At 48.5% G+C, this 56,749-nt stretch carries 58 protein-coding genes and 1 pseudogene (1 of these 59 cut by a window edge); 28 read left to right on the top strand and 31 right to left on the bottom strand.

Annotated elements, in window-relative coordinates; translation table 11 throughout:
- Positions 1–673: the 3' portion of an XdhC family protein gene (locus tag RAC60_RS21495; protein WP_054634046.1), read on the top strand. It extends 299 nt beyond the left edge of the window; 673 of the gene's 972 nt are visible here — the last part of the coding sequence; its start codon lies beyond the left edge, outside the window; its stop codon occupies positions 671–673.
- 48 nt (positions 674–721) lie between these two features.
- On the opposite strand, the gene RAC60_RS21490 is transcribed toward RAC60_RS21495, so the two are convergent.
- Positions 722–1,855: an ABC transporter substrate-binding protein gene (locus RAC60_RS21490; protein ID WP_058702506.1), complete on the bottom strand. Its 1,134-nt coding sequence runs from the start codon at positions 1,853–1,855 to the stop codon at positions 722–724.
- Entirely contained in the window at positions 1,842–3,971 is a 2,130-nt protein-coding gene (locus RAC60_RS21485) for a TonB-dependent siderophore receptor (protein WP_375094307.1), read from the bottom strand. The genes RAC60_RS21490 and RAC60_RS21485 overlap by 14 nt, the downstream gene beginning before the upstream one ends.
- Positions 3,972–4,461: 490 nt before the next feature.
- Here RAC60_RS21485 and RAC60_RS21480 point away from each other — a divergent pair, with 490 nt between their 5' ends.
- From RAC60_RS21480 to RAC60_RS21460, 5 genes are all read left to right on the top strand, one after another.
- Positions 4,462–5,340, top strand: a complete 879-nt coding sequence (locus RAC60_RS21480) for a MurR/RpiR family transcriptional regulator (protein ID WP_375094306.1) — start codon at positions 4,462–4,464, stop codon at positions 5,338–5,340.
- 296 nt (positions 5,341–5,636) lie between these two features.
- Entirely contained in the window at positions 5,637–7,610 is a 1,974-nt protein-coding gene (locus tag RAC60_RS21475) for an autotransporter outer membrane beta-barrel domain-containing protein (protein ID WP_375094304.1), read from the top strand.
- Between the two features lie 229 nt (positions 7,611–7,839).
- On the top strand, positions 7,840–8,712 hold the full coding sequence (rluF, locus tag RAC60_RS21470; RefSeq protein WP_375094302.1) for a 23S rRNA pseudouridine(2604) synthase RluF: 873 nt from the start codon (positions 7,840–7,842) through the stop codon (positions 8,710–8,712).
- A gap of 8 nt (positions 8,713–8,720) precedes the next feature.
- Positions 8,721–9,242, top strand: a complete 522-nt coding sequence (locus RAC60_RS21465; protein ID WP_375094301.1) for a GrpB family protein — start codon at positions 8,721–8,723, stop codon at positions 9,240–9,242.
- Positions 9,243–9,463: 221 nt separating this feature from the next.
- Complete coding sequence (locus RAC60_RS21460) at positions 9,464–10,135, top strand: hypothetical protein (protein ID WP_033742365.1); 672 nt, start codon at positions 9,464–9,466, stop codon at positions 10,133–10,135.
- 44 nt (positions 10,136–10,179) lie between these two features.
- Here the strand turns inward: RAC60_RS21460 and RAC60_RS21455 are convergent, their stop codons facing one another.
- On the bottom strand, positions 10,180–11,952 hold the full coding sequence (locus RAC60_RS21455) for an EAL domain-containing protein (RefSeq protein WP_058702511.1): 1,773 nt from the start codon (positions 11,950–11,952) through the stop codon (positions 10,180–10,182).
- 669 nt (positions 11,953–12,621) lie between these two features.
- Here RAC60_RS21455 and RAC60_RS21450 point away from each other — a divergent pair.
- Both RAC60_RS21450 and RAC60_RS21445 read left to right on the top strand, forming a co-directional pair.
- A complete protein-coding gene (locus tag RAC60_RS21450; RefSeq protein WP_054634040.1) occupies positions 12,622–13,815 on the top strand; it encodes a diguanylate phosphodiesterase in 1,194 nt (397 codons plus the stop codon).
- A 448-nt stretch (positions 13,816–14,263) separates the two neighbouring features.
- A complete protein-coding gene (locus RAC60_RS21445) occupies positions 14,264–15,034 on the top strand; it encodes a DeoR/GlpR family DNA-binding transcription regulator (RefSeq protein WP_375094299.1) in 771 nt (256 codons plus the stop codon).
- 512 nt (positions 15,035–15,546) lie between these two features.
- Here the strand turns inward: RAC60_RS21445 and RAC60_RS21440 are convergent.
- Complete coding sequence (locus tag RAC60_RS21440) at positions 15,547–15,786, bottom strand: hypothetical protein (RefSeq protein ID WP_058702512.1); 240 nt, start codon at positions 15,784–15,786, stop codon at positions 15,547–15,549.
- Between the two features lie 823 nt (positions 15,787–16,609).
- Here RAC60_RS21440 and RAC60_RS21435 point away from each other — a divergent pair.
- Positions 16,610–18,376 (top strand): GGDEF and EAL domain-containing protein, encoded by a 1,767-nt coding sequence (locus RAC60_RS21435; RefSeq protein ID WP_058702513.1) that lies wholly within the window; start codon positions 16,610–16,612, stop codon positions 18,374–18,376.
- A 94-nt stretch (positions 18,377–18,470) separates the two neighbouring features.
- Here the strand turns inward: RAC60_RS21435 and RAC60_RS21430 are convergent, their stop codons facing one another.
- Positions 18,471–19,901, bottom strand: a complete 1,431-nt coding sequence (locus RAC60_RS21430; protein WP_033742371.1) for a 6-phospho-beta-glucosidase — start codon at positions 19,899–19,901, stop codon at positions 18,471–18,473.
- Positions 19,902–19,930: 29 nt separating this feature from the next.
- Positions 19,931–21,379: a PTS cellobiose/arbutin/salicin transporter subunit IIBC gene (gene ascF, locus RAC60_RS21425; protein WP_058702514.1), complete on the bottom strand. Its 1,449-nt coding sequence runs from the start codon at positions 21,377–21,379 to the stop codon at positions 19,931–19,933.
- Positions 21,380–21,694: 315 nt separating this feature from the next.
- Between ascF and RAC60_RS21420 the strand changes: the two genes are divergently transcribed.
- Positions 21,695–22,702: a LacI family DNA-binding transcriptional regulator gene (locus RAC60_RS21420; RefSeq protein ID WP_058702515.1), complete on the top strand. Its 1,008-nt coding sequence runs from the start codon at positions 21,695–21,697 to the stop codon at positions 22,700–22,702.
- 15 nt (positions 22,703–22,717) lie between these two features.
- On the opposite strand, the gene RAC60_RS21415 is transcribed toward RAC60_RS21420, so the two are convergent.
- Together RAC60_RS21415 and RAC60_RS21410 are read right to left on the bottom strand one after the other, a co-directional pair.
- Positions 22,718–23,467, bottom strand: coding sequence for a DNA-binding transcriptional regulator YciT (locus RAC60_RS21415; protein ID WP_006121999.1), 750 nt, complete (start codon positions 23,465–23,467; stop codon positions 22,718–22,720).
- 58 nt (positions 23,468–23,525) lie between these two features.
- Positions 23,526–24,788 carry a DUF1479 domain-containing protein gene (locus RAC60_RS21410; RefSeq protein ID WP_375094297.1) on the bottom strand — a complete coding sequence of 421 codons (1,263 nt, stop codon included), beginning with the start codon at positions 24,786–24,788 and terminating at the stop codon, positions 23,526–23,528.
- Between the two features lie 225 nt (positions 24,789–25,013).
- On the opposite strand from RAC60_RS21410, the gene RAC60_RS21405 reads away from it, so the two are divergent.
- Positions 25,014–25,835: a Cof-type HAD-IIB family hydrolase gene (locus tag RAC60_RS21405; protein ID WP_033742381.1), complete on the top strand. Its 822-nt coding sequence runs from the start codon at positions 25,014–25,016 to the stop codon at positions 25,833–25,835.
- Positions 25,836–26,099: 264 nt separating this feature from the next.
- Here the strand turns inward: RAC60_RS21405 and RAC60_RS21400 are convergent, their stop codons facing one another.
- On the bottom strand, positions 26,100–26,783 hold the full coding sequence (locus RAC60_RS21400) for a hypothetical protein (protein ID WP_058702517.1): 684 nt from the start codon (positions 26,781–26,783) through the stop codon (positions 26,100–26,102).
- A 158-nt stretch (positions 26,784–26,941) separates the two neighbouring features.
- Here RAC60_RS21400 and RAC60_RS21395 point away from each other — a divergent pair, with 158 nt between their 5' ends.
- Together RAC60_RS21395 and RAC60_RS21390 are read left to right on the top strand one after the other, a co-directional pair.
- Positions 26,942–27,253: a hypothetical protein gene (locus tag RAC60_RS21395; RefSeq protein ID WP_375094312.1), complete on the top strand. Its 312-nt coding sequence runs from the start codon at positions 26,942–26,944 to the stop codon at positions 27,251–27,253.
- Between the two features lie 208 nt (positions 27,254–27,461).
- Entirely contained in the window at positions 27,462–28,523 is a 1,062-nt protein-coding gene (locus tag RAC60_RS21390) for a diguanylate cyclase (protein ID WP_058702518.1), read from the top strand.
- A 63-nt stretch (positions 28,524–28,586) separates the two neighbouring features.
- Here the strand turns inward: RAC60_RS21390 and map are convergent, their stop codons facing one another.
- The 15 genes and pseudogenes from map to RAC60_RS21315 form a co-directional block, all read right to left on the bottom strand.
- A complete protein-coding gene (map, locus tag RAC60_RS21385) occupies positions 28,587–29,372 on the bottom strand; it encodes a type I methionyl aminopeptidase (RefSeq protein ID WP_058702519.1) in 786 nt (261 codons plus the stop codon).
- Entirely contained in the window at positions 29,372–29,614 is a 243-nt protein-coding gene (locus tag RAC60_RS21380) for a ParD-like family protein (protein ID WP_033742389.1), read from the bottom strand. The genes map and RAC60_RS21380 overlap by 1 nt, the downstream gene beginning before the upstream one ends.
- Before the next feature lie 124 nt (positions 29,615–29,738).
- Positions 29,739–30,824: a site-specific integrase gene (locus RAC60_RS21375; protein WP_172913269.1), complete on the bottom strand. Its 1,086-nt coding sequence runs from the start codon at positions 30,822–30,824 to the stop codon at positions 29,739–29,741.
- Positions 30,793–31,065, bottom strand: a complete 273-nt coding sequence (locus RAC60_RS21370; protein WP_172913268.1) for an excisionase — start codon at positions 31,063–31,065, stop codon at positions 30,793–30,795. Before RAC60_RS21370 ends, RAC60_RS21375 begins: the two co-directional genes overlap by 32 nt.
- Before the next feature lie 77 nt (positions 31,066–31,142).
- Positions 31,143–31,406, bottom strand: a complete 264-nt coding sequence (locus RAC60_RS21365) for a hypothetical protein (RefSeq protein ID WP_375094296.1) — start codon at positions 31,404–31,406, stop codon at positions 31,143–31,145.
- 115 nt (positions 31,407–31,521) lie between these two features.
- Positions 31,522–32,379, bottom strand: a complete 858-nt coding sequence (locus tag RAC60_RS21360; RefSeq protein ID WP_375094295.1) for a YadA C-terminal domain-containing protein — start codon at positions 32,377–32,379, stop codon at positions 31,522–31,524.
- 89 nt (positions 32,380–32,468) lie between these two features.
- Positions 32,469–32,810, bottom strand: a complete 342-nt coding sequence (locus RAC60_RS21355; RefSeq protein WP_172913265.1) for a hypothetical protein — start codon at positions 32,808–32,810, stop codon at positions 32,469–32,471.
- A gap of 189 nt (positions 32,811–32,999) precedes the next feature.
- A complete protein-coding gene (locus tag RAC60_RS21350) occupies positions 33,000–33,215 on the bottom strand; it encodes an ANR family transcriptional regulator (protein ID WP_172913264.1) in 216 nt (71 codons plus the stop codon).
- 21 nt (positions 33,216–33,236) lie between these two features.
- Entirely contained in the window at positions 33,237–34,289 is a 1,053-nt protein-coding gene (locus RAC60_RS21345) for a RecT family recombinase (RefSeq protein ID WP_375094311.1), read from the bottom strand.
- 65 nt (positions 34,290–34,354) lie between these two features.
- Positions 34,355–35,144, bottom strand: a pseudogene (locus RAC60_RS21340) (PD-(D/E)XK nuclease-like domain-containing protein).
- Entirely contained in the window at positions 35,141–35,437 is a 297-nt protein-coding gene (gene gamL / locus RAC60_RS21335) for a host nuclease inhibitor GamL (RefSeq protein ID WP_375094294.1), read from the bottom strand. Before gamL ends, RAC60_RS21340 begins: the two are co-directional and overlap by 4 nt.
- 310 nt (positions 35,438–35,747) lie before the next feature.
- The gene (locus tag RAC60_RS21330) at positions 35,748–35,972 is read right to left on the bottom strand and encodes a hypothetical protein (RefSeq protein ID WP_172913259.1); all 225 of its coding nucleotides are present in this window, start codon (positions 35,970–35,972) and stop codon (positions 35,748–35,750) included.
- 702 nt (positions 35,973–36,674) lie between these two features.
- Positions 36,675–36,872 (bottom strand): hypothetical protein, encoded by a 198-nt coding sequence (locus tag RAC60_RS21325; RefSeq protein WP_172913256.1) that lies wholly within the window; start codon positions 36,870–36,872, stop codon positions 36,675–36,677.
- A gap of 142 nt (positions 36,873–37,014) precedes the next feature.
- A complete protein-coding gene (locus RAC60_RS21320; RefSeq protein WP_172913255.1) occupies positions 37,015–37,269 on the bottom strand; it encodes a hypothetical protein in 255 nt (84 codons plus the stop codon).
- An 846-nt stretch (positions 37,270–38,115) separates the two neighbouring features.
- On the bottom strand, positions 38,116–38,742 hold the full coding sequence (locus RAC60_RS21315; RefSeq protein WP_375094293.1) for a LexA family protein: 627 nt from the start codon (positions 38,740–38,742) through the stop codon (positions 38,116–38,118).
- Between the two features lie 154 nt (positions 38,743–38,896).
- Here RAC60_RS21315 and RAC60_RS21310 point away from each other — a divergent pair, with 154 nt between their 5' ends.
- Positions 38,897–39,142, top strand: a complete 246-nt coding sequence (locus RAC60_RS21310) for a helix-turn-helix transcriptional regulator (RefSeq protein ID WP_172913253.1) — start codon at positions 38,897–38,899, stop codon at positions 39,140–39,142.
- 31 nt (positions 39,143–39,173) lie between these two features.
- Positions 39,174–40,334 carry a DnaT-like ssDNA-binding domain-containing protein gene (locus RAC60_RS21305; protein ID WP_375094291.1) on the top strand — a complete coding sequence of 387 codons (1,161 nt, stop codon included), beginning with the start codon at positions 39,174–39,176 and terminating at the stop codon, positions 40,332–40,334.
- A gap of 142 nt (positions 40,335–40,476) precedes the next feature.
- Here the strand turns inward: RAC60_RS21305 and RAC60_RS21300 are convergent, their stop codons facing one another.
- Positions 40,477–41,376 (bottom strand): helix-turn-helix transcriptional regulator, encoded by a 900-nt coding sequence (locus RAC60_RS21300; RefSeq protein WP_367144137.1) that lies wholly within the window; start codon positions 41,374–41,376, stop codon positions 40,477–40,479.
- Between the two features lie 168 nt (positions 41,377–41,544).
- On the opposite strand from RAC60_RS21300, the gene RAC60_RS21295 reads away from it, so the two are divergent.
- The 5 genes from RAC60_RS21295 to RAC60_RS21275 all read left to right on the top strand — a co-directional run bounded on the left by RAC60_RS21295 (position 41,545) and on the right by RAC60_RS21275 (position 46,669).
- Positions 41,545–42,336, top strand: a complete 792-nt coding sequence (locus RAC60_RS21295; RefSeq protein WP_375094290.1) for an alpha/beta fold hydrolase — start codon at positions 41,545–41,547, stop codon at positions 42,334–42,336.
- 294 nt (positions 42,337–42,630) lie between these two features.
- The gene (locus RAC60_RS21290; RefSeq protein ID WP_205957552.1) at positions 42,631–42,990 is read left to right on the top strand and encodes a hypothetical protein; all 360 of its coding nucleotides are present in this window, start codon (positions 42,631–42,633) and stop codon (positions 42,988–42,990) included.
- A gap of 695 nt (positions 42,991–43,685) precedes the next feature.
- Complete coding sequence (locus RAC60_RS21285; RefSeq protein WP_375094288.1) at positions 43,686–45,623, top strand: methyl-accepting chemotaxis protein; 1,938 nt, start codon at positions 43,686–43,688, stop codon at positions 45,621–45,623.
- A 577-nt stretch (positions 45,624–46,200) separates the two neighbouring features.
- Positions 46,201–46,380 carry a polymorphic toxin type 50 domain-containing protein gene (locus RAC60_RS21280; RefSeq protein WP_277282161.1) on the top strand — a complete coding sequence of 60 codons (180 nt, stop codon included), beginning with the start codon at positions 46,201–46,203 and terminating at the stop codon, positions 46,378–46,380.
- Positions 46,364–46,669 carry a hypothetical protein gene (locus RAC60_RS21275; protein ID WP_325990885.1) on the top strand — a complete coding sequence of 102 codons (306 nt, stop codon included), beginning with the start codon at positions 46,364–46,366 and terminating at the stop codon, positions 46,667–46,669. The genes RAC60_RS21280 and RAC60_RS21275 overlap by 17 nt, the downstream gene beginning before the upstream one ends.
- Positions 46,670–47,056: 387 nt before the next feature.
- Here RAC60_RS21275 and leuE read toward each other — a convergent pair whose 3' ends face one another.
- On the bottom strand, positions 47,057–47,701 hold the full coding sequence (leuE, locus tag RAC60_RS21270) for a leucine efflux protein LeuE (RefSeq protein WP_150016767.1): 645 nt from the start codon (positions 47,699–47,701) through the stop codon (positions 47,057–47,059).
- A 236-nt stretch (positions 47,702–47,937) separates the two neighbouring features.
- On the opposite strand from leuE, the gene RAC60_RS21265 reads away from it, so the two are divergent.
- The gene (locus tag RAC60_RS21265) at positions 47,938–48,234 is read left to right on the top strand and encodes a hypothetical protein (RefSeq protein ID WP_375094287.1); all 297 of its coding nucleotides are present in this window, start codon (positions 47,938–47,940) and stop codon (positions 48,232–48,234) included.
- A 359-nt stretch (positions 48,235–48,593) separates the two neighbouring features.
- A complete protein-coding gene (locus RAC60_RS21260; RefSeq protein ID WP_185199449.1) occupies positions 48,594–49,100 on the top strand; it encodes an ATP-binding protein in 507 nt (168 codons plus the stop codon).
- A 299-nt stretch (positions 49,101–49,399) separates the two neighbouring features.
- On the opposite strand, the gene RAC60_RS21255 is transcribed toward RAC60_RS21260, so the two are convergent.
- Positions 49,400–49,672 (bottom strand): hypothetical protein, encoded by a 273-nt coding sequence (locus RAC60_RS21255; RefSeq protein WP_058702416.1) that lies wholly within the window; start codon positions 49,670–49,672, stop codon positions 49,400–49,402.
- Entirely contained in the window at positions 49,650–50,180 is a 531-nt protein-coding gene (locus RAC60_RS21250; protein ID WP_058702417.1) for a DUF2778 domain-containing protein, read from the bottom strand. The genes RAC60_RS21255 and RAC60_RS21250 overlap by 23 nt, the downstream gene beginning before the upstream one ends.
- Before the next feature lie 392 nt (positions 50,181–50,572).
- On the opposite strand from RAC60_RS21250, the gene RAC60_RS21245 reads away from it, so the two are divergent.
- Positions 50,573–51,112, top strand: a complete 540-nt coding sequence (locus RAC60_RS21245) for a hypothetical protein (protein WP_375094284.1) — start codon at positions 50,573–50,575, stop codon at positions 51,110–51,112.
- Positions 51,113–51,467: 355 nt separating this feature from the next.
- On the opposite strand, the gene RAC60_RS21240 is transcribed toward RAC60_RS21245, so the two are convergent.
- Positions 51,468–52,085, bottom strand: coding sequence for a LysE family translocator (locus RAC60_RS21240; protein WP_375094282.1), 618 nt, complete (start codon positions 52,083–52,085; stop codon positions 51,468–51,470).
- Positions 52,086–52,436: 351 nt separating this feature from the next.
- Between RAC60_RS21240 and RAC60_RS21235 the strand changes: the two genes are divergently transcribed.
- Positions 52,437–52,688, top strand: a complete 252-nt coding sequence (locus RAC60_RS21235; RefSeq protein ID WP_375094280.1) for a hypothetical protein — start codon at positions 52,437–52,439, stop codon at positions 52,686–52,688.
- On the top strand, positions 52,660–53,007 hold the full coding sequence (locus RAC60_RS21230) for a phosphotyrosine protein phosphatase (RefSeq protein WP_324030705.1): 348 nt from the start codon (positions 52,660–52,662) through the stop codon (positions 53,005–53,007). The genes RAC60_RS21235 and RAC60_RS21230 overlap by 29 nt, the downstream gene beginning before the upstream one ends.
- A 288-nt stretch (positions 53,008–53,295) precedes the next feature.
- On the opposite strand, the gene RAC60_RS21225 is transcribed toward RAC60_RS21230, so the two are convergent.
- Positions 53,296–53,997, bottom strand: coding sequence for a lecithin retinol acyltransferase family protein (locus RAC60_RS21225; RefSeq protein WP_324030703.1), 702 nt, complete (start codon positions 53,995–53,997; stop codon positions 53,296–53,298).
- 283 nt (positions 53,998–54,280) lie between these two features.
- Here RAC60_RS21225 and RAC60_RS21220 point away from each other — a divergent pair, with 283 nt between their 5' ends.
- Positions 54,281–54,772: a hypothetical protein gene (locus tag RAC60_RS21220; protein WP_324030702.1), complete on the top strand. Its 492-nt coding sequence runs from the start codon at positions 54,281–54,283 to the stop codon at positions 54,770–54,772.
- A gap of 159 nt (positions 54,773–54,931) precedes the next feature.
- Here the strand turns inward: RAC60_RS21220 and RAC60_RS21215 are convergent, their stop codons facing one another.
- On the bottom strand, positions 54,932–55,141 hold the full coding sequence (locus tag RAC60_RS21215; protein ID WP_072006680.1) for a DUF6434 domain-containing protein: 210 nt from the start codon (positions 55,139–55,141) through the stop codon (positions 54,932–54,934).
- Between the two features lie 247 nt (positions 55,142–55,388).
- On the opposite strand from RAC60_RS21215, the gene RAC60_RS21210 reads away from it, so the two are divergent.
- Positions 55,389–55,727 carry a cupin domain-containing protein gene (locus tag RAC60_RS21210; protein ID WP_375094278.1) on the top strand — a complete coding sequence of 113 codons (339 nt, stop codon included), beginning with the start codon at positions 55,389–55,391 and terminating at the stop codon, positions 55,725–55,727.
- Positions 55,728–56,272: 545 nt separating this feature from the next.
- A partial coding sequence (locus tag RAC60_RS21205) for an MCP four helix bundle domain-containing protein (RefSeq protein WP_375094277.1) occupies positions 56,273–56,749 on the top strand: 477 nt, incomplete at its 3' end.

The raw sequence follows: 56,749 nt of genomic DNA, 5'->3' as shown, positions 1-56,749 counted from the left end.
GCTGGTGGAATATTTGGTTGCCGATAACGACAGCGGCCAGATGTTACAAGCGATGCATCAGGCTTTGCGTGGCAAAACACGACTGCTCAAAACGGTCACTGTGAGCAAACGTGCCACCTGGCAAACTATGGCGATGACGGCGGCGCTGCCGGTGCTTCGTTATCAGCATCCAGAGGTCGTGTTACCGGTTGGTGCCGTCCCGGAATTGCTGGTGGCAGGTTACTCTACCGTGGCCTTTGAGTGCATCCGGCTGGCACAAATCCTGGGCTTTCATGTTCGGGTATGTGAGCATCGCTCAGAGATGTTAAGTGAGCTGGAAGGTCATTTTACGGGCCAGGATACGATTACGATCGTCCCTCAGCATCCCGCGCGCTGGCTGGAGCTCAACGGTGCGCATGCTGCGGTAGCCATCGTCTCATTAACCCACGATCCGCGCATAGATGAGCTAACCATGATGGAAGCGGTCAACACTCATGCGTTTTACATTGGCATTATGGGGTCCGCTAAAAATACGGCCAGGCGCAAGTCGCGTTTACAGACCATTGCAGGGTTGGATAACGATGAGCTCGCACGGATCATTGCGCCTGTTGGTCTGGCTATCGGAAGTAAAACCCCCGCGGAAATCGCGCTGTCTGTCATGGCCGACATCGTACGGGTAAAAAATCACTGTTAAGACGTTGCGTTGTCCGGCGTCACCATTACGCCGCCGGACAATCCGTGATCAGGTATTGGGTGTCAGCTGACAGAAATAGGTGCCGGAATACGGAACCGGCAGAAAATCAGTAAACAGCTGGCGCAGCGTTTTTTCAGGATCAATATCGTTAAAGAGCGCGGGATGAAGCGTTTTGGCAAAAAATTCTGCCGCAACAACGTGCCAGGGGCTGAGGTAAAAATTATGCCACAGGGCCGCCGCGTGGCCGTCCTGCAACGCACGCAACGACTTCAGGCCCGTTTGTTGCGCGGTCAGTTGCCGCAGCGAGGCGCGCGTTTCAGCCTGCGTGATGGCAGGGCCAATACGCAAATCGGACGTATCATTACGATCGCCGCTGCCCGTTGCAAAATAGAAGTCCGGATTTGACGCAATCACCGTTTCTTCATTCAACCGGCCGAAAACGCCGGAAACCGTTTTGCTGGCAATGTTTTCGCCGCCGGCAAACGCCAGTATCTCACCAAGGCTGCCGTTTACCGACGTCACACAGCATTCATTTCGACGTCCCAGATGCAACTGCAGAAGTACGGTGGGCTTCTTCCCGCGAAACTGAGCGAGGCGCTGCGCAAGGGTCTGCATATGTTGCTGATAAAACGCATTAAAAGCCGAGGCTCGCTCACCCTGATCGAGCACCTCTCCCAGAATGGCTACGCTGCGGGTCGTATTTTCAAGGAGATGCACCCGCAGGTCGATTTTCACGACCGGGATATGCGCGGATTTCAGGACGCGCTCCAGCCGTTGTCCGGCCTCACTGCTGCGCGCCAGTGCCGGCAAAATTACCACATCGGGTTGTAATGCGATCACCTTCTCAGGGTTGATGTCATTTGATCCCTCCTGACCTAATGACGCGATATGCTGCATCTCAGGAAACTGACGCGCGAAAATATCCCATGTCTGACGATCGTACTTTTTCAGATCCTCGGGCCAGCCGACCAGCCTTTTGAAAGGGTTGCCGGGCTCCAGCAGTGCGTAGGTGTAAAGCATCCGGCTTTCGCCCAGCACAATACGCACAGGATGGTCGGGAACGGTGACCTTATCGCCGTTGATATCGGTGATGGTTTTGCCCCAGACCAGGCTACTGAAGGTGACAGCCAACAGCAGGAGCGTTCGTAGCAGGCTGCGCTTACAGAAATCAGAATTCAACACGGGCTTGTACCATCAGGTTGCGGGTTTCACCTTCACGTACGCGCAGGTTTCCGCCGCTCGACGTGTAATAGTGTTTATTAAACAGGTTATTCAGATTCAGTCGTATCTGTGTTTTCTTGCCCAGCAACGCGTTGTTCCAGGCAATAAAGCTGTCCGCTACGACATAATCCGGTAAGGTAAAACTGTTGTCAGGATCGCCAGCACGACTGCCAACATAGCGGGCGCCGCCGCCGACGCGAAAATCACCGGGCACGTTGCTGACGATCAGATTATGGCTCAGGTAAAGCGCACCGGACTGCTCTGGTGCGTTCTGAAAGCGATTGCCATTATTCGCCGGGTTAATCCGGTCATCGACAATTTCAGCGTTGTCATAGCTGTAACTGGCACTGACATCCCAGTTCTGGACCACATCACCATTAAGCTCAACCTCAACGCCCTGCGAGCGCGCCTTGTTGATCGGACGGTTAGTACCGTTGATGTTCAGTGTCATCCGCTTTTCATCGATTCTGTACAGCGCCAGCGAGGCGAAGAGGCGCGGAGAAAGTTGCCATTTGCTGCCAACCTCCCAGGTGGTGCCCTGCTCAGGCTTACTGACGTTTCCTTCATCGTCGACATCCGTCGATGGGGTGAACGATTTACTCATGCTGGCATAGAGCGAAACATCCGGTGTAATTTTGTAAATCAGTCCGGTTTGTGGCAGGAAGGTATTTCCCTCATCATTCAGCGTTTCAACGACCGGATTAAATCCTTTTGACGCGCGTTGTTCGTAATGTTGATAACGTCCGCCAATGACCGCAATCCAGTCTGGAGTAAGCGAAATACTGTCTTTCAAATAGACCGAACGGCTGTGGATACGGTTAAGGTTGTTAGCATTTGCCGTATTTTCGGTTGTGCTGTCGGTTACCGGTGACAGCAGGTCATAAGTGGGGTTGAGGTAGTTAAAGCGGCGGTCATTTTTGCCCTGATACTGGTGCGCCCGGTACGTCTGGTTCATTTCATAATCCGTACCGAAGACCAGCGCATGCGCCATGCCGAATATCTCCGGATTCCCCAGGACGTCCCACGACAGATATTTGGTTTGCTGATTAAATCCGCGATTGGCATCGGCGCGCCGGGTAACCACGCCGGTAGCAGGATTAATCGCCGTGACCCGAACTTCGTTATTGTCATAACGGCGCTGATTCCAGCCAAGCGTCAGGCGCGTGCTCCAGCTGTCGTTGAACTGCCAGTCGTAATGCGCGTTCAGTGCCTGATTACGTCCCCAGGCATGATTCGCTTTGTCATCCAGTCGCTGTTTGTAACCGACATCGAGTGGTGCGCCATTAATAAAAGCGGTACCGCGATCGTAAGGAATGTCATAACGATAGTCGCTGTAGCTGACCAACAGGCTGGCTTTCTCACCGTACCATTGCAATGACGGTACGAGCAGAGAATGCGCATCACTGCCAAAATTGCGCCAGTAATCCTGACGCTGCTTCTCTGCGATGAGCCTGAAAGCAAAACCATTACCCAGCGGGCCGGTGACATCGAGCGTACCGGCTCCACCACCTTCACTTGCGTAGCGCCCACTGACGGAAGACTGCCATGAATAGCGTGGTTTTTTGCTGATGACATTGATGATACCGCCCGGATTTTGAATGCCATAGAGCAGAGATGCCGATCCCTTGAGTACCTCAACCCGCTCCGTGGTCGCATCCAGATTTAACCCCTGGCTGCTTCGTATACCATCGCGATATATCGAGCCATCAGAATTGCTACCGAAGCCACGGCGAACGAAACCGTCCTCTGTTCCTGCCAACGTGTTGGCTTCCGCAACACCACTGACGAAGCGCATCGCATCGCTCAGATTGCTGACCTGATAATCATCAAGCTGCTGTTGTGTCACGGTACTGACAGACTGGGCCTCGTCGAGACGCGCCGTCGGCATTTTACTGCCAACGCTGCTGGTGGTGGCTGCATAGCCCTCTTCACGGTCAGCATCGCTGGTGACGGTGACGGTATCATCCCCGGTGGCGGCAAGGCTGTTACCGGCCGGAAGCCAGGCGCTGGAACAGATCGCCACTATTAAAGCCTGCTGAAATCTGAGGTTCTTACTCTCGCCTGGACGTGTTTTCATTATATTTTTTCGCTGATCATCAAAAACAAAATAAACGTAAAGGCCACGTTAAACGTGGGGGTTTTTCGCCTTCAGGCGGAGGTTTTTGCGTCCGTCCTGGTAGGCTGTTTTGTAATTGAGAATCATTCAATCATTGAGTAATGTAGTAGTAAATATAAAAACATTTATTTTTACTACATTTCCAGGAGAGTGTATTAACAATGATTTAACTGTTTTTATATTGTTAAGTCATTAATTTTCATGAATTAAAAAACTTATTCTGGCGAAGTGTATCCAGGTGAAGAAGCATAACCTTGCTGTTCGTGAGGGAGAAAAGGCTTGCTGACTACAGCCGGGCGAGACATGCTTAGCGCAGGCGAAGCAAGAACAGTATCGTCGAAGGGAATTACCCTGTCAGGTTCACACATTATCGTTCAGGATTTAACGGGGGCGTGAGAGTGTTTCATCTCATCGGTGTTTTTAACAGTAATCAGCGGGACAGGCTTCCTTGATGCAGGCCAGAAGTCGTACAGATATATTGGGCGAGCGTTTGCGTTTGCGGGAACAGCAACTCTCACCCCGCCTGCTGGCTGTTGCACATTATCTTCACACCAACCGGGAAACGGTTCTGGATAGCACTGCCATGGATATCGCCCGCGCGAACAACACATCGGATGCGACCGTGATTCGCGCCATTCAGGCGCTGGGTTTTTCAGGACTGCGCGATTTGAAAAACGTCCTTCAGGCCTGGTTTGGTCCCGGCCTCTCTTCAGAAGAGAAAATGCTGAGCACCGTCAATGCTATGACGCGGGATGTTTCGTCGTCGATAGACTTCGTATTGCAGGGGCATCTCCATGCGTGTCAGGTACTGGCCTCTGAGCAAAACCGCCAGGCGCTGGCCGAAGCGACGGGGTTACTGAGTGAAGCCCGCCAGGTGGCCGTTTTCGGGATTAACGCCTCGGGTATTCTGGCTGACTACACCGTCCGCCTGTTAAATCGCATCGGTTTGCCAGCCTTCTCACTTAACCGTTCAGGTATTGCGCTGGCGGAACAGATGCTGGCGCTGCAACGGGGCGATGTGCTGATCATGATGGCGCAAAAGTCGGCACATCGCGAAGGAACAACAGTGGTGCGTGAGGCCAAAAGGCTGGGCATTCCGATAATTCTTCTCACCCATGCGACCGACGCCTTCTTTGCCCGGGAAGCGGATGTGGTTATTGACGTGCCACGCGGCGGGGAAAAAGGGCGCATCCCGTTACACGGCACAGTGATGGTTTGCCTTGAAATGTTGATTCTCTCGGTGGCCGCTTCCCTGCCAGATCGTACGACTAAGACCATGAAACGGCTACAGGATTTCTACCGTGGTCTTAAGCCTGCCATAAAAAAATAAATCCTTCGTTCAGATGTCACACGACAAGAGGAGAGTTGAGCCAGTACATGGCTGGCGCAGCTTAACGCTTTCGCTCACCCTGCATCGCCTGGATGTGTTTCCTCAATACCCGGCGTGATCGGGTTTGCAAAAGTGGCTGACACTTTTCGGAATGGCTTAAAAATTTTTCGTTTTTGCGAACTCACGTCAGCTTTCGTCTGGAGCGTTCTTCAATCTGCGGCTATTACTCAGCCGTGATGTTTATTTGCTGTTCTTTTGATTTATCCATCCTTGTTATTTCCTGAACGGAGCTGGTCATGAAGAAAAATCGTGCATGGTTTCCTGTGTCGTTCGTCGCGCTTGCCATCCTGGTAAGCCCACCAGCGGTGATGGCCTGGGACAGTCTTACCGTATTTGGCGACAGCCTGAGTGATACAGGCAACGTCGGCCGTTTTACCTACGATTCTGCCAGTCATCCACTCTATGATGAAATCATCGCCCGTGACGCGGGACTGATGCTGCAGTCGTCCTCTCAGGGCGGGAGTAATTACGCGGCAGGCGGTGCTGTGGCGGTGCCTGCTCTCAATCCGCAGTTTAATACCCAGGATCAGGTTGCCCGCTATCTGTCGTCAACGAATGGCCGGGCCGATTCCAACGGGCTCTATATTCACTGGATCGGCGGGAATGACCTGGCCGCTGCCACGCTCATTCCCAGCCCCTCGTTGGCGCTTTCTCTGGTTGACAACAGCGCCGGTGCGGCCGCCAGCCAGGTCAGCGCGTTACTGAATGCGGGCGCTGGTACGGTGATAGTGCCAACCGTGCCGAATGTCGGTGCGACGCCTGCCCTGATAGAAGGAATACTTCAGGGGGCCGGTTCCGCAGCGGTGGCGGCGGCGTTTCAGTCACTGAACGCGGCGACCACGTTCACTACGGCGGAACGGCAGCAGGCTATCCAGACGGCTTTCGGTCAGGCCGCTGCGCAGCTCTCTGCCATACCGGCGGTTCGTGACCTGATCGCACAACAGCTGTTCGCCACCTGGCAGCAGTTAAGCGATCAGGCGGCTTCTCTGACGGCCCGTTACAATCAGCAGGAAGAAAACGCGCTGGCGGCTGCACAGGGGAATATTGTTCGGGTCGATATTAATGGGCTTTTTAATGAAGTGATCGCCAGTCCGGCGCTTTATGGTCTTACTAACACCGCAGGCATGGCCTGTCCACCGGGCACCTCTTCCGCCGTCTGTACTTCGTCGACAGCGGGTTTCTCATCGCAACAGACTTTTTTGTTTGCCGATCGTCTTCATCCCAGCCCTGCGGTGCATGCCCTGATTGCTGACTACATTCAGTCAATCCTGGATGCACCAGCCCAGGTCGCGGTACTGACGCAGGCACCGCTGTCGATGCTGCAGGATGTGCATAACACCCTGGACAGTCATCTCCAGCAGCAGCGCAGGCAACCCGCTGAAGCCGGAGAATTCACCGTGTTTGGCGGTTACGCCGGTCAGCACGCGCGCAACAAAAGTGATGTTTTTAATGATGGCGACACAGATACTGCAAACCTGTCAGCCGGCATGGGTTATCAGCTGACCGACAACCTGCAGGCAGGGGCGTTGCTGTCAACGGCCAGCCAACGACAGCATCCCTCTGAACGTTATTATTACCGGCTGCACGGCAACATGGTGGCACTCTGGAGCCAGCTACAACTGATGGACAGACTGTGGGTCAACGCCGATATCCATTATGCGGATCTGGATTACGACAGCATTGAACGTCAGATAAAACTTGGCCCTGCGGTCCGCACTGAACAGGGCAGCAGTAGTGGAAAGCTGATGGGCACGCGGGTTCAAACCGGTTGGGATTTTCCCTTAAACGAGACGATTACCACGGGGCCTGTTGTCAGCTATGCGCTGGATTATGTGCGGGCCGACGGTTATCAGGAACGCGGCGACAGCAGCAGTGCGATGCGTTTCTCCGATCAAACACGGCATTCACAAACTGGCGCAGTGGGGTGGCGCATTGATACCCAGGGATTAGGAATCAATCCCTGGGCACAGGTCAGTTATAACCATCAGTTTGGCGACACGGATACATCGGTGAGTGCAGGTCTGAAATCGACACGAACGGCTTTCCGACAAAGCCGTTCGAATCAGGATAAAGACTGGACGGATATAGCTGTAGGGGCCAATGTCCCCATCGGCGACGCGGTTAGCGCTTTTGCCGCTGTGTCGACGGTGGCGGGCGCGCGTGATTATCATGAGATCACCTGGAACCTTGGCATGAGCGCGCGGTTTTAGTACCTGCCCGGTGCAGAGCTATGGGCGTCGCATCGATCAGGCCCGGGTCAGCGCCATCGAAAAAGGCGCGGGACGAGACTGATGTGTCACGTCGTCTGCCTGCACTTTCAGGTTCAAAACGCAGAGGATATGGCCTGATTTTACTGGCCGATGAAGGGGCCAAAAGTTTAATGCCTTCTGCTTCGCAAGCGAGAGCGGGTAAGGTATAGTGCGCGTTTTTGGAGGAACCATGCTGACGCATTCATCAACACGACTCAATAAATACATCAGTGAGAGCGGAATCTGCTCTCGCCGCGATGCCGATCGCTTTATCGAACAGGGCAACGTTTTTATCAATGGTAAACGCGCAGCCGTTGGTGCCCAGGTTTTTGCTGGCGATGTCGTAAAAGTGAATGGTCAGCTGATTGAGCCTCGTGATGAAGATGATTTGGTGCTGATCGCGCTGAATAAACCCACAGGCATTATCACCACAATGGAAGAGGGCGAACGCGATAACATCAGTGATTTTGTTAATCACAGTAAACGCGTTTTTCCCATCGGTCGTCTCGATAAAGATTCACAGGGACTTATTTTCCTGACCAATCATGGCGATCTGGTCAATAAAATTTTGCGTGCAGGCAATAACCACGAAAAAGAATATGTCGTCACTGTTGATAAGCCCGTTACCGATGAATTTATTGCCGGTATGGCAGCCGGCGTTCCCATGTTGGGCACGGTAACCAAAAATTGCAAAGTGAAGAAAGAAGCACCCTACGTGTTTCGTATTACGCTGGTACAGGGGCTTAATCGGCAGATCCGTCGTATGTGCAAACACTTTGGGTATGAAGTCACCAAACTGGAACGCACGCGCATTATGAATGTAAATCTCAAAGGTATTCCTTTGGGTGAATGGCGCGATCTGACGGATGATGAATTAATCGAACTGTTTAAGTTGCTCGAAAATTCCACTTCTGATGACAAATCGACAAAAAAGACGCCGCAGAGAAAATCTCCTGCAAAAAAACCAGGGAATAGCCAACCTAAATCGGGCGTAAAAGCTGATGATAAGCCCGCTTCACGCAAGCGATTTACGCAGCCGGGTCGCAAGAAAAAAGGGCGCTAAAAAGCGAAATGATAAACGGGCGTCAGATAATCGTGAGTGAGTATTGCCCTGAATGGGCGAATCATTTCTCTGCTGAGGCGGCTGTGTTAGTGGCGAGATTGGGTAAACACCTTGTCGCTATTCATCATATTGGTAGCACTGCGGTGCCAGGATTAGCGGCCAAACCGATCATCGATATTTTGCTGGAAGTGATTACTCATGATTCGTCTGACATTACGTCAGCGTTGTGCGCCTCTGGCTATCAGGCGCGTGGCGAAAACGGTATGCCAGGAAGACGCTATTATACCAAGGGCCTTCAGGGCCGCCGTACGCATCACGTCCATGCTTTTATCCAGGGCAGTCCAGATATCATCCGGCATCTGGCGTTTCGGGATTATTTGCGAAAATATCCAGACATCCGCGACAGCTATGCGGCAGTGAAATACGCCGCGCAACGTGACTGCCGGGGGGAGAGTAACGTTTACTGTGAATTAAAAAATGCGTTTGTTCAGACCCATCAGCAACGCGCACTAGCCCTCTATCCCTTCTGAATTATCTCTCTGAACGCGTCTTTATTTTCCTTTTGCAAAATTTAGCCTTGCCTGCACATTCAATGATGCAGCCTGATGCTTATGGCTACAGACGGCATCACAGAACGATAAGTAAGACGGTGCCCAAAAGGAAAGCGCAACGTCGCATAATCAGATGACGGCACCTTTTCAGTAGTAAAATGGCATGGCAGGATACGCTAAATTACAAAGGAGTGGGCCTGATGTTACTGAAAGGTATGAATGATCCGTTGTTCAAAGCGTATCAGCATCCCAAAGCAAGGCTAATGATAAGTCGTTTCAGAGGATTAGCCGGTGACCGGCGGCTTAGCGACTGGCAGGTATTTTGTATTCTGGTCAACGGTTTTACTAACTACTGGTATGTGCATTCAGGCAATTTCACCATCAATGTCACCTTAACCAAGACGCGTCAGTTCGATTTTATGCAGGATTTTTTGCATTTCACGGTGACGCTGGATGGTCTGTTAAGCGACGAGAATTTCCGCTGTCCCGACTTTATTTTGCCCCATTATGATGTGCCTTATGAATTTTGCCGTTGGCGGAGTAAACGTGGCTACGATTCGCAAACCACCTATGTGGGCAAACATGGTGTGAAGTCCCACAAAGGCCTGTTCATTGCAACTCATGATCCGATCAGGGATGAATATCAGATGAAATGGGAAGGCATTATTACGGTTTTTGATAAAGCCTTTTTTAAAATGGGAAACTTCAACACCACCTGCGATTTTTTAATCAACGATATTACCAAGACTATCCATGAGGGCGTGGTGAAACATCTGAGCCTGTATCGCGATCTGTACCATTATCTGTTTCCCTCACCCACAGAAGCGCGTATCCAGGCTCGTGATACGAAACGCCATCTGGCCAGAAAATAAATACCAGCAGGATAGTCCACGAGTACAGAACGGGGAGAAAACGCTTATCCCGGTAACTTCCATTTCAGCCAGGGATCGAGTTCCGTTTCTGTCATAGGTTTAATGTTGAAATATTCATAGGTAGCCTCACTGTTATCTGAGGTGACCACAGAGGCGGGACGATCGCTGTGGGCTAAAACAAGGAGGTTGAGCTCTTTGAGCGTCGTAAAAATACTGTGTGCGATAAGTCGGGAAGTAATATTTGCATGAATTTGGTTGGCCAGTGTTTTATCCAGTTTTATAACATCAGGCGGCATCCCGCGCAGATAGCGTATTTTGCGATAGCCTTTCGCGATATATTCCCATGTCATTGTGAATCCCATACGTCTTAGCATTTCCAGGCCCAGCATGGCTGAGGGGCTGTCAATGATATGCTCTTTTTGAACGATTTTGATGACCAGCATTGACACAGGTAAGGTTGCCTTAAGCATTTTTTCCGCCAGCTTTTCTGCAAACGCCCGATCTGTCACATCCCGCTCATGAATACTGATTGTGACAGGTAACTGAATAGGATGATTACGTAGACGTTTAAGCCGGGCAATAGTGCTGTCAATCAGCCAGGTCGTGAGTGTTGTGCCCAGCTCAGTCCCAACGGCCAGTGAAGTAAAGTTATCGGCTGCCAGCTCTCCACGTTGGGGATGATGCCAACGGATCTGCGCTTCGAGGCCAACCGGTTTACCACTGAGCAAGCACACGTTGGGCTGGAAAACCAGATACAGTCCCTGGTTGCGCCGCAGCGCGTCTGCCAGATCACGCATTAAGGTGAAATCAGCGGGGGAACTCGCGTCTTTAATTCCATCACTAACAGCATCACACAGACGAACGGACGGACCGCTCACGCGTTCCAGCGCATTGACTGCCTGTCTGAGAGCGTCCTGGGGGAAGGTCTGGCCGGCGATAAAGTCGATCTGCGCGGTACAGGTCGCCAACGCCATAGTGAGGCCGTCGCCCATATCGGCATGAATCCCGTTTAACCGTTCCTCAACCCATTTTGCGCTAACGTGGCTTTCTGCACGGGTCAAAATCGCAAAGCGGCCAGTCGCGATCGTGTAAATCGACTCACCACTGGCAGGCCGAAGACGTAACCTTAACAGGGTGGCGACATCCTTAAGCAAGGACTCCAGCGACGCCATGCCCAGTGACCGGGACAGGTCGTAGGCGCGTGACATATCAATACAGTCGATAAGCACCAGACGGCGCAGTGCCGTGTCATTCAGCGTGGCAAGATGCAGAATGTCGCGAAAGAGACGTTCCCGATTGGCCATGCCGGTAACAGGTTCGATAAAGGCCGCCGAATGCCAGGCTTCAAGAAAGGCAACAACCAATCCAGCCAGTGACTCAATGATCTGTTTCTGCTGGTGGCTAAAAGTCCGTGGCACCGTATCCGTCAGGCATAGCGTTCCCAGTATCTGTCCATGAGCGTTTTTCAGCGGCGTACCGACATAAAAGCGAATATAAGGGGCATGGACAATCAAAGGGTGATGGGCATAACGCGGATCAAGCCGGGTATCGGGTGCAATGACCGTCGTATCACTTTCGACAACATGCCGGCATAAGGCCTGGTCGCGCGTCGTGTCACTCAGCTCGATATTGTAATTGGCACGCACACTATGCTTATCGTCATTTAAGACAGCGATATAACTTCCATTAATACCAACTAACTGACAGGCCAGACGTAAAAACTTTTTCAGCACCTCATCCCGGCCTCTGTCTGAGAAGCGCAGTGACTGTGTTGTTCTGGTGCGGTGATATTCCTTGTCGCCAGGTTCCTGAGCCATTGCCGCTCCTGCCCATATGCTGAATGATATTGCAAAAAATAATTGTACGTTGATTTTAAAAAATAAAAGCCAATCACTATAAAAGGCGAAAGCAATTAATGCGTTGCGATATTAAACCGTCATGGAATAACCGTTTACGTCCCGAATGAAGGCCGTTTATTTTTTGAGTTAATGCGTATTGATTAATACGGCAGGTGAGGAAAGAACAGAAACCCTGGAGCCTCGAACGAAGATTTTATTTTCGCTTACGCTTTTTTATAAGGCAAATTTCTGGCTGCGATACATTTCCCGACGTTCTCCGTGCGGCATGTCGGGCCGGCTTCAGGTGGATAAATCTGCAAACCCAGAAGCGCGGGTCACCGGCAGGTGGGTTAAAACCTTTTAAAACATAGAGTTAAAAAATAAATAAAAGCGCACTCATTAGCAGTTAAAAAATATCTCTTTTAAAAGAGGTCAGGGCAGTAATCGTTCCCCGCTGAAAAAGTAACGATAATTAATGAGAAGCCTATCCGGGTTTACTTTGTGTTATTTTGTCTTGCGCGCCATCACTGTTCCTCCCTGATGCAATTTAATGTAAATTATTGCGTCAGTCCGCGCACCGAGACCTGCATGTTAAAGGAATAACTGATAAGCTGACGACTACAATCACGTTGATGTTGGAGATGCCCTTTGCTGACCACAATAATTTATCGCAGCCATATCTCGGATGACGTTCCTGTTAAGACGCTACCCGGAATGGTGGATGATGCCAGCATACTGAATGCGTCTCATGATGTGACCGGTATTCTGTTGTTCAATGGCACGCACTTTTTCCAGTTACTGGAAGGCCCGGAAGAGGGCGTGCTTGCCATTTATCAGCGCATTTGTGCTGATCGACGTCACCATAACCTGGTCGAGTTGATGCGTGATTATGCGCCCTCGCGTCGGTTCGGTAATGCCGGCATGGAATTGTTTGATTTACGTGAGCATGATCGTTCCACTGTGCTTCAGGCGGTGCTGGATAAAGGCACGTCGAAGTACCAGTTAACTTATGCTGACCGCGCGTTGCAGTTCCTGCGTACCTTTGTTGAGGCGCGTGAGAAAGAGAATTACTTCGAGGTATTGCCCTCCGAATACTGGGAATTCATTCCGGAAAGCACCACTGCCAGCAAGGTGACGCCTTCGGTATCGGGTATTACTTTCCGTCCCGTCGTCGATCCGCTTGCCCGTCAAGTGACGGCGATTGAGGCGATAGCGGACGCACGGCTTCGTCGTACTGAACAGCGCGATTCGTCAAAGCAGTTACATGATGCCGATCTTGACGCGGTGATTACAGCGTTCAGGATGGCCGGGCGGGCCTGCCCGGACGAGATGACGCTGTATGTCAGTCTGCTGCCTATGACGCTGGTTGTCGTACCTGATGCGGTTCAGACCATTGTTGCGGCCATAAATGCTGCAGGACTGGTCCCTGAGCAGGTGGTCATTGGTGTCAGCGAAACGGAAGTTATTTCACGCGTGGAAGCTTTTTCGGTTGCCGTCAGGGAGCTTAAGGCTGCGGGCATCAGTCTGTCCGTCGATAATTTTGGTGCCGGTTCCGCCGGGCTCTCGTTATTGACACATATTCAGCCCGACCGGATTCGCATTGACTCAAGTATCACTTCCGATGTTCACCGCAGTGGTCCGAAACAAGCCGTGGTTCAGGCCATCATAAAATGTTGCTCTGCCTTAGAGATTACGGTCATTGCTGCCGGCATCGTGAAAGCGGAGGAGTGGATGTGGCTGGAAGCAGCGGGCGTGATTAATTTCCAGGGCAGTTTATTTGCTCCTTCAGGTGCGCTTCATTCAGACGCGGTGGCCTGGCCGGAATATCGAAGCGCGATGTAAGGTCCGGTTAATATTATATGTCACGATAAAGACATCGTATCACTCGCAGCAGGGACCGCTGCCGTTTTGATTGCGTCAGCAGTGCTCCAGATACCGCATTCAACCTGTCCCGACTTCACGCCTGAATCAGTCATCTCGCCTTTCACATCAAATTTTTACCGTCCTCGTTTCAGACGAAGTGGGACGAAACCTTATATTCATCTAAGAGCATTAACACGCCGTCGCTCGCTGAGAAGTCATGCTGAACAGAATGCTTTCGCGATGAGAGTATGCATGGCGCAGGAAAGCGGATCACCGTCACTTCAGTCGTGCAGTGAGGAATCCAAAGGTATTTACTCACCCGTGAGCTGAGTCAATCATCTTCTCAGTATTACCTGGACAGAAAAATCGCACTTTGCGATCATATCTGCATGATCCAAAAAAAGAAAACGCCCTGGTCAATGTGAAGATGAAAGAAAACAGTCGCTTAGAATCGATAATGAATTACCTGAAAGGAAATAATCTGGTAACGGTTGAACAGCTTGTTTCGGTCACAGGCGCTTCTCCTGCCACTATCAGGCGTGATCTGGTTAAACTCGATCAGGAAGGAGTGGTCAGCCGCACGCACGGGGGCGTAACGCTTAACCGCTTTATTCCATCGCAGCCGACCACGCTGGAAAAATCGTCACGGAATCAGCCTGAAAAACATGCTATTGCGCGCGTTGCAGCCACCTTCATTAAAGCAGGCGATGCTGTAATCCTTGATGCAGGGACGACGATGTTTGAGCTGGCCCGGCAAATTACCCATATGCCGCTACGTGTGATCACCAATGACTTACATATTGCGCTGTTCCTCTCCGAGTTTAAGCAGATTGAAGTAACCATCATTGGTGGGCGAATCGATGAAAGCAGCCAGTCCTGCATTGGCGATCACGGTCGAAAGATGCTGAACAATATCAATCCTGACATTGCTTTCCTGAGTGGTAATGGATGGGATATGACGAAAGGCGTGACATCGCCCACGGAAGAAAAAGCGGCTCTGAAACACGATTTGATCATCAATGCGAGGCGACGTGTTTTGCTGGCAGACAGTTCAAAATACGGTGCCTGGTCTCTTTTCAATGTGGTTCATCTGGATGCGCTGACGGATATTGTCACTGACGCTAATCTGGACGCAGACGTCAGGAAAGCGCTCCTGTCCAGCAGCGTGCCTACGTTGACTATCGCTCATCCTGCCTGAGTTGCCTGCATTATTTTGCCAGTAACAACTTACAAAAACTGATGGGCGCAGAAGCCGCAACGATGGGGCCCAGAGAAATGCGGTCAACCCGCGTTTTCTGACTCGCCCGGTGGCGGCTGAAAGCGGTGATCGCGTGTTGTGATGATTGGGTCTCGCTTAAATCACGCGCTTGTCGCATCACATCAGTGATTCAGTAAGTGCAGAGCCGGGACAAATGCTAACAACCACAATGGACGGCATCGGTATGCGTTGACGATGAAAAGTGACCGAATCGCTTATCTTTCTGCAGAGCGGGTGGTCACGCCACACGCATCATGGCAGCGCCAGGCAGTGTCTCGAATCAAACTAAACATGGATAGATGAAGTGTTGATGCTACAGGGTGAAGAGCAGGGCTGACTAAGGGAGGATCAGTGTGTAACATGAGTCTCGCAGCGTTGACATGAATGAAGGTGAACGGGGGCGTGCCAGGACGGGGATTTACAGATGTGTAAGTATGAATGCGTCACAACGGTTATTCTTCCATTGATGGTCTGAGGTAGAGCGGCGTATCGCCTTCTTCGTAGTGTTTCGGATGCCACACCATCGCGCCATTTTCATCGCCAATAAACGTCATACCTAATGGTTCAATGATCGCATAGGGCTGTGCGAACGCAGCACGGTAAACCCGTATCTCTTTCGCCATTGCCACAACCTGATCTGAAAATTCGTCGGGGTGGCTGAAAATGTAATTCAGTTGATCGTCAGTCAGCATACTTCATTTCCTGAGCAACCCAGACCTGCTGGCGCCAACTGGCAGGGTTGTTTAACCTGTTAATCGAGTTCAGCATTGGCATTGTTCCGCCAAGGCAATAAGTGTACCAATTATCAGCGTGTCAGCCCATCATTACCGTCAGGGCGTCGTTTAATAAGCGAAAAGAAAAGCTGTTCAGCATACCGTAGCCGGCGATAGCGGGCTAACGTCCATTTCCTTATGCTTTCAGCCAGAAGTCTGCTGACATTTATCGTGTCTGCAGACACTAAGATGCCTGAACTGTTCTGTATTCCTCGCGCCATCACGAAGCCCCCGACCGTGTTTGTTAATCTTTGCTTCCATAACTTTACATTTTGCATTTAATTAACGTCTGTGCCGTCAGGATGTTTTGCCATTATTAAGTTCTTATCTCTGACAGAAAAGCTTAAGTAATATTTCATAACGGCAGTCTTACAGGCGCGCAACAGGTAATAACTGAATGCGCATTCATTACTGAGAGAGGCAGCCTGTGGCAAGATGAAGCGTCGGGAGAAAAAACCGCTTAATGTGGACCAATACCCTTAATGGGGTAAGCTGATCGATTATTGTGCCTGAACATTGACAGCGATGTCGTCTCCTCACCAAAAGTGCCGCCTGCGTGTCGGGCATAACGCAGAACGTTGTGACATTTACGGTTAAAAATGACTTAAAACCTTTTCTTGCATGTTATACAGTCTCGCATGGCCTCTTGTTTGCTATAAATTGTCGGTCAATGTGGCGCTAAATATTTAAAATTAGGCTAAATTGTTTTCTGCGTTTTGCACCCGCACATGGGGAGGCTGTTGTGCACGATAATCAAAGTGGCAATGAAGAAAATCGTCTTAAAGCGGTTAAAGCACTTTTGTCACCTGATGTAACCAGGGATGAGGTGCTGGAAAAATTTGTACAGCTTGCCGCGCAGGCACTCGGCATTTCGGGCAGTTTTATCTCAATTATTGACGACAAAAATCAATACATTAAAGTTTCCCGCAACTTTAATCTTAAAGCGTCGTCACGTGATGTTTCCTTGTGTCGACATGTTATTGATGGCGACGGCCAACTGGTCATTCAGGATACACTGCAAGACAATCGGTTCTCTTTCCATCCGTTAGTGGAAGGCGAGCCGCATATCCGCTTCTATGCGGGTGTGTCATTATGTAATGTTGAAGGGTTGGTTCTGGGCACGTTATGCGTCACAGATACGCAACCCCATACCTTTAACGATGCGCAACTCGAAACCTTAAAGTCGTTAGCGAGGCTGGTCACCTCATTTCTGGATGCCTGGAATCTGGCCAGTTTTACTGACCTGATTACGCATCTTCCTAATCGCCCGCGGTTGTTGCGTGATATGCAGCAGCTGGCCGTGAGCAATCCTGATCGACGCTTCCGCCTTATTCTTATCGACTGCATTGATATTCCGCATGCTTATGAACTCTCGCGCACCTTTGGTATCGCGCCGGTAGAAAACCTGCTCCGGCAAATCGCCGGCCTAGTCAGTGCGCGCCTCGAACTTGAGTCCGATGATATGCTTTATTCATTTGCACCGGGTCGGTTTGCCCTCATCCAGCCCTATCTTGAAGGGTACACGGCACAAAGCACGATTGATGTTCTCAAGAATTTGAAGGCGGATTTAGCGGATAATATCACGATCGATATCGACGTTTATGCAGGTGAAACAGAGTTTGTTTCCCGAGAGATAGATGCCAATGAAATCGTTCGTCAGGCGGTAAGCGCACTGCATGAATGCATTTATCAGAATTGCGGTGCCATGACCTTCGATCATGCTTATGATTCGCGCCGCACGGATGATTTTCTCATCATGAATGATTTGGCACAGGCGCTGAAAAAAGACGAAGGTCTTTATCTGGCTTATCAGCCCAAAGTGTGTTTAAAAACCGGCAAAACCGTGGGGCTGGAAGCGTTGATCCGGTGGCATCACCCGGAACGAGGCGAGCTGTTCCCTGCCGATTTCGTTCCCCTGGCTGTAAAAACAAACCTGATCTCGGTGCTGACGGACTGGGTCATCGATCGTGTCATCGTTCAACTCAAAACGTGGAAACAGGAATATCAGTTAATTCCTGTCTCAGTTAACGTCAGTGAACGTGACTTTTCACGCCCCGGCTTTGCGGCAGATTTGGCCAGTAAAATGCAGGCTGCTGATTTGCCTACGTCCTTTATGGGCGTGGAGTGCCTTGAAAATGAACTCATTACAGAAAGCCATGTTGCTATAAACGGCCTGGAAGCGCTGAGAACCGAGGGGTTTGTTATCTCTCTGGATGATTTTGGCACAGGCTACAGCAACATCAGCTATTTACAGGAAATTCCCTTAGACGTTATCAAAGTTGATATGTCTCTGATTAACCGCATGGACAACGATCAGGCGTCCAGAGTGATTGTCAGAAGCATTATTCAGATGTTGAAGGAGCTGAATTATACGGTTCTGGCGGAAGGGGTCGAAACCGAAGCGACGCTGAGTCTGCTGAAGCAATATGGTTGCGACCAGATTCAGGGCTACTTTTTTTCTAAACCGCTGCCAGCCAGCGAGATTGAACACTGGCTGCTGCAAAAATAACCGGACCAGAAGGCGACAGTATTATCTGTCGCCTTATCCCTTTAAATGCTTCACCGCCGTCGCGTCTGGCCACGTCTCGTGGCTGCACACCGACTCAATCCAGATCGCGGCCATTGCTGGCGATGACTTTCTTGTACCACCAGAACGATTTTTTCCGGCGTCTTTCCAGCGTCCCGTTACCGTGGTCGTCCCGATCAACATAGACAAAACCATAGCGCTTGCTCATTTCACCGGTTGAAGCCGCCACCAAATCAATGCAGCCCCATGTGGTATAACCCAGTACGGGAATACCGTCGCCAATCGCGTCAGCCATGGCGCGAATATGCTCACGCAGGTAGCTGATACGATAATCGTCTATGATTTCGCCTTCTGGTGTTAACTCGTCACGTGCACCCAGACCGTTCTCGACTAAAAACAGCGGTTTCTGATAGCGGTCGTACATCATATTCATGGTGATGCGAAGTCCAAGCGGATCAATGCCCCAACCCCATTCACTGCGTGCGATGTGCGGATTAGTCAGCGATTTGACGACATTGGCTGCGCTGCTGTTCTGGTCATGCATATCAGCAGATGCGCAGCGAGAGGCGTAATAACTGAATGAAACAAAATCGACAGTGTTTTTAAGGATCTCCGCATCGTCTTCCGCCATAACGATCTCAATGCCTTTCTCTCGAAACAGACGCGCGGAATACGCTGGGTAGGCGCCACGTGCCTGCACATCGATAAAAAACAGATTTTCACGATCCTTTTGCAGTGCCGCCCAGACATCGTCGGGTTTACTTGACCAGGGATAAAAATTGCCGCCTGCCAGCATGCAGCCTACCTGGTTGGCCGGGTTGACCTCATGAGCAATTTTCGTTACCAGCGCACTGGCAACCAGTTCATGATGGGCGGCCTGATATTTAACCTGCTCGGTATTTTCACCCGGTTCAAACACCAGCCCAGCGCCTGAAAACGGACTATGCAGCATGATGTTAATTTCATTGAAGGTAAGCCAGTATTTCACAAGGCCGTCGAATGCCTCAAAACAGCTTCGTGCATAGCGTGCGAAAAACGCGATCATTTTACGATGACGCCACGATCCATATTCCGTTACCAGATGCATCGGCACGTCAAAATGGCACAGCGTCACCAGTGGCTCAATGCCATAGCGACGACATTCGGTAAACAGATCACGGTAAAACGCCAGCCCCTGCTCGTTGGGCGTTAATTCATCTCCACGAGGGAAAAGTCGGCTCCAGGCGATAGAGGTGCGAAAGACGGTGAATCCCATTTCTGCCATCAGCGCAATATCTTCGCGATAGCGATGATAAAAGTCGATAGCGGTATGGCTGGGATAAAATTCATCATCGCGCAGTGTGACGCGTTTTTCCTGCCCCAGTTTCACCGGCATGCGTGCCGGGCCAAGCGGTAACATGTCAACGGTCGTTAATCCTTTCCCGCCTTCAAGAAAGGCGCCCTCTGACTGGTTTGCGGACAGGGCACCGCCCCATAAAAATCCTTCCGGGAATACTGACTCAGACATGACATCCTCTTTGATACTGTAATCATTAATTAACTGGCGTTAACCGCGTTCGCTTTTTCTGCGGTGACGACGGACGAGGGCGCAGACGGCTGGGTCGTTTCAGGGATATCTTCAAACCCCAGAATGAGAGTAAGAATGAACGACAGCACGACAGAAAGCACCATTACCGCCACGACCCAGACAATCGACAGGGGGTTGGACGGATCAAAAAACTGCACGCTGGTAAATAATCCTGGCGAAGCCATTGAATGGCTGGCAAGCCCGCCGATTCCGGCAACGGCACCGCAGATAAAGCCACTCATCAGGCTGGCGATTAATGGGCGTTTCAGGCGCACGGCGACACCGTAAAGAGCAGGCTCAGAAATACCGGCCACAATAGCGGAGGCCGCGGCTGCAAGCGCCGTTTGGCGTAATTCGCGGTTTTTCGTTTTGAAGGCGACGGCCAGCGACGAACCGCCAAGTGATAAGTTGGCCCCAATTTCTGAAGGCATCACCATGCCTTCTTTACCTGTTTCTGCAATCGTCTGGATGATGGTAGGGGTAAAAACCCGGTGCATGCCGGTCATTACCAGTAGCGGCCACAGCCCGCCCATGATGGCCACGGAAAGCCAGCCCAGATAGCCGTGAATGGTGTAGACCAGCGCAGAGATACCGCTGCCGATCCAGATGCCAATGGGACCTATTAATACAATCGCAATCGGTGCCGCAATCAGCACAATCAGCATCGGCTTAAGGAAGTTTTTGGTGACGGCAGGCGTAATCCGATCCACGCCACGTTCGATATGGGACAGAATCCACGTCATCACAAGCGCGGGGATCACCGTATAGGTATATTTCACCGCCGTCACCGGAACAGAAGCAAACTCGACATGCTGGCCTTGAGCTGCTTTGGCCATTAAATCGATGAAAGTGGGGTGCACCAGGACGCCGGCAATAGCAATCGCCAGTGACATATTGGTTTTAAATTTCAGTGCGGCAGAAGCCGCTACCATGACCGGTAAAAAGAAGAATGCCCCATCCCCGATAACGTTCAGGATGATCAGCGTGGACGAGCCTTTGTCAAAAACGCCCGCCATATCCAGAATCATGGCCAGCAGTTTGACCATCGATCCGCCAATGATCGCCGGAATCAGTGGTGACATGGTACCGACAAGCGCATCGAGAATACCGGCACCAATGCTTTTCAGCGTGATACGACGTTTAACTGGCGCAGCGCTTTCAGCCTGCGGTTGACCGAGCGCCAGAACGGCCTGATAGGCTTTGGCAACATTATTCCCGATGATCACCTGATACTGTGTATCGGTATGCACGACGCCCATGATGCCGTTGACGGCCTTCAGGGCCGCCAGATCGACACTGTCGTCGTCTTTCACGACAAAACGCAGGCGCGTCATACAATGCGTAATGGCGCTAATGTTGTTCAGGCCACCTAAGGCGGTAACGATGGCCTGTGAAATCCCGGCATAATTTCCTGACATGATGTTTCTCTCGTAGGGTAGAGGGAAGTGCGTTCTGGTTTCCGCTCATGACGGCTGCCTTATTGTTTTACGTCTTTCGCCAGGGGAACGTTGCGTGACCACTGACGATCGGCACGGCAAAATAGGAAACCGGTTTCACAAAATCATGAAGCTGTTTTGGGGCTGACACAAGCGCCAATAATCACCCTGTGTTATTTCTGTGATTAAGGTCACTGTCAATGATCTGGCGCGCCCTGTGGGCTGGCGTGTAAATATTTCAAATAATGAAAGACTTAGGTAGACTGCTTTCAGGCTGAGAATTCTGGCGATCCTCATATGACAACGATTTCAGAAGTGGCAAAACGCGCCGGTGTCTCAAAAGCAACGGTTTCCCGGGTATTGTCGGGCAACGGTTACGTCGGCAAAGAGAAACGTGAACACGTTTTGCAGGCTATCGCTGAAACAGGCTATCGGCCCAATTTACTGGCCCGTAATCTGGCAAATAAAAGTACACAAACCATAGGGCTGGTGGTGACTAACACACTGTACAGCGGCAATATTTTCAGCGAGTTAATGTCGCATTCCGCAAGGATTATGGAGCAGCAGAATCGTCAGTTAATTCTGGCTGACGGGAAGCACACTGCCGCTGAGGAGCGCGCGGCGATTCAGTTTTTGCTCGATCTGCGCTGCGATGGCATCATCATCTATCCGCGCTTTCTGAGTATTGATGAACTGGATGCTATTATTTCCGACCACAAACAACCCATTCTGGTAATCAATCGCCGCCTGCGCATTCATGAAAGTTTTTGTGTATTCAGCGACCAGCAGGCAGCAGGGCGGCTGGCTGTCAATCATCTGCTTGAACAGGGGCATCGTGATATCGCGTTTATCACCGGCTCGCTGGATTCTCCTACCAGTCAGGAACGACTTTCCGGTTATCAGGCTGCATTAAGCGCGGCGGGCATTGCGCCTAATCCCCAGCTGATTGTGCAGGGTAAGTGGACCGCACAAAGCGGCATGCTGGCGGTCAAATCCCTGCTCGCCGGCGGCGAGTTTTTCAGCGCTATCGTAGCCAGCAACGATGAAATGGCAATTGGTGCCATTAAACAACTCACGGAAAACAACATTGCTGTACCGGCCAGAGTTTCGGTGATAGGTTTTGATGACATCCCGCTGGCTCCGTATGTGATTCCCTCGCTTTCCAGCATGAAGTTTCCGGTTACCGACATGATCAATGAAACTATCAACCGGCTGGTCGCCATGCTCGATGGCGGCGAGTTAATGCAGCGTAAGCCTTTTATCGCCAGTCTGGTTTCGCGCGATTCTGTCAGCGTCGCACCCTGAAACCGTCAGCCACCTTTAAGCGATCGTCACCGGTATCACCTCGGTGCCTTGCTCTGTAAGCCGGTTCACGGTATCCGCGGGCAAGCCGTGTTCCGTGATGACATGACGCGGCGCATAACCGGGCGATAAAGGATAGGGATAAAGCTGTCCGAATTTACTGCTGTCTGTCAGGACATAGCTCTCAGCGTCTTTTGCCAGGACAGCGTCCACCACGTCACACCGTAGCATGTCGCGACCGGTAAAACCGGTTTCCGGGTGCCAGCCATCAGCACCAATAAACGCTTTATGAAAGTGGGTCTGCTGAATGCAGTAACGCGTCAGTGGCCCGGTCATCGATTCACTGCTCTTTTGTAACCGGCCTCCCAGCACAATGACCTCACAATCGGCTTCTTTCAGCAGATGAGCGATATAGTGACTGACGGTGATAAGCGTCAGATTTTTTCGACTGGCAAGCGCAAGTGCCAGTAAGGCATTCGTACTGCCGCCCTCGATAAAAACTGATTCGCCCTCATTGACGCGTCCGGCGGCATAACGGGCGAGAGCCTGTTTGATGCTGAAACGTGTGTTCATCCGTGTGCTCACATTATCACTGTCCAGGGCGATGGCTGCACCGTGAACGCGACGTAACACGCGCTGCTGTTCAAGTTGTGTTAAATCCTGCCGTATCGTCACCTCAGACACACTGACAACGCGAGCCAGTTCACTGACGGTGATGCTGCCACGCGCATTGACCAGTTCGATAATTTTTTCCTGGCGCGTATTCATACCGGCTCCCTTTATCCTACTGAACCAAAGCGGGCATTAACCCGCTTACTCTTTTTTATCAGGACTGGCACAGGCTGCGTTTCCCGAGTGGGTTAAGGTCGGCCAGGGTAAAGCGATTCTTCCAGTCAGCTTCGTAATGCTCCGGTGGGAAATCCGCAGGGGAATGACCTTGCTTCAGCGCATGCGCCACATGATGCGCATACGCGCGGTTTTTATCGCACATCGGCGCAGCAGGAATATACATCACATTTCCCCAGCCTTGTTGGTTTTCGACCGGCGCGACCGCGTGAATAAGGTCACAATGCCACCAAACGGAATCGCCGGCGGTAATAGCCGGTACCGGGCATAAGCCCTTCATCAAATGGGGATGCCATTTTTCATTAACAGGCAGGACGCGGCCGGGTGCGACACCGCACAGTTCATCTTCCGGCACATCGGAGAGCAGTGGACGTAACAGAAGATAGGCCATTGCCATGGGGACGGGCACAACGTGAAGTAAACCCTGACCCGGGATCATATCGGACAGCGCGGTCCAGCCCTGGAAAGTGCGGAAGACAGAACATTTTGTGGTGTCCGGTACATCGTATTCATCGACGTCGCTGCGGTGAGCGGCATTCCAGGGATCGTAGCGATCAATATCCCCGTTAAAAACGGCGTGAAAGACGCGTTGATAAGCAGGCAACAGCCACCGTTCCAGCGCGCCTGAATCGGTATGCGCACCCAGTCCCTTTGACGTGGTGCCCGGTAGCCCTCGACGAATACGGTCTGGATAGAGGATATTCACGTCAGGATCAAACCATCGCTGCCCCTCCGATTCATAGGTCCATAACCGGTTCAGAAACGACTGTACCTGATGCATTTCCGGGCGTTGACGGGCCTGCATTTGAGCCTGAGACCAGTAAATGGGGTAAATTTCTGGACGGGATGCCTCAAGACTGCCGAAAAAATTGTCTCCTGGCCCGCGGTACTGTGCATCAAACTGGTTTTCATCCAGATAGCGCAATATGTCGGCATCCCAGGCCAGTGCCTGCTCACGGGGGAAATGCTGCCGGACGACGACACAGCCGCGCCGCTTGATACGCGCCCGCGTTTCCGGGGAAACCGTGCCTGAGGCTATCGCCTCGCCCGTGACGATGGGCCAGGCGCTCCCGGTTTGAGCCTCTTCCAGCCTGGCTTCGGCAATGGCTTCTTCTGTTTTCTGACAGACTTGCCGAAATACGCGCTCAACGTCACCGATCTGCTCACGTGCGCGCTGCTTAAAGTTACGGATAGAGGCAGAGACGTCCTCAGGAAGTGGGGTGTAGTGAAGTCCTTCGCGCATAGATTAACCTCTTAACAGATGATGTTATTTCGAATGAAATTTATGTAACCTTCATTCGAAGATGATGGTCATTATTAACAGAGCTTTAACTTTCAATCTGGGCGCGACGGCACAATTTGCCATAACAGGCGGAAATTCAGCGTTTGTAACTTTCAATAATCCTTACAGCGAGTAAGCTTAACCACACAGTTAGCCTGTTAAGGCCGGGAGCAAAGGGGGAGTAAAATGGCAGTAAGGATGATTGCAGTGGATATGGACGGTACCTTTCTTGATGAAAACAAGCAGTACAATGTCCAGCGCTTTTCACGCCAGTATGCTCTGCTCAAAGAAAAAGGTATTCATTTTGTGGTCGCCAGCGGCAATCAGTATTACCAGTTACAGCGATATTTTCCTGACATCAAAAATGAAATTGCCTTCGTGGCAGAAAACGGTGCGTGGGTGTCGCATGGCGATGAAGTAATATTTTGTGGCGAGCTGGCAAAAGAAAGGGTACACAGCGTACTCGATATTCTGGCCAGAGAACCGGATATCAGCGTCGTTGTTTGTGGCCGCAAAAGTGCTTATGTTCATGCGTCCATGCCGGATAGCGTGATCGGCATGCTAAAAAATCATTATTACCGACTCGAGAAGCGCGACAACCTTTACGATATTGATGACACTGTCTTTAAGTTCTCGCTCAATCTGGCGCACGAAGGGATTGAAAGCCTGATGACGCGTTTGCATACCCAATTGGGCGAAATCGATCACATCATGCATCCCGTTTCCAGCGGTTATGGCTTTATTGACCTGATTATTCCGGGTTGCCATAAAGCACACGGTATCGCTTTGCTTCAGCAAAAATGGGGCATTAGCGATTGTGAAGTGGTGGCTGTCGGCGACAGCGCGAATGATATCGAGATGTTACGTCAGGCCTGCTTTAGTTTTGCAATGGCCAATGCGGGTGAGGCTGTCTCGGCTGTCGCGCGTTTTAAAACCGAGAGTAATACGGACGAGGGCGCGCTGAATGTGATTGCCCGCGTTCTGGCTCGTGAATTTCCATTCGACTGATTTCACTAATCAGACATCAACCAACCCAAATCAAGTCTTGCGGAAACCATAGGTGACGTTGTCACTTGTAGCGATGTTTTCAGGGGCTGCTCACTCATCGTGAGCAGCCTCCCTGACGAGCCTGAACGTAAGCTGAGCATCAACGAGGCATAATATAGTTACAACATACTTTAAGCGTTTTAGGTTATCCCTGGCATTAACCTATGTGCCTGTTTCGCCTGCCAGATGCAAAGGCTGGCCCGATGCATATCGGGCCATGGAAGGTTAGCGATCGGCTTTATTTTCATCAACACCGGAGGGATCGTTTTCAGCCTCTGACTGCCACGGTTTCAGGAGCTGAATATCCAAAATGACATAAACCATCGTACTGATAAACAGTGAAATGACGCTACCAAACACACCGCTGGTAGTGAAGGTAAGGTAGTTATAGATGATTAACCATGTGAGGCAAATGAACATCGCGAGCGCCAGCATGATGGATGAAAGCGAGTAGTTGCTGGTACCCGCGCCTTGCTGATGCGTCAGTTTAAATACATGACCTGTGGTATACCTTTCCAGAATCAAAAGTGTTCGTTGCCAGTTACGGCGTTGACGTGACCCCGCGCGCACAAGAAACAGGTAAAGCACAGAAATAAAAAAGCCGGAAAAGGCGATAAGCACCGGCACGGCTTCTAACGCGTATTCAATACTTTTGTGACTCGCCCCGGCGGGACTCAGGTCCAGCGTCAGTGATGCACCCAGCGCCGCATAGAGAAAAACGAACAGGGCCAGAAACGTGATCGTCCGTTTCCAGTCTGCCTCAGCCTCATGATTTTTTTGCTGTAGCGCGACAGTATAAGCGCGATCAATGTGTTCAGCGTGGGGAGAGTGCATCTCAATGACGTCAACGGGTTCGTCCAGAAGTGCGGTGATAAATGGTTTGTGATCGTCAGGCAGGGGGATTTTCATTATCCAGATTCTCGTTGTTAATTTTCGCTTATTTTAGCTGTCCTGAGACGAAATGATACTCACGTTCCAGGTTAAAATGCGTTAAAAGGCAAGCAAATGCCTTTTATTCATCCGGCTTGTTGTACACTGCCGATGATCCCACGACGAGGAAAGCGACGATGAATGACAAGAAAATGATTTCCATCGATCAGTTCAGCGATGAAGAGCGACTTGCCGTCAATGAATTGCTTCATCATTTGATTGAAAAATACCGCCAACGTACGGGTAAAGAACCGGACGTCAAAAAAGAGAAAGCGCTTAACCTTGAAGCGCGTCAGCAGGTGATGGCGGATAAATTGCTTAAAGAAAAGTTAAAAGCAGAAAAGGAAAACAAAAAACCTGTCCGAAAAAAGAAACCGTCCTCACTGACTGCCAGTGAAGTCAGCGATTTTAACTGGTCTGCGTCGGTCGCGAAGGGCCGCAGGAGATAGCGGCAATGTATTGCTAAATTGACAGCCTGATGCATGACAATGAGGTGATGTTGCGCGTTGGGCTTAAACGTATTTTTTAAAATGCGGGCAGCTAAAATTTTCTCGTCAGAAAAAATAATAAATAAAGCGGAAAGAATCTTAAAAAGTCATGCTGCCTGCTCTTTTTGTAGATAAACTGCATTATATAGACTGCTAATTACGCCTTCGAATGACCTATTACTCACCCGATGATAATCATCTCAAAATGCGATCGACGCGATTTGTTCGTCGCATGTTCGCAATGCGTCAATTAGGGACGATTTTATGTGCCATGCCAATCGCTTCTGTATTAGTCGAACAGGGTCACGGCATCTCCATTTTTGCGTTACTGATCGGTAATGTCATCCTCTGGCCGTCTCTGGCCTATCGCCTTGCGGCTTCCGCGCGTGATTCAACCGCGAGGGAAAGAATGAATCTCACGCTTGATGCGGCGTTTGGCGGTATCTGGGTCGCGTTGCTGGCGCTAAGTCCCATGCCGTGTTTTGTGATCATGGCAGTATTAATTTCCGACCGTTACGCAGCAGGCGGCTGGCCACAGCTCTTGTCCGCATTTCAGTCATTTCTTTTTGCCTTTCTTCTGGTCTGGACGCTTGAAGGCGCGCCGGTATCAATGACATTCAGCCTGCGTACAGCCTGGCTGACATTACCGCTGGCGACCTTTTATATGCTGGCGTTAAGCGTTGTATCCCATAATCTGACGTATATGCTGCGTCAAAAAAATCGCGAGCTTGAACGTATTGCATTAATGGATCCGGGTCTGCAAATTCCTAATCGACGTCTTTTTGAGCGCCGACTCGAAAGCGAATTTCTTCGTACCCGCCGTGGAGACAGTAAAGCCTATCTGATTCTGATCGATGTTGACCATTTCAAACATGTTAACGATACCTATGGTCACGAAGCAGGGGATTTTCTTCTGGCGGAAATTTCAGGTTTATTGCGCGACAGTGTGGGAATGAAAGACACACCGGCGCGGTTCGGTGGCGATGAGCTGGGCGTCATTGTCCGTGATGCTGATGACGCTGGCATCGTCAAACTCGCTGAGCATATTCAGTGGCGCATTACGCAGTTACGGTTGCCTGCTTCGCCCGATTTTACCTGTTCAGTCAGTATTGGTATTGCCTGTGCAGAAAAAGCCAGTTCGATACACGAATGGTTGCGCCGTGCCGATGAAGCGTTATATGACGTTAAGCGCTCAGGACGTAATGGTTTAAAGTTATGGCGAGGTCTTTAAGCACAGGGCGCGATATCTTATACCGCAAAAATAAAGCCGCCTGTTAAGGGCGGCTTTATTGACTCAGATAGCGGGATAATCGCCCGTTCCCTCGGGCCAGGGCGTGAGCAGGTCAAAACCCGTATCGGTAACGGCAACGGTATGCTCCCACTGTGCGGAGAGTGATCGATCCTTCGTGACTACCGTCCAGCCATCGGAAAGCACGCTGGTGCCCGCCTTTCCGGCATTGATCATCGGCTCGATAGTAAAAATCATACCAGCTTTCAAGGGCATCCCTTCACCGGGCGTACCGTAATGCAAAATTTGTGGGTCGGTATGATAAATCTCGCCGACGCCGTGACCGCAATATTCCCTGACAACCGAAAAGCCGGCATTTTCAGCAATGCGCTGAATGGCTGCCCCTATATCGCCTAAGGTCGCGCCAGGACGGACAGTTTTAATACCGGCAACCAGCGACTGATAACTGATATCGACCAGGCGTTTGGCGCGCACGGACGGTGTGCCAACAAAATACATGCGGCTTGTGTCGCCATACCAGCCATCTTTGATAATGGCGACATCGATATTCACGATATCACCGTCTTTCAGTTTTTTTGCCGCAGGGATGCCGTGACAGACAACGTGGTTTACAGAGGTGCAGGTGGTTCGCGTATAACCGTGATAACCGATATTAGCCGGCGTCACGTTGAGTTCATTAACAATAAAATCGTGGCAAATATCGTCCAGCTCTTCCGTCGTAATGCCTGGACGAACGTGCGATGTGATCATGGCCAGCACCTGTGCTGCAGCATGACCTGCCGCGCGAGCTTTTTCGATTTCTTCGGCGGAATGTATTTTCACTGTTCCCATTACACTTCTCCCTGTGGGGCCAGGTCACTCTTAGGCAGCACCTGGCGAATATCGGCACCGCCGTTCATTTCTATGCGAATGAGCGTTTGCGCCAGTTCGTTTTGCGTTAACTGCGGATAGAGCTCGGCCAGCATGCCCAGTTTTAACCAGTGCTCAGCCTGCGAGTTGATCGAGCGGCTCATTGCCTGACTGGCAATACGAAGATTCTCATGCATCACGTCGGATATTTTTACGATGCCCATACTCATCCTGTATATAAAGTGTATGCGTTTTATATACAGGATAACGCTAACGTCATGAGTTGCAAGAGCAAATCGACGGTCGTTCGAAAATGTCCGAAATTTGTCCGAATTTCTCATACACTGCTTATACCAAAACAAACTCATTTGACCGTGGGTCGAGATATTTTTTGGTCATCGACAGGTTCTTATGGCCCAGTAATCGCTGCGCAAACTCCTCCCCAAACCGGGCTTCGTAAAGCCTTCCGGATAAGCTGCGAATTTCATGGAAGGTGGGAGGATTTGTTTCTTCACTCAAACCGCAACGCTGACGTGCTCGGGCAAATGCCTGGGTGATATTGCCGGGCGAAACGGGGCCGGGCTTGCGTCCGTTCCGTCGGGTAGTGGAGTAAATGAAGTACTCAGAAGGATTATTCTCACGGCATAATCCAATGACCTCATTGAGGGTCATACCGATTTCTTTCATTTCCAGATCAACAGGTATGGCGAGTTTACTCCCTTTTTTGCTCTGAGTAACAAACAGGCGGCCGTTGCTTACATCGCTGAATTTCATGCGGCTGATGTCTTCACGTCGCTGTGCCGTCACCAGCGCTAATAACATCGTTCTGTATAACCAGGGCTCTGATTCGCGAACGCATTCGGTTAGCAAATTGAACTGATCTATCGTTAACCGGCTTCTCTGTACCGCAGGCTGTCTGGCGCGCGTGGGCTCAACAGGGTTTCTTTCTATCAGACCCGCCACAATAGCCTCGCGGAAAATATCATTGAGCAGGCTACGCAGTATGACGGCCATGGTCCTCTTGTCGTCAGCAATGTAACCCTCTATAAATTCCGCGATATGACGGGTCGTAACCGAGGACAGGGAGTAGTCACCGAGATGTTTTGCGATGACTTTGAGCTGATAACGGCGAAGACGCATTGTTGTAGGCTTAACATGCCGACTTGCCAGAATAAGCTCATATCTTGAAAGCCAGGTACCTACCGTCATTACCGCATTCATCTGTAATTTCGCCAGCAGGGCAGAGGGCGTGTAATTTTGTTCAATGTAGTTGTTTGCTTCTAATGCCTGCGCGATGGCTTCTCTCCGGGCAATACTGCCCAGAGAGAATTCCTTTCCCGTCTGAGGATTGCGCCAGTGATAGGTTTTGCGTTTATGCCTGTAAGTCAGATTACGGGGAAGGTTAGAATCGTAGGTTTGAGGCCTTTTCGCCATTGATGATTTTCTCCAGCAGCGAATTACCTGAGCCAGAACTGTTTGGGTGGCTGTTCAGGTTTCTTGTCAGTTTTCGGGGATTGATATAAACAGAGTCAGGGTGGAGCTTATATTCTTTGCCGTGCAACTGAGGGCAGGGATAAATACGGCCTTCCCGTGCCCAGCGCCGCAGGGTTGAGAGAGAGGGCGGCACAGAATATGTTGTGCTCGCCCATTCCTGCAAATTGAGTAGCTTCGTCATGTTCTGCCTCCAGAATTACGGCATAAAAAAACCGCCCAGCGGGCGGTCAGGTTCTGTCGCTGTGTGACTTGCTGAAATCAGGTTTTTTCTTTCTCAATCACATTTCCACAGCAAGGACACTCATGTTTCAGGTTCGGGTTATGCCCGAAGAGGTTATCAATCTTTACGTTATGCAATTTGGTCAGTGCATCGGCTGCGGATTGATGATGCCGGCTGGCCTCTTTGGAGCTGACCATACCCTTGAATTTTAGATCTTCAATAATCTTAACTGACTCTGTCAGCGTTGTTGTCACCGCCAGTAAAGTGTCTATTACTTGCTTAGCTGCTTCACGGCTATGCATAACCCGCCTCCTAGATGAAACATAATCAGGGTAAGGATGTCTGACAGGGAGTTCAGGCATCCGCTAAGTGAGCTTGGTAAATGACCATTGGTTGAAATGTGTGTCAGGCAATCAGTTACCACCCAACAGAAAGACCGGCTGCCACACCAAGGTTTCTACTGGTGTCATAACTCAGATAGGTTCCGCTTCGGACGTTATCACCCAGCTTGAAAATCGACCCCCATGCAAGCGCCGATTGTCCGCCGTATGAACCACCACTTAACCCCATGCTGACGTTTTTTCCCTCAATAAAGGGGATCGCGTTCATTGCCATCGCCGCACTTATCCCGGCCATCGCTTTTTTGTCGTTCTTTCTAATATCATTTTCAATGTTGCTGAATCGGCTTTCAGCTTCAAATTTAAATGTACTTAACTGGCCAGTAACCGTTTGGATTGCATGAGCGTTATCAGTAATAAGCTCATGGTTATGCAGAGTACTTTCATGATTGGCAGCAATAGCTGAACGATTGTGTTTAATATCGTTCCTGTTCAATTCTGCTCTCACGATGTTAGCCCCGATCTCTTTTGTGTTAGCTTCGATACCCGCAGCATTGATGATGATGTTCTGCTGGTTGGCCTTGATACCTGCAGCATTGGTGCTGATGTTCTGCTGGTTGGCCTTGATACCCGCAGCATTGGTGCTGATGTTCTGCTGGTTGGACTTGATACCCGCAGCATTGATGCTGATGTTCTGCTGGTTGGCCTTGATACCTGCAGCATTGGTGCTGATGTTCTGCTGATTGGCCTTGATACCCGCAGCATTGGTGCTAATCTTTTGATTGTTAGCCTTAATGTCTGCAGTATTATGCTTGATATCTTCCTTATCTTTAGAGTTATTTTTATGATGATGTAACCAGGAAAATAAATTAGCGTGTGCAGGTGTGATTACAGATAATGATATTATTAAACACGATATAATTGTTCTGGTGTGCATTTCCTTTTGGCCTTTTAATTTAAATTAAGTTCCCTTGTGGGCTTTATCTGCTGCATGCGGAAATAATAAAAATCATGACGATTTAAGGGTTAATAATTTTTTAAGTCGCTCTCCTTTTTGTGTTCATCATCAGACTCATATTGAATAGATGATTTGAATAAATCACCAGATTTTTCACAAAAATCAAACTTCAAAGTCGCGAATAAAGGAACAATGTATTCATCTTTTCTTGCTCGTTTATTCAGTGACTTAACTGCCTCTGAATGGGAAAAAAATAAACCCTCTCCTTTACCTCCTGGTGGCAGGATGAACCATGCCACCGGATAAGCGGTAAGTGAGAGCTTGGCAATAAGATAAACTAACTGCTCAGAGGGGGCAGATGAGGAGTGAAAAAGGAAATTATCAATATATTCTAAGATTCTACTTTTCACCGATTACTCCTTCAGGTGTAAAAATGACAGTGGCGAGTTTACCTGCTCTTAATTTTATTATTTCTCCTGTGCGTTGAGTTCGTAAATTATCACTGAGGTTATGCTCAGTGAAGTCATAAAAATGAATTTATTTTTTTGGGGGGTGTGTTTTTTAAAATTTCTGGATTCAGGATTTAGCAGGGAGCTTTTTTAAGACCAACCATTACGTATTACGCTTAAACAATAATGGTTACGATGCTCTGCCCATTCGGCATTAATAATATTCCTTGCGAGCTTTGTTGCCTGTGACCAGAGTTTCTCCGCATGTTCATATTGTCCGCAGCTTTCGGCAAATGCAGCGGCCTCGGCTACCGTGTAATATCGAACGTTACGTAATTCGATTAGGGTGTGGTTATCTGGAGTCATTGATCATTCCTGCTAAAACAGCTAGAGCTTTTCTGGATTTAATTCTTCTTCCTCGATTTCAGCCTTTCTGACAAGAAAGATATCCGTGGCTTTTTCCAGCAGAGCTGGCGTTGGTTGCAAAACTTTTGCCGCATATGCATAACATCGGTCGAGTGCTTTAACTGACTTGCTGTTTATGGCGGCTTCACAAAAATCCGTCAGCAACTCCTCAGGGGTGCGTTTCTGTTTACCAGTACCCACTTCACCCATATCCTCAGCCTTGCATTGAAGCGGAGCCGGCTGCGGATTATCTGATGGCTTAACGGGAGACCTCGCAGGACGTTGAGGTGGTAAAGCGGGGGCAGGGGTTTCTGCTTTTATATTGTCTGGTAAAAACACATTTTCCTCCTCAGCTTTATTACCGATTTCTGCGTCATCGATTTTCATCGACTGATTAATGTAATCGTTAAGATCACCACTCTGTGTGGGTGGCGTGACATCATGTTCGGCCTTGACCGTAACTTCCAGTTCATCGATCGTGTAAACACCGAGGATGACATCCGGGCAATGCAAGCGGGCCCACCTTTTAACGGCCAGATACGCGAGTTGCTGTTTCGGATCGCTCGCCCATAGCGTTGAATTTCTGACCTGTGCTTGTGATAACAGCAGTTCCAGTACACGAGGTTCCTGCTCATTCTTCATTGTCGCCCAGACGCGGACGCCGCAGTCGGCTTCATCTTCAAGTGTCCAGCCGGGAACGGTGTACTTATGTCCTTTACCTGACGTTTTTTCGACAAATTTGCCGAGGACTTTTTCCCATGGGCCGAACCACTCATAATGTGGGCGGTCACGGGTGGGTGCCATCGTTGTGATAACCGCGTTCACCAGTTGTGCCTCATAGCCAAGTACGCCATTTACCAGGAAGGTTTTCTGAGCAACGGCGAAGGGGTTCATGCGCCACTGTGCGGCCTGCATTGCGACAGCAAGACAGTCAGCTGTTTTTCCTGCCAGGTGTGCCGGTACGGAAACTCTGCTGCTGGCCATGATGTCAGCAAAGCGAATCAGCTTGTCCAGTGCATCCGGACTGAAAATCATGGATGCAGTGCCTGCATTTTCAGCATCAGTGTTCATCAGTGGGGTATTCATCGTGGTTTTTCCTTTTAACGTGCCCATGCAGGGCGGCGGATAGTTTCAACGCCGCCCCAGTGACCACTGAGACGGCAATCATGGAATGTGTTGAGGTCGCGACGAAATAGGTTGTATCCGGCGCTCAGATCATCCTCATGGACTTCAAAAACCCGGACTGGGTAGCGTCCGCAGTCAATGGCTTCGCTTACCGCAATAAAGACAAACTGCGGATGCGTGTTAAAGATGTTGTAAAAACCTTCGGAATACATAGCTGCCTGAACGTGGTACCTGAATTCCTCGATATGGCGAGCAAAGCGGGACATGTCACAGATCTTTTTTACATCAATGACAAGAGGCCGGTTCATCAGCATTTTGTCGGGTCGGATGCGACATAACTCTTCTGTTTCACTGTCAGACCAGTAAATTGAGGATTCACAGTGGCCTTCTGCTTCAAGTAAAAAACGTGCGGTATGGTGTGCCATTACGCTCTCGCGCATCAGCTGCAGCTTCCGGCCCTGTTCTGCGTCCATAATTGCGGGTTTCTTTGATAAACGTCTCCTCGTCTGCTTTACCCTGAGTGGTGCGTCGGTTGAACGAGGGGGCCACAACGAAACGTTTATCGAATTCCTCTGGTTCCAGCAGCAGGCAGTGCAAAGCGCTCCCCATGTCGAGCGCAGCCGTTTTTTCAACATCAACAGGCGCATGTTTACGCCACAGGTAGACTGCCGGGTTAATGGCGATGTCATCCAGTTGCGATTTACTGATGCCGGGTCCGGCATGGTAGGCCTCATTGCTGAGGCCATAGTAAATGCCCGGTTTCATGAGACTGTGTCCTCCCAGCCAAGTACCACCTGCAGGTTGTAATTCCGTGCTGCCTGCAGGTAGGCCAGATTTCTGATGAAGCTGATGTACTCCTCGTCTGCTTCCGGATGGGCACAACATTTCTTTACTTCCGGATGCAGATTCCAGTGGCGGAACAGATAGAGGTAGTCAGGAAAAAAGCTCAGCAGACGTTCTGCTTCGTCATCAATCCACTGTTCCTTCCTGACAGTTTCCTGCTCCTGGGCATCAAGGTGGTCCTTATGAAGTTCCAGTAATGCATAGGGGTCTCTCATGGTTGGTACTCCTTAAGCAAAATCTCAATCAGCCTGTCTGCCAGCAACTGCAGAACGGGTTTTGGCGGCGCTGGAGGGAAACTGGCGCTACTGAGAATGTTTTCAGGGCTAAATTCAATTGAACGAACAGCGTGAAAGGGACGAGCAAAAGCGGCATCGCCCCTGATGTCTGGTTGCATCATGGGAAATGTTCCTTTGAACGGTCAGATTAGAGGGTCGCGAAAGCGGAACGGCTGGCAGAGCTATAAAAGCGGCGGATGCAGCCTAATGAGCACTGAGGCTTTCTGATGCGGCGAGTATGAAGCCGGCATTACTCTTCCTCTTCACGACGGGCCTCGCGTGTTGCTGCCAGTATTTGGCGTGGGTCTCCTGAAATGCGCGTATGAATAAAAAACGTGCCTGAGTGTGTCACCCGGGCATCCGGTACGACTTTGAGTGCCGCCCTGACGACACGTTCATGGAGAAATGCCCATAACACAAAGGACTTAATATGAAGTGTTGCCTCTTTTGGTGTCGCAATATACTGAATGTTCATCTCTGAACCTCCTGCTACTGTAAACAACTTATGAACTTAAGTTGCTCCTGAGACCGTTTACCGGCGCAGGGTGACGTCGGGAAATTGCATTCTCAGTTCGGAACAACGTCTCTGCTTACCTTTTGCCGCAGGCCTGAATTAACTGGCCCAAGGAAGATGCTGTTCATTGCTCAGAATGAACAGCTCTGATTTGTCCGCGCCTGAGTCCGGATGGAATATCCTGTCTAAATTTCATTGTCATAATCTGCGTGGCTCAGCAATTCCCAGTTCCGGCCATTGTCTTTTGATAACAGCCGCCACTGAGGTGTCACACGTAGGGTGAGATATTTGCCGCGGTAGGTTCGTCTCGCATGAACCAGACCTGAGCGCCAGTGTTGCTTGATTTGCTGAGCCCGCAGCCTTATTCGTTCAGGAGCATGCGGTTTTGGCATCAGCTAACCCTCAATTCGTTGTGGCTCATGAAATGTCGCCTTCTGTCGTAAAAAGCCTCCCGGGGCGGTCATAATCGACGTGAAGAATTGTTGTATTCAAGCCATGCAATTTCATGTCATAGGTTTGAACGGATGCTGTAGTGAGTGTTGTTAATGTCAGCAGAGTTTCACTGAAAAGCTTCAATGCCTTGAGGCTTTGCATCACGGACTCCGTTTAAGCTGATTGCCCTGTGCGTTGTGAACAGACAACCTGCGGCACAGGGCATCCCCTTCAATGAATAACGATAATGCGTGTAAGGCGAATCAATTCTGCTAAATCGGCACCTGTGCTCTGCCAGTGAGACAATGCATGAAGCACGTCACCCCTCGACTGGCAGTGACAGGCTTTCAGATAAGCCTGCAAATGGCTCACCGCAAGGCGATGCATGTCCTTGCAGGAAACGACATCTGTTGATTTGTTTTTTTGCATGATTTACTCCGTTTAAGAGAGGAATTGAAGACCGCTTACGCGGGTAAATTCAGTTCTGACCGCAGTCAGTGGGGATAAAAAAAGCCGCTATTCGCGGCTTTCATCTGTCACTGGATATCCCGGCTAAATGTTGCGGGGCAGTTTACTGCTCATCACAGATTCCACTGCCACAACATTCAGGGCGTAAATCTGGATAATCAGCGGTAAGAGGATCAAGAAGCCGGGTGTAAAGCGTTTCCAATACTACCTGGACATTGTGCAGGTGAGTGGCAGCCTCTTCTTCTGAGACTTTACCGTCTTTACGGAACTCAAACATCTGATCCACAGACAGTCTGAGTTCACGGGCTATAAGCAGAATGGTCTGGCTGAGACGCACAGCCGCTTCGCGATATAACATGGTTACTCCTCAGGTGAAGTTGCCCTAAAGGCAGCGTGAAAAGATTACTTATGTGCAAAAAGCCCTGGTGTTGAGCTAATACGTGAAGATGTTCACGGCAAAAAAAATCCCGCACGAGGGGGCGGGAAAGAACAAGAGTTATCAATATTATGTGCCAGGGGATCACTACTTTTCTTTCATCAGGCTGTCGTGCTTGGCCTGATGATGTAGTTATAGCGAAGCCCGTTTTCATAATTCTGAATAAATGCTGAACTCAGGACGTTGATGTTCCACTTAGGAGCTTAAATGTAATAAAAATCAATAATATAAGGAAAAATTTGATGTGAGTAAGTAGGATTTTTTCTTAAGGGGCTTACTCTTTCCGAAGCAACGACGCCGGGCTTCACGAATCAGGGTTAACTCAGCGTCGCTTGCTAGCGCGTGATACTCTTGGATATGTGGATAAGGCGCCCTCGGGTCAAAATTGCGGCCACACAGAGGGCAGTCGATACTGCGCTTTTTCATACAATCCTCCGTTAACAAATGAAATGATACTGGTGAATACCATCTCATTTGTTGCAGGGAGGTTGGGTTTTGCCACTTCGGGATCTCGTGCTTCTGCACTCCACCCGCCCGACAATATGCTGTGCCGTTCAGCATCAAGCCTACTCATGTTGTTCCAATACACTATCTGTCGCTAGGAACAAAGAAAAAGTACAAAATGTATTAATTGGAGTCAAGTGAATTTTTGCTTAAAATGTCATAAAAGTACAAAATGTATGAATTTTAAGAGATTTAGGGACCCATTTCCTATTTAGAATGATGGAGCCCTATGAACAGATGATGCAGCAAGGTGCGGTAGGAATGTTAAAGTTGCTCGAACTTTGCCTCAATCACAACACCAATAATGCGACAATCGTTATCAATTGGAATCATGTGATAATTGGGATTTAAAGGTTTGAGATATTTTTGCCCAGTATCAACGATATACTTTTTAAATGTTGCTTCATTTTGAGACTCGAGCTTTGCAACAACCAGTCTTCCACTGGTGGGTTCGATCGCGGGATCAACCAAAATTTTCATTCCTTCAGGAATGCTTAACCCTGTTGAAGCGGTCATTGAATCCCCTTTGACGGTCAACCAAAAACATTTCTCACTTGCTTTGGCTGTAGTTTGTGACCACTCAAGAAAATCATTTTGATTATAAGGATCGACGGCTTCAGACCAATTCCCAGCGGACACCCAGCTTATAACTGGAAAGCTTTTGACCTCACTATGAGGTCGAGGATCGGAGACATTGTTAAGTAATTCATCAGGATAAATCACCATCCCAGAGGCGCTGAGAACCAATTCTTTAAGATCTAGTGCTTTCATGATTGCAGCTATGTCTTCAATGCCTGGTTCACGTCGGCCGTTCAGCCAATGACCTATCGCACCTTGGGTTTTACCCAAAGTCTCTGCAAGCCTTTCTTGAGTAAGGCCTAATTGTTTCATTCTGGTTTTGGCCAGTTGACGCCATGTAATAAGCATACGCAAATTATTACGTAGCGTATTTATTCTAACAACACACAAGATGTATTAATCCTCTTGTAGGCATTGAGTACAATATGTATTATTTAAGTTTGTTTCACTTATTTGGAGATTCTCAATGCGTGGTCTCAAGACAATTCGAAAAGAAATCAATGTGTCTCAGTCGTGCTTGGCTAAAAGATTAGGATGTAGCCAAGGCGCTATCGGACATTATGAAAACAAACGGCGCATCCCTAATCTAAAAACATGTCGAGCATTAGTTCGCGCTTTAAAAGAGCTGGGCGCTGAAGTCGAACTAGACGATGTTTTTCCTCCCGAGATTAGCCCATTAAGGCCAGAAGCTTCATACCAACCCTTTACATAATGTTACTGGTTAAAGTTCTCGAGAGACTGTCATGACAATTGATTGGGTACTAATATCGCCAGCATTGAAGGTCCATCCCAAAGTCAATCAAATCGCCGCATGGCTTGAACGCAAGTCAGATGGGTGTGAACGACTGGACGTCTCCTTTGATGGGCAGAAATCCGCGCTACTGACACGAAATGTTACAAGGTGCATTACAGTCACTGGTTTGCTCAGTATTTGGGGAGCAGCAAAAGAATATGCTCCCAATAACGTGTTCATTAATGTCGACCTAAGCTATCTGGATGTGCTTGCTGAGTTTGAAGGGTTTGGTGAAGCAATGGCTGCAGTAGGGTGGGCCGTTTACGATGCTGAAAACCACTGTGTTCTTCTAACAATCGACGATGAGCAAAAATTGGGCAAAAGTTCAAAGCCCTCGGCAGCTGCTGAACGTCAGCGCCGTTACAGAGATAAGAAGCGTGCTCAGAAAAGCGTTACCCAAAGCGTAACGCGTAACGTAACGCAGGGTGTAACGCGTTACGCGTGTTTTAATTCTCTAAGATCTAAAACAACACATAAAAATAAAAACAACACACATCGCGCGCGTGAATTTTCTGGTTTTTCTGTGGATAACTCAGATGCTTCTGAGCCACAAAGCCTAGTGGCAAAAGGATTTAGGGCAGAGCAGGGGGCTAAGGCGAAGGTGTTGTCTCAGCCGATGCAGCCACGGGTTGATCAGGATAATGGCGTAACGCGTTACGTTACGCAAAGCGTAACGCCCGAGCATAACGCTACCGTAACTCAGCGTAACGCATCAGCACCGGTGCAACGTAACGCTCATGTCATAACGCAGCGCGATTCACTTCAGCAAATTTCTCCGGCGGTTAGCCAATATCCCACTAGTGCAGAATCTCCAGAGCATAAGTTCGTTATGTTTGACGGGTGGCAGCCTTCACAAGCATTCACTCAAACCGCCAGTCATATAGGCATAAAGATTTCAGATACACCTGACAGCCTTCAGCTGGCTGATTTTGTGCATTACTGGATGGCAGAAAACGTGGCGCATTACCAAAGCCAGTGGGAAATAAAACTGGCACGATTCATTGAGAAGGGGCGTAGACAGCCTCCTCTAAAACGTTCGAAAATTCGGCGGGACTTTACTCTGGTAGCCGGCATGGATTACGCAATACCTGAGGGATTCAGGGGAGGGTGAGAGGGTAATTCGTCCGCTATGAGCGAAAAGCAGACATTTACTTTAAAGGTGAGAATCTCGGACGTAAAAAAATTCGAAAGGATGTCCCTTAAGCGCTGTGTTAATGAGGAGATAAACTTCCCTACATCTGAGTGATTAGGAGTCAGACATCGTGACTGAACGGAATTGATTTCTTTTGAACTGAATGACGAAATCGCTCGGGGGAAAGTCCGGCGCTTTTTTTAAAAAACTTGATGAAATGAACGGGCTCTTCAAAACCCAGTTTCTCGCTGATATTGCTGACCGAAGCCGGTGTGTGCGCAAGTAGCCTTCTTGCTTCCAGGCAAACCCGTTCAGAGATGTATGATTTTGCACTGCGACCAGCAAATGAAGCGGTGGCCCGGCTCAGGCTTCTGCTGGAGCAACTGAGCGCATCTGCATACTGGCTGACCTGATGCCATGTACTGAATTTTTCCTCGAGCATATCTGTGAACTTTAAAAAACGTAACCGGTTCCGCGTTTGTTCTTCCAGCGCTTTGTCATCCCTGTCGGCCATCATACCCAGTCGGATAAAAAGTGAGGCCAGCTGATGGTAAAGAAGAGCCGACGTATGAGGCTTTTCATTATGTTTTTTGGTGTCAACCAACATCTGGCGGAATACAGATTCAAAAAGAGCAGCATCATCTGCTCCCAGTAGAAGCCCCGTCCCGGTAAGTTTATCCTGCATCGCTCCGGTCCCGGGTGGAAGCATTTCAGGCCTGAAAAGCACCATCCACCCATCCCAGCCCTGAGTGCCGCCAAAGCTGTGTATCTGTCCGGGTTTTATGAGAAGGGTTGTTCCGGGGAGACACTCGATCGGTATTCCATCGACCGTCTGGTATGTACAGCCTTCAGTAACGAACAGCAGCAAGTAAAAGAAATATCTCCGACTGCCGGATAACTTGCAGGACCCAACCCGTGCACTGAGCTCTGACATCATGAAAATTTCAAGATCAGGTTTACTTTTGTCTGCCGGGGAGTAATGGAGCGGAGCGACGACGGCTGGCTGATTTTTTCTGTGCATTCACCACCTCAGTCAGGTTAACAGGCACTTCATAATGCCCGGTTGTCCGGTTTATACCTATATGTTGTCTGGTTTATATCGTGTCAGCGCCTGTTAAGCCATGTATTTTCGTTACCGACTACTTGTTCACCCAGTTGGTATCATAATTTCAGACAGGAGAAAGTCCCGATGGCATTTGCAAAAAGTTTTGACGACACACCGCTGTGGTACGACTTGCGGGGCAGCGGTCCTGCAGAACCGCTTCTGCTTATCGCAGGCAATGCCTGCGATCATCACGTATGGGATTATGTGACTGAAGACTTTACGCCGGAAAGACCCGTTATTGTCTATGACCATCGCGGAACAGGGAAAAGCGGTGATAACCTCAGCCATGGCTGGTCGACCCGGGATTTTGCAAAAGACGCACATGCCATACTCGCTGACGCAGGCATAACACGCGCTCACGTTTATGGCCATTCTATGGGTGGCCGTGTGGCTCAGTGGCTGGCGGCTGACCATCCTGAATCATTACTGGCTCTTATTCTCGGAGCTTCGTCTGTGGGAGACAGAAAGGGAATACCGCGTTCGTCCGAAACCACTGCTGCCATGAAACAAAACGACGTGGTCAGGTTACAGGCAATGTGCTATCCGGACGACTGGCTCATAAAATATCCTGAAAAAGCGGCATCAGGAGCACCTAACCCTCACAGCTCTGAGACCTTTTTATGCCATCTGCAGGCATCAAGTCAGCATGACGCATGGGATATTGCAACGTGCATTACTGCACCTACGCTGGTCATACACGGAAGCGATGACGGCATGACGCCTCCGGGGAATTCCGGTATTCTGGCCGCCAGAATACCTTCTGCTGAGCTGCTGATTATAGATAAAGGCAGACATGTTTACTGGGCAGGCCATCCGGAGGCTCACAGAGCTGTTTCTGATTTTATGAAAAAAACAGAACACAAATACCTTTTCTGAGCGTGAGATTTTTTTGATATATAAATAATAGTTTAATAGTGTCTTTCTCTCAGGGTGCACTTTATTGCCCTTAACAGAGCATTTCCGTTAGATATAAAGTGTGCAGTATTTAAAATACTACGGTAATAGTCAGGTTAAGACAATCCCTTTACTTCCCGCGGCTTCTTATAGGAAAGTTTCTTAATCTGAAGTTTGTTTCATTTATGGACTGACAGTAATAAATGGTTTTGTATGATGAGGCTTTTTCCGCAGGAAGTGGATGAGTGACTTTCTATAACGAATGCGGGGGGAAACATGTCGACAGGTCTTTATGAACTTTTCAAGGAAATTCTCGAAAACTTCCTGGTTACAGTGAGGCACCTGGAGGAGTTAACTGATTATCCAAACGATAAAGACATCTATTTGCATAGCATTTCAAGAGTGCAGACGCTTCGTATTGATATTGAAAAAAGCGCGAGCCTGATATCTAAACATTATGCTGAAAAGGGCGAGATGGTCCAGCTGTATCAGCTTTATAATACACAGCTTGCACTCAGCAGCTGTATATCTGATATCAATGAGGCAACCGGGGAGGATGAAGCTCGTGACGATTTGGAAATGTTGAAGAGCGAGATTGCACTTCTGGAAAAGTTTATTAAATCAAAAATAAAGTAAAGCAGGCACGGATTAAGCGAACATTGTTTTAATGTCAGTAATGATATTCTGTGATTTAACCTCGCCTCAGTGAATTCTTAAAAAATCAAGAACAGAAACATTGCTGGCTAAAATTATAATCTTGAAAATCCGTCCTCACCGGAATTGTACCGAACGGAGCGGGTGCAGAACAACTTCCCATCGGAAAGATGTAACGCCCCGTCCGGCGCTACACAGAGTAGCATTTTATGATTCGAACGATACGAGGTCAGGTGAGAGAAACAGCGCTGATATATGAGTTATACCTTACCTGCCGTAATCTCAGCGCTCAGAGCGCCTGCCAGGACAAATAGTTTTGGCCTAGTAGCTCTGGCTTTACCTTACATTCCTGAGAAAATGTCTTTCGGCGACATACTGATAATACAGTGCGCGACCCGTATTTGTTTCAGCCGACCCATCCGAAGCCTTAGTGAAGCTAATCAGACGAAAATTCAGCAAAGCCTGATTGAGATGCTTTCAGAACTTAATCCCGTGAAATAATGATTATTTAGCTTAAGCAATTTGTTTAACGTTACTAAAAGTTTATTCCGTAAAGCAGTAAATCAAACATGCTGTATAAAGTTAATGGGTGAATAACCGATAACAGGATTAAGGTGAAGTACAAATGTATCTTTTGTAATTGTCACCATAACGAATTAATTCACCAGGAATCATAAATGAACAAGATTCTTAACAATATAAGTCTTACCGCCAAATTTGCCATTCTGGGACTGTTTTCCCTTGTTCTGTTCTCAGTTCCTACCATGCTTTTTGTGTCCGAAGGCAATAAATACATTCAGGACAAGCAAAGGGAGGTAACGGGTGTACCTGTAGAAAATAAGATTTTAGCCCTGCTAAATTTGATACAGCGCCATCGTGCAGAAACCGTCATTGCCATTGCAACCAAAAATCCCGCAACACCGTCCCGCGTTCAGGTCAGAGATGAAATTGAAAACATCACTGATGTTATTACCAGAGATATGGCCAGAACAGAAGGCAGCGCAGCCATCATCAGCAAAATCAATGATGTGCATACACAGTGGAGCCAGCTACAGCAAAGAATCGATTCTTCACAACTGAGTCTGACAGCCAGTCTTGATGCGCATGCCCTCCTCATCCGCACACTTTTGAACGCGAACCGTGATGTGCTGGATTTTTACGGGCTTTCACTCGATTCAGATATCAACACGTACCGTTTAATTATGAGTAATTTTTCATCACTGCCTGAGCTGACCGAAAGTCTTGGAAAAATACGTGCATTCGGCACCTCACTTCTTGCACGAAATGAAAGCATAAGCGAAGCAGACTCTGTCCGTATGGAGTCTTTAATCAGTAATGGTTCGTATAACCTGAATTTATTTGTTCAGGATTCTGAAAAACTGTTTTTATCTGATAACACACTTAAGCAAAAGTTCAGTGCAGATGCAGATGCAGCCGTTCAGGAGGCAAACAGTGCTCTCAAAACCGCTGAGGCGATTTTTATCAATCGCAGCATGACCAATCAAAACCCGAAGGACTATGCAGCGCTCTTTACGCACGCTATTAATAAATTCAGCGACTACGCTATTGCCGGGGGTAATGAACTGAATGAAATGCTGAATGGACAGATTAAGGAACACCGGTATGAACAATATGCGCTACTGACCGTTCTTGTTTTTATCGTCCTGCTGGCAGTAATTTTCGCTCTGGTTATCATTCGCTCCGTTACCAGACCTATCAGTGCAGCATCAAAGCTGGCGCTTGAAGTCGCAGGAGGGGACCTTACGTCAACATTTACGGTAACGGGGCGTAATGAAACTGCCGGACTGCTCAGGGCATTACTGCAAATGAGTCAGCGACTTACGCTTACGGTTGAAAACATTAAAAGCAACGCTGTCACTATTGCTACGTCATCAGAAGAAATTGCCCGTGGAAATGGTGATCTGTCTGCGCGAACGGAAGAACAGGCAGCCTCTCTGGCTGAAACCGCGGCCAGCATGGAGCAGTTATCGTCAATCATTGGCAATAATGCAGATAACACGCGTCATGCTGCTGAAATGGCCAGCTCCGCGACCAGTGCGGCCCTGAGAGGCGGTGAGGCGATGGAGTCAGTGCTGGATTCAATGGAAAAAATAAGCAACAGTGCGGGTCAGATAAAAGAAATCATCTCTGTTATTGACGGGATAGCATTTCAGACGAATATTCTTGCTTTAAACGCAGCCGTCGAAGCTGCCCGGGCAGGTGAACACGGTAAGGGCTTTGCTGTTGTTGCATCTGAAGTCAGGGCGCTGGCACAGCGATCGGCTGGAGCGGCGAAGGAAATCAAAGGGCTCATTGAGCAGTCAGTTGAGCATGCCGAACAGGGAATTTCGATGGCCCGGGATGCCGGTGACAAAGTTAAGCAAAGCGTGGAAGCTATTGAGCAGACATCGCAATTAGTTAAAGAGATTTCATCTTCTTCTGAAGAACAGAGTGCGGGCATATCACAGATAAATATTGCGGTGTCACAGATGGATCAGGTTACGCAGCAGAACGCCGTGCTGGTTGAAGAGTCTGCATCATCTGCTGATGAACTTGCAAACCGGGCCGCAAGCCTGAGAGAGGCTGTCAGCGTATTCCGCACAAACGCTGTATAAGTGGTTAAAACGCATTTGTTGTGTGCCGTTAAACATGGCCATACTTTTACAAAAATTACATCTGTATCCGATAAGCCATCTCTGAGGATGGCTTAACTCATTTAGGTCCATGGCAAATTTACAAGGTACACTGCTGCAGTTAAAGGTCAGGCGGGCTAATTGAATGCCTGTGGGAACATATTACATTAATCACCCGGTTGCCTGTAAGAGCTACGCTCATAATAACCTCAGTTCGGCCAGGTTGTTTCTGTTGCAGATGGTATCCATGCTCGAATTGCTCACTTTTTGCCAGTCCGTTTTGACCTGCTCCGTGTTCATTAACATAACATTATGAATGTCCGCTTCTGGCATAAAGTAGACAGGCTGACTGAGCTGAAGGTCCGATATGAGCGAGGAGCGGAAGTTCGCAGTTGTTCTCGTAGCCAAACAGTCACGTTACTAATATTGCGGCGTGTTGTTCAACGGGGAGCAGGTCACTGCAGCCGCTTCATCAGGAAGTCAACGCATTATCTTAACAGCTAAACCAAAATCTTCGTTGCCTCAATTGGGAACATGACAGCAGATCGAGAAGATAGAAGTGGGGTTGGCAGGTTCTAAAGAACGAATTGATTGTGGTAAGACTATTGGTACTTTTGTCGATAAAGATACTGGTTTATCTGTGCCGACGACAAAAGGGATTATTCATTATGGTAAGGATAGTGCTCATATAGTGTCAGCGCGCCAACAATCGGGAGATTATTATGGAAAACAACTATAACTATATAAAAAGATTGAAATTATCAATACAAGCGGCTCTTCTTGGTGCTGTTACTGAAAATATGAGGAATATAGCCGTAGATATTTGTAAAAATAAAATTTTTCTATATTTTTTTATAGATGGGGAGATTAAAGATGATGATAAAGAGAACATCTCTATAGTTGAAACAGAGGTGATAGCAGATTTTGATAGCGATTTTGATATAGAAACCATTATAAAAAGGGTTGACTGCCCAGAGAAAATTATTCTAGATAAAGGTCACAGTGTTTTTCAAAGAAAAGAGAGTTGATCATAAATATGCCTTTAAAAAAGCGTTCAATAAAAATACAAGTCTCGGCCTTGATAATCCGTTTTTTTCAGCACTTATGCCAAAGGTCAAATCAGTCGAAAATGAAATATACAATAAATACTCAAGGGCAACCAGAATGAGTACGTGAGATTACAATCAAAACAGCAAGTGACACAAACGTCATGGTTAATATTATGATGAGGCATGGAATGGTGAGGGGTGCTGACCTGCTCCCCGTTAATCATAACAGAGTGGTTCTAGCTACTTCCGCTAATGGCACGAAACTGCCCATCAAGACGTTATGCAGGGGCAGCTATGAGCGAAAAGCGGACGTCCCATGCCAGTAATAACGTAAAAAAACCGCCTCACGGCGGTTTAGGTATCCAGTCAGGAAGTTGCGCTTGCGAGTCTTGCTGCAAATCCAATGAAGAACATCCCTACCAGCGCATTTCCGATGGCAGATAACCTACGGTTGCCTTTTAGGCGGCTGAGCAGGTAAGAGCCGCAGAAAACAAGAAAGCCAAAATAAACGAGAGTAATTGCGAACATCACCGCGGCGAGAATGATAAATGCCATCCAGGAGTGTTCAGCCTGGACATTGATGAACTGGGCGAAGAAAGAGATATAGAACAGCAGCGTCTTTGGATTCAGTAGCGTAACCAGCATTCCGCGTCCAATGATCCCACCTGCATCAGCTGAAGATTTTTTTTCCTCACTCGTTTCGACAGTTGGCTTAAAGACAGCGCGTATCGTCTGGACACCGAGGTAGAAAAGATACGCAGCGCCTGCATATTTGATGGCGTTAAATAAGGCCGGGGTTGAGCTTATGACCGCGGCAAGTCCACACCATGCCAACAGAACCAGAATAACGTCGCTCAGGAGAATGGAAAATATTGCAGCGAAGCCTCGCTTGATGCCGCTGGTAATGCTCGTTTTAATCACGAACATGGTTTCAGGACCAGGCACAAGGACTATCAGCGTCGCACCAAGCAGGTAGGTCCAGAAATTCACGACACCAAAATCAGCAAACATCTTCACTCCTGTTCTCTCGTTTTAACAAGGCTATTCTAACGTAACCAGGGTTAATGAAAACACATCACGGCTACTTTCTTAGTTAGCCAACGTCCGCTACTGGCACAAAGCGGACAGGCTGACTGAGCTGAAGATCCGCTATGCGCGAAAAGTGGTCTTTTGCTAATTTCTCAGAAATAGAATAGGTATGCTTTGACTTTGTTCTGTATGAAAGCCTTAACAGCAGGATTGAAAATATGAAACAGGTCAGAATTTATACACTCAAAGACAAACAGTCAGCAGAAATTTATTTTCACCGACACTGGCCCAGACATATGGCCTCTCTCCCAGCCTTTGGTATATATGTAAATCATGTTTATCTCGGGAAAGAATGTCAGGTCATTGCAACCGTTACCTATCAGGAGGATACCGAAATACAAGCTTTAAATCAGAAATATATGGCCAGCAAGGAGTTCATGTCAGACATGGAAGGTTTCGATATGTCTTCAATCCTCCGGGTGGATGAAATCATTATTAAGGAAACACTTTTCTGACTTTGCGACTTTCTCAGCCAGCAGGAACATTCCTGTCGCAGTCACTTAAATTGATACACAGCAATTAACCGGCCGTTAAGGCGGGGTCATACAAAGCGCATTTGGCCTGTCCGCTTCTGGCACGGAGCGGACCTTTGGGCCTCAACGGCCGCTGTGAGCGAGGAGCGGACATTAAGCGTATATGTGAAAAAAGTGCTGGTTTTTCATCCAGACACTGTTAACTTGAATGTCGATGAAAACAAACTTTGTGCTATTCAAATCAATCATTATTATCACCTGTCGAATTCAGGTGGGATAACGTTCGCCATTTTCCCGCCGGTAAGGCGGGCCTTACCGGTAACAATCCAGTGAGGTAAACAATGGATACAACTGCAGTAACGACGCCTGAAAAACCGGTCTTGCACTTGTTATGTGGAAAAATTGCATCAGGAAAATCCACATTGTCAGCAAAATTAGGATCATCACCTGGGACTGTAATTGTCAGCGAGGATCACTGGCTGGCTACCCTCTTTGCCAATGAAATGCAATCCATATCTGATTATGTGCAGTATTCATTAAGACTAAGAAATGCCATGAAGCCTCATCTGGTGTCATTACTAAAAGCTGGTTTATCAGTAGTTCTTGATTTTCCGGCCAACACACAAACAAATCGTGAATGGATGATGAGCATTATTAAGGAGTCAGGAGCCAGTAATCAGCTGCACTATCTGAAAGTTTCTGATGAAGTATGTAAATCCCGCTTACGCATTCGTAACGCAGAAGGAGAACATGAATTTTCGGCCTCAGATCAACAATTTGAAATCATAACGCATTATTTCTCAGAACCAACAGCTGATGAAGGGTTTAATATCGTTGAATACAGCTGAATCTACCTTTCAGCACATGAGCCGTCTGCTGGCGGCTTATTAATTCTTCCACCTTTTATAGCTATACACGATTCTACAATGTATTCAACGCCTGCTTTTGGCACAAAACGGACAAGGTAACTAAGTTGAATGTCCGCTATGAGCGAAAAAGCGGACATTAGAAGTTATCCAACACTAAATGAAGAATTGCTACTGAGGCAGCGAATTAATTTATAGGGAGCAGGTCACTGAAGAAAAACGCAACCGTAAACAAGCACGGGCAATATCGCGGTTACTAAAACAGTTTAACAAAGCTAATTTCAGGTGGCTTTTAGCTTCCTGACCACCATCCGTATCAGGCCGAACAGAATCGCGGCGTATAAGGTGATAACCGCAAGCAGAGCAAAGAAGGTCACGGGATCGGTGCCAGCCTCATAAACGTCAGCCTGGTAACGGCCAAAAACCAGATGAGAATGGTCAACAATCCACGCCGTCAGCGAATAGAGCGGCATCCCGTAACGCGACATCATAAATGCCACTACGAAGCACAGTGCGAACCCCGCCGCTTTCTTAACGAATTTTGCAGTCTGCAAAGTTGCTGTCTCCCTGAACGTCAACGTAGCCATAGGCCATCAGCCCGTTTCGCGACCCGGGCACGCGGATCTTTTGTGTGCGTAACAGTGCCTGCCTGACCGTGTAAAAGTCAGTGCGCCGCACAAAGGTAATACATCCCTCACTTTCTCCTGAACCGTCCGGCCGTAGAGGGTGCAGGCGAAAACCGCCACGTGCCACGCCGTTGATGAATATCGAGTCAGTCATAGTCTGCGAATTAAACAGCGCAAACCACTCTGAATGGTCTGAGTTATTCCAGAAATCAACAACCCATCCCCTGATCTGGTTTGCGATACTGCCTTCGGGCCGCGGGACAATCCAGTAACGGCCAACCGGAATGGCACTGTTCGGCAGGTAAGCGCAGTTGGGATCGTTGGTGTAGGGTTTCTGGCCAGAAAAGACCGGAAAGTTACCCACGCCGTAGACCTGCAGCTTTGCCTCGCCGCCCCCCTTTGCCAGGTCGTTGTAGCTCATTGTCATCTTCAGCATGAAACGCTCCCTGTAATTTGTCAGGCCGATGCTATCACTCCTGCAGAGCAAAATTAACGATCGGCCTCCGGCTTTGTCACCCAGTATCACCCGTGTCTGCCCTACGTCCGGATTTACCATAACATCCCATCAGTGACGGCTTCCAATATTTAATATAGGAGTTCGTTTGCAACGTCTGTTTTTGGCACAGAGCGGACTTGCTGACTGAACTGAAAGTTCGCTATGAGCGAGATATTGACATTAAAAAGCTGCGAATCATAGCCTTCCTCAAAGGGTATGCATGCGGGCATGAAAGCTAGCGTGATGTATATCGTAAATAAGCATCCCCTGATAATATAGGGGGGCTTTTCAAAGATGTAGCGAGGCAAGTATATTGGAATGGCATGATAAAAATGGAAAATATGACTATGTTCAGAACCCTCGCTTTAGCTCCACTTCTGCTGTCCCAAACAATTTGCTTCGCGGCCTCACATGAACAGGTAATGCTTTTAAATGCAGAACAAAAAATCGGTACCGAGGTTATTTGTCATGTCCCACTGAATATTATTGTGGACCAGAAGCCCGTCACACTGGATTTTAAAAACAGTATGACCGTGATTTCAAACCAAGGAAAAATTAGAACGTATCAGGTCATTGCAACTTTTGTACCCTATGGCACAACTACACCTGTTATCACACAACGCTATCATCTTACCGTTACAACAGACAAAACAGGCCAAACACATAAAATCGATCCGAACAGTGTCAACGTAACCAGTCCATACTCTGTTGAGTTGGCCCATAAAAATGAATCTCAGCTTCGCAATGCCTCTGAAAGTTATCAATCTGATAGCATGGTGTCAGTAACTGATTTTCCGAACTTCACTATTCAGGGATATGAAAATGGTCCTATCACTCGATGCGCTATATTCCCTAAAAACAGTAGTAGTTAGTACATTCCGATGTTAGCAACGTTGGCTTATGGCATATAGTGAACTTTTGCGCCACAACGGTCGCTATGAGCGAAAAGTGGGCGTCAATATGACGGCGACTGTCAAATTCAACATGACTGACCTGCCCCCTACGATTAATACACCGCCAGGGTAGCAATGTCCGCTTCTGGCACGAAGTCGCATGCTGGAAAGAACTTAGGCAGCTGTGAGCGAGAAGCGGGCGTTCGCAGTTATCCGATAGTAGAAGAGTTTGCTGATTAGGTCGTGTATTCATCTGCAGGGGGCAGGTCACCGCTTTGAGCGAAAAGCGGACATGCGCACTTCTTGTCAGTAGACTAAATCGTGCACGTCTGACTTATTTCAACAGCAGTCGTACTCCCAGAAGGGCCATAACGCCTCCGCTGAGTTTATCTAATATTTTACGGTATTTAATATAGGCCTGACGTGGCCCGTCAGTTGATAATAAGCATGCAACGACTGCATACCATAGCACATCAATGACGAATGCCATTGTGGGCAGAATGATATACACAACAGGCTGAATATTTTTGCTAAGCGCTGCGGAAAAAATACTGGCAAAGACCAGTGCAGTATGCGGATTGCTGATTTGCGTAAATACGCCTGTCATAAAAGCTTTTGAGGCGCTGACTTCCTCTGAACCGGCAGAATCGTTAAAACGGTTTGAAGGACGGCGGAACATTTTCAACGCCAGCCATAAAAGATAGCAACCGCCTGCAACCTTCAGGCCCATGTAAAGTGACGGGACCAGAGTCAGCAGGGTATGAAGACCTGCTAAAGCTATGACAGCAAAAACAAACGCACCAAAACCCATACCTGCAGCCACAGATAAAGCCGCCCGTCTGGAACCGGACATGGCCGTTCGTGCCACGAGAAGAAAGCTGACACCCGGGCTCATTGCGCCAAAAAGGATAGCTACGCCAATAGCAGAAAGCGCAATCACATCACTTGTCATTCATCTTCTCCATCAATAATCAGTGTCAGACAGTTACCTCGTTGTGCGAACTGCTCACCCCATGAACTGCTTCTGGTTAACAACATAACATGATGCCAGTAATGTCCGCTTCTGGCACAAAGCGGACAGGCTGACTGAGATGAAGGTCCGCTTTGAGCGAAAGGGAACGTCTGTAGTGTCATTAGGCCTGGAGATTTTGCTTCCATAGCTGTGTATTCGTTGGTCGGGAGCAGATCAATGATTCACCATAATCCGGACTATAATTTTTCTCCGTAAAAAGCTATATTTCTCCAGTTCGTTCTCCCCGTATTATCGCGGCTGCTGACCCGATTAATCTGAGAGAGTGGAACAATGGAAACTAAACGTACTAGAGATTGGCGCAATGCACAGAAGCGACGTAACAAGTCTCGTGATATCCGCAAGACTTTATTGAACTTCCGTGGCGAAAAAAACTGGAAGATGCTTTACACGCGGTCGGATAAATTGTTGCGTGCCGCACAACTCGGGCTTGAGTATCCACGTATTACTAACCAACAGCTTGCCTTGAGAGGTCTGGAAGAGTACTACTATTCTGATGAACGTACTTTTTATATGCAGTCGTAATCAATGGCGAAGCCCCACGGCGGAACAGGTGTTCCGCCGTTATCCATCTCTTGCCGTACTTTCCGCTGGGACTAGCCGGAATGCAAAAAAAAGAGTCTCTGCCGAATTGCTTCAATGGGCAGATGTTGTCTGTGTGATGGAACAGAAGCACAAAAACCGCTTAGTGGCCCAATACGGCAGGATCATCGCATTCAAGCCTCTGCATGTGCTCGATATCGCTGACGAATACCTTTTTATGGCTCCTGAGTTGATAGCAATATTCAAAGATATCGTACCGGGAAAATTGGGACTAACCGATCAAGAAATTGAGAGCCAATAAGCGTTTTATCTTTCTGCTATTTATTTCCCTCTTTATTTTCCAACGTCCGCTTCTGGCACAAAGCGAGCAGGCTGACTGAGTTGGAGGTCCGCTATGAGCGAGGAGCAGACGTTCACAACTATCATCGCCATTGATAAAGCTCTACTCACCTTCCCGTGTGTTAACCGACAGGGAGCAGATCACCGTATTTTACATAGCCCTCCAGCGTTGCATCCGCAACGTCGATTCCGATCACCTCGGAGAACTAATCGACACTACGACCACGGCGTTTAAATGCTTATTTGAGAATTAGTCGCTAAGCCATGACCATACTTTATATACACCATACCCAACTAAAGCTACGCCTCCCGCGGCAAGCACAACGGGGGCCGCAGCTACTGTAGCTGCTGAAGCTCCAGTTAAGCCAACAATAGTACTCGCTCCACCAGAGAAAGCTGCTGTAGTTAACCCTGCACCACTAGCAACAGACGATATACCGGTCAATGCTGAAGTACCGGATGTCATTGCCCCTGATGCTATAGCTCGCGTAGCAACTTGACGGCTTGCGATGGACGCCGCAGTTCTTAATACCGTGGGGGCTGTTTGAGTTATTTTATAATAGCTGTAAGCATTGAACCCCGCCTGCCCTACAGATACTGCCATAGTCTTCACTGTTTTGACCTGAGCGCTTTCACTAACGCCAGTCACACACCATGTCGCAAAATGCTCACAGTTGTTGTTGAATAAATTATATCCATCCTCACCCAGTCTGGATTTAGCCCTTTTCACAATATCTACATTGGAGTAAACACATTTAGCATCCAGATGTTCGATAATGGCAACTTCGCTCTGGTTCTGATTGAAGTCTTCAAACGAAGTCTCACAGATTTTACCTTTGCTTAACCCACTTGCCAGACCTGAATAGTGGATAACTTTACCACTCCCAATGTAAATACCATGATGAGTATATCCGGTACGTTTGGATGAAAGGTGTGCGCCAAGGGTAAACATCGATTACTCCATTTTCAGCTAATCATATCCGCCGAGTTTATACCCGAAAGTATTGTTTGGAAATCACCAAGCGTTCAAATTATCTTGTAAAGACTTTTCCCCCTTATGACAGGAGAAGTTAAACGAGGTTAATGATGTCCGCGTTGAGCGAGGAACGGACGGATTGCTATTGATTGCACCACAAGGTGATTTAAGCGTCTAATGTGGTTGAAAATCACAGGTCATTAAAGTTAGGTATTTTTTTGCCGATGTAACATGGACATCCATTCACGGAGGAAGGCACATGAGAAGTTTGGTTTTATCTGCGTTGCTTCTATTAACTATAGTTCCAGCTTCGTATGGTCAAGAAAATATTCAGCACAAACAAATTAAACCATATGTGATTAATTTTCTTAAAAAAGTAGCGAGTTCATCGGCAAGTTGTGATTTATTCAAAGATTTTTTAGCAAAAGATCCTTCAAATGAAAGTAATAAGAAAATGATGTTGGGTTTTTGCGATAGCGATATTGATTTTTCAAAGCCAATATCATTCTCCGAAATGAGCACTCATCACTTTGAGGGGGCGAATTATGTGTGCGGAATCATTTCTGGCCGAACAAAAATCAATCAAAAAATAGGTGCTCGGTTTATCTCTGCAGAGCCACAACACTTGATATTAGACGTTAAGTACTCACGCCGTCCGATTGCATACACGATTGATGATAAATCCTTAGTTTATGAGTATCACTTGCAGATGAAGTCATTTAATGAGCTTAACAAAAAATATTGCCAGTGAATGATAATTCAGGCTGATGTTCCGATAAACTGTAAGGTGGTTGTATCCACGCATAACTCATATAGTTTTCAGCAAGTGAGATATACTTCGACTTCCGGCACGGAACGGAACGGACATGTATGCTCGGCAATGCCAGCAGTGGGCAAGCAGCAGGTTAATTTACAGTGAATGTCTGCGATTCCACTCATCCACCACATCCCCTAAATTTTTTGGGGCATCATTTCTTATACAGACCATAAACGCACGATCAAATCGAAAATCCGGGCTACATTCATCAATCATGAAACGACGAACATTTTGTGTATTTTTGTAATTTTTATCAACGACAGTGGTGCGGGTTAAAGAAGAACTGTGCCAGTCGATCTTCACTTGTTTACTCCTATATAAACAAACGGTATCAGCCTCAAAACTAGCACTATTGATGTGTCCTCTTATGGCACAGAGCGGACCATCCGGCAGAGCTGAAGCTCCGCTGAGAGCGAGAAGCGGACTTCAAATGATGGCCAAAGGGAAGCTCTGCCATATTAAACATAACAACCCTGTTGCGAATCAATAACCTAACAAAGTATAACTAATCATCAGGTCTAAATTCGTAAGCGTACAACAGGTAAAAACGATGATTTCCAAGGCTAATGCTGAGCATTACATATGGGGTGAGAAGTGCGATGGCTGGTATCTGGTAAACCGACAGGACATGCTGGTTATTCACGAGAAAATGCCGCCAGAAACATACGAAAAACGACATTACCATTCAACTTCAAGGCAGTTTTTCTTCGTTCTCAGTGGTGCTCTGACTATGGAACTGGAAGGAAAAGAGCATCGGATAGGTATTCAGCAAGGCATTGAGATCCCGCCAGGTTCAAAGCACCAGGCCAGAAACGATAGTGATTCTGCGGTCGAGTTTATCGTCATCTCACATCCAACGACGCGCGGGGATCGCACAGACCTAGCCTAGCCATCACATTTAACATAAGACTACTTGCCCGCCCCCCGCAGGGGCCCTCAGTGCGATCCTGCGGCCTGAGGGCCGTTTTAGGCACTTTTTACCCCGACTGTATCGTGAAAAAGGCCCCTGATAATTTTGGCGCGGTTGCATGGCTATAAAGTGAGAGCTCTTCTCGAAAGTTTAATACATGCAGATGTTGGAAACGTCCGCTTCTGGCACAAAGCGGACATGTTCGTCAGGGAAAATCCGCAAAAAGTGAAATGCTGGCATTACAGGCTTCTTCATGCCTGTAAGGATGAAAGCAACACTTACTGACCTACCATTCGATGCTCATGCCAGTTTAACGATGGCTCCGAAACAGCCATGTGCTCTCCCCGGCTTTCAGGTCTGGTACAGTCAGAGTGAACATTTTTTAACCGCTGCCGATAGTAATAATTCCGTCATAAAACCAAACGGAAATGTACTACATCGTCCTTCTGCGGCGCAGGAGAGCTTCTGTATCAGCACTGACGTCTCAATACATCAGTGCTGATACCCGACATCAGGGAACCTTTATGAATAATATAAAAATAGGTATAAGACTCAGTGCGGCCTTCGGCTTTATGGCATTGCTTGTCATTATCATGGTGCTGATAGGCGTCCTTAAGATTAACTCGCTTGGCAGTGCGAACGATGAAATTTCAGGCAGCCTTTACAGTAAATCCTCCGCCTCCCAGTCTCTGCGCTATCTCACATCAGACATGAGCCGTCTCGCCCGCAATGCAATTCTCCTCAGGGACGAGTCTCAGAGAGAGAAAGCCATCAGTGACTACCGCAGCGAAAGGCATGAGCTTGACGGCCTGCTTGAACTGCTCCGGAAACAGGTGAACTCACCCACTGGGCTGGAAATCTTTAAGCGTCTCACGGACCGGGCAGACCTCTTTTTACCTTTCCTTGATGAAGTTGTGGCCCTCGCGAAAAACGGCAGGAGCGACGAAGCCACGCAGCTGCTTTTCGGTCCACGCTATCAGACCCAGGGGGAATTCATGGCC

The sequence above is a fragment of the Pantoea sp. BR_17 genome (assembly GCF_041955125.1).
GTDB lineage: Bacteria > Pseudomonadota > Gammaproteobacteria > Enterobacterales > Enterobacteriaceae > Pantoea > Pantoea stewartii.
This window is presented reverse-complemented; position numbering and strand designations above follow the sequence as displayed.

What these genes read in the sequence shown, in the direction of transcription:
- RAC60_RS21485 (WP_375094307.1), bottom strand. Translation starts at nt 3,971, where the DNA reads ATGAAAACACGTCCAGGCGAGAGTAAGAACCTCAGATTTCAGCAGGCT.
- RAC60_RS21480 (WP_375094306.1), top strand. Translation starts at nt 4,462, where the DNA reads ATGCAGGCCAGAAGTCGTACAGATATATTGGGCGAGCGTTTGCGTTTG.
- RAC60_RS21475 (WP_375094304.1), top strand. Translation starts at nt 5,637, where the DNA reads ATGAAGAAAAATCGTGCATGGTTTCCTGTGTCGTTCGTCGCGCTTGCC.
- rluF (WP_375094302.1), top strand. Translation starts at nt 7,840, where the DNA reads ATGCTGACGCATTCATCAACACGACTCAATAAATACATCAGTGAGAGC.
- RAC60_RS21465 (WP_375094301.1), top strand. Translation starts at nt 8,721, where the DNA reads ATGATAAACGGGCGTCAGATAATCGTGAGTGAGTATTGCCCTGAATGG.
- RAC60_RS21460 (WP_033742365.1), top strand. Translation starts at nt 9,464, where the DNA reads ATGTTACTGAAAGGTATGAATGATCCGTTGTTCAAAGCGTATCAGCAT.
- RAC60_RS21455 (WP_058702511.1), bottom strand. Translation starts at nt 11,952, where the DNA reads ATGGCTCAGGAACCTGGCGACAAGGAATATCACCGCACCAGAACAACA.
- RAC60_RS21445 (WP_375094299.1), top strand. Translation starts at nt 14,264, where the DNA reads ATGAAAGAAAACAGTCGCTTAGAATCGATAATGAATTACCTGAAAGGA.
- RAC60_RS21440 (WP_058702512.1), bottom strand. Translation starts at nt 15,786, where the DNA reads ATGCTGACTGACGATCAACTGAATTACATTTTCAGCCACCCCGACGAA.
- RAC60_RS21430 (WP_033742371.1), bottom strand. Translation starts at nt 19,901, where the DNA reads ATGTCTGAGTCAGTATTCCCGGAAGGATTTTTATGGGGCGGTGCCCTG.
- ascF (WP_058702514.1), bottom strand. Translation starts at nt 21,379, where the DNA reads ATGTCAGGAAATTATGCCGGGATTTCACAGGCCATCGTTACCGCCTTA.
- RAC60_RS21420 (WP_058702515.1), top strand. Translation starts at nt 21,695, where the DNA reads ATGACAACGATTTCAGAAGTGGCAAAACGCGCCGGTGTCTCAAAAGCA.
- RAC60_RS21415 (WP_006121999.1), bottom strand. Translation starts at nt 23,467, where the DNA reads ATGAATACGCGCCAGGAAAAAATTATCGAACTGGTCAATGCGCGTGGC.
- RAC60_RS21410 (WP_375094297.1), bottom strand. Translation starts at nt 24,788, where the DNA reads ATGCGCGAAGGACTTCACTACACCCCACTTCCTGAGGACGTCTCTGCC.
- RAC60_RS21405 (WP_033742381.1), top strand. Translation starts at nt 25,014, where the DNA reads ATGGCAGTAAGGATGATTGCAGTGGATATGGACGGTACCTTTCTTGAT.
- RAC60_RS21400 (WP_058702517.1), bottom strand. Translation starts at nt 26,783, where the DNA reads ATGAAAATCCCCCTGCCTGACGATCACAAACCATTTATCACCGCACTT.
- RAC60_RS21395 (WP_375094312.1), top strand. Translation starts at nt 26,942, where the DNA reads ATGAATGACAAGAAAATGATTTCCATCGATCAGTTCAGCGATGAAGAG.
- RAC60_RS21390 (WP_058702518.1), top strand. Translation starts at nt 27,462, where the DNA reads ATGACCTATTACTCACCCGATGATAATCATCTCAAAATGCGATCGACG.
- map (WP_058702519.1), bottom strand. Translation starts at nt 29,372, where the DNA reads ATGGGAACAGTGAAAATACATTCCGCCGAAGAAATCGAAAAAGCTCGC.
- RAC60_RS21380 (WP_033742389.1), bottom strand. Translation starts at nt 29,614, where the DNA reads ATGGGCATCGTAAAAATATCCGACGTGATGCATGAGAATCTTCGTATT.
- RAC60_RS21375 (WP_172913269.1), bottom strand. Translation starts at nt 30,824, where the DNA reads ATGGCGAAAAGGCCTCAAACCTACGATTCTAACCTTCCCCGTAATCTG.
- RAC60_RS21370 (WP_172913268.1), bottom strand. Translation starts at nt 31,065, where the DNA reads ATGACGAAGCTACTCAATTTGCAGGAATGGGCGAGCACAACATATTCT.
- RAC60_RS21365 (WP_375094296.1), bottom strand. Translation starts at nt 31,406, where the DNA reads ATGCATAGCCGTGAAGCAGCTAAGCAAGTAATAGACACTTTACTGGCG.
- RAC60_RS21360 (WP_375094295.1), bottom strand. Translation starts at nt 32,379, where the DNA reads ATGCACACCAGAACAATTATATCGTGTTTAATAATATCATTATCTGTA.
- RAC60_RS21350 (WP_172913264.1), bottom strand. Translation starts at nt 33,215, where the DNA reads ATGACTCCAGATAACCACACCCTAATCGAATTACGTAACGTTCGATAT.
- RAC60_RS21345 (WP_375094311.1), bottom strand. Translation starts at nt 34,289, where the DNA reads ATGATTTTCAGTCCGGATGCACTGGACAAGCTGATTCGCTTTGCTGAC.
- gamL (WP_375094294.1), bottom strand. Translation starts at nt 35,437, where the DNA reads ATGAGAGACCCCTATGCATTACTGGAACTTCATAAGGACCACCTTGAT.
- RAC60_RS21330 (WP_172913259.1), bottom strand. Translation starts at nt 35,972, where the DNA reads ATGAACATTCAGTATATTGCGACACCAAAAGAGGCAACACTTCATATT.
- RAC60_RS21325 (WP_172913256.1), bottom strand. Translation starts at nt 36,872, where the DNA reads ATGCAAAAAAACAAATCAACAGATGTCGTTTCCTGCAAGGACATGCAT.
- RAC60_RS21320 (WP_172913255.1), bottom strand. Translation starts at nt 37,269, where the DNA reads ATGTTATATCGCGAAGCGGCTGTGCGTCTCAGCCAGACCATTCTGCTT.
- RAC60_RS21315 (WP_375094293.1), bottom strand. Translation starts at nt 38,742, where the DNA reads ATGAAACAATTAGGCCTTACTCAAGAAAGGCTTGCAGAGACTTTGGGT.
- RAC60_RS21310 (WP_172913253.1), top strand. Translation starts at nt 38,897, where the DNA reads ATGCGTGGTCTCAAGACAATTCGAAAAGAAATCAATGTGTCTCAGTCG.
- RAC60_RS21305 (WP_375094291.1), top strand. Translation starts at nt 39,174, where the DNA reads ATGACAATTGATTGGGTACTAATATCGCCAGCATTGAAGGTCCATCCC.
- RAC60_RS21300 (WP_367144137.1), bottom strand. Translation starts at nt 41,376, where the DNA reads ATGCACAGAAAAAATCAGCCAGCCGTCGTCGCTCCGCTCCATTACTCC.
- RAC60_RS21295 (WP_375094290.1), top strand. Translation starts at nt 41,545, where the DNA reads ATGGCATTTGCAAAAAGTTTTGACGACACACCGCTGTGGTACGACTTG.
- RAC60_RS21290 (WP_205957552.1), top strand. Translation starts at nt 42,631, where the DNA reads ATGTCGACAGGTCTTTATGAACTTTTCAAGGAAATTCTCGAAAACTTC.
- RAC60_RS21285 (WP_375094288.1), top strand. Translation starts at nt 43,686, where the DNA reads ATGAACAAGATTCTTAACAATATAAGTCTTACCGCCAAATTTGCCATT.
- RAC60_RS21275 (WP_325990885.1), top strand. Translation starts at nt 46,364, where the DNA reads ATGGAAAACAACTATAACTATATAAAAAGATTGAAATTATCAATACAA.
- leuE (WP_150016767.1), bottom strand. Translation starts at nt 47,701, where the DNA reads ATGTTTGCTGATTTTGGTGTCGTGAATTTCTGGACCTACCTGCTTGGT.
- RAC60_RS21265 (WP_375094287.1), top strand. Translation starts at nt 47,938, where the DNA reads ATGAAACAGGTCAGAATTTATACACTCAAAGACAAACAGTCAGCAGAA.
- RAC60_RS21260 (WP_185199449.1), top strand. Translation starts at nt 48,594, where the DNA reads ATGGATACAACTGCAGTAACGACGCCTGAAAAACCGGTCTTGCACTTG.
- RAC60_RS21250 (WP_058702417.1), bottom strand. Translation starts at nt 50,180, where the DNA reads ATGCTGAAGATGACAATGAGCTACAACGACCTGGCAAAGGGGGGCGGC.
- RAC60_RS21245 (WP_375094284.1), top strand. Translation starts at nt 50,573, where the DNA reads ATGGAAAATATGACTATGTTCAGAACCCTCGCTTTAGCTCCACTTCTG.
- RAC60_RS21240 (WP_375094282.1), bottom strand. Translation starts at nt 52,085, where the DNA reads ATGACAAGTGATGTGATTGCGCTTTCTGCTATTGGCGTAGCTATCCTT.
- RAC60_RS21235 (WP_375094280.1), top strand. Translation starts at nt 52,437, where the DNA reads ATGGAAACTAAACGTACTAGAGATTGGCGCAATGCACAGAAGCGACGT.
- RAC60_RS21230 (WP_324030705.1), top strand. Translation starts at nt 52,660, where the DNA reads ATGAACGTACTTTTTATATGCAGTCGTAATCAATGGCGAAGCCCCACG.
- RAC60_RS21225 (WP_324030703.1), bottom strand. Translation starts at nt 53,997, where the DNA reads ATGTTTACCCTTGGCGCACACCTTTCATCCAAACGTACCGGATATACT.
- RAC60_RS21220 (WP_324030702.1), top strand. Translation starts at nt 54,281, where the DNA reads ATGAGAAGTTTGGTTTTATCTGCGTTGCTTCTATTAACTATAGTTCCA.
- RAC60_RS21210 (WP_375094278.1), top strand. Translation starts at nt 55,389, where the DNA reads ATGATTTCCAAGGCTAATGCTGAGCATTACATATGGGGTGAGAAGTGC.